Genomic DNA, 51950 nt, shown 5'->3' on the forward strand with positions numbered 1-51950 from the left:
TTTCCCATGACTGGATCCTCTCCCTTATTTTCATTGTAATTCCTTGTTGGGGAGGACTCCAGTTTAATTAGGGGGCCTAGAGGCTTTTGCAGGAATTGTAGTCATATCGGCGTTGTGAGAAGAAAAAGATGTATTTTTGCAGTTTTTTTGTAACTTCCAGCTCTCCAGCCTTTCCAGCCTTTCCAGCCTTTCCAGCCTTTCCAGCCTTTCCAGCCCGCCCAGCCCTTCAAGTCTTCCAGCGACACGATCGAGACACGGTGAACGGATTCAAAGCCCGGAGATTATTTACAAGACCCGATAGCAAAATGAAGTGCTTTTATGCGGGATCAAACAGCATCAGAATGTCACTAAACTGCTTGGGACAAAGCCTAATGCGGTGTACGCCAGTTGTATACGGCCTTGCCTTGCTCGTAGATGTTGCTTAAGTTTTGGTTTGAACTGGGGGAACTCAGGGGTTCACGTTCCGTTGTTGTTTGCCCAATTTGACCGCTTGTTAAGGTGCAGGAATTGCCTGTTGAGCGGAATCTCGCCCTAATATTGGTTAATCAACACGCCTGTACTCCATGCAACTACTGCTAATAGCAGGGTCATTTCCTCAGTCGCGCCGCGTTTCTATATAGTTATTGACACAGAATCCGTTGGTTCTTTTGCTATATGCCTCCACTGCACAAACCGCATAGCGCGTGGTTTTCTGTTTCGCGCGCTTCGCGTACTCAACTGACTGAAGCCATAACGAAAAAGACCCGGCGGCGCCGGGTCTTTCATTTCCAAACCTTATAGCCGATGAACCTTGAATTTGTCCACCAATTCCTTGAGCTGCTCCGCCATCCGGGATAAATCCGCGCTGGAGGAAGCAATTTCCTCGATCGAAGCGAGCTGCTGCTCGGCCGCCGCCGAAATGGTCTGCGTGTTTCCCGCCGTTTCCTCCGAAATGCGGCGGATATCCGTGATCGACTCCGTCACTTGTCCGGCTCCCGCAGCCAGTTCCTTAGCCGCTTCCGATACGCTCTCCATCTTCTCAGCCGCGCCGCGAACCGCTTTGCGTATGCGCGAGAAAGAGCGTCCGGAAGAATCGACTGCGATGATTCCTTCTTCTACGCCCTGCTTGGCTTTATCCATCGATAAAATCGCCCGCTGAACCTCGCCTTGAATTCCCGTAATCAAACCGGCAATTTGCTGGGCGGACTGCTCCGATCCTTCCGCCAGCTTGCGGACTTCGGCGGCCACGACCGCAAAGCCCCGGCCCTCATCGCCCGCTCTGGCCGCTTCGATCGAAGCGTTCAGCGCCAGCAAATTGGTCTGTTGGGCTATGCCGGTAATGACCTCGATAATGCCGCCGATGTTTTCGGTATGCTCATTAAGGCGTTCAATCACGCTGCCGAGCTCGCCGACCGTTTCCTGAATGTGCTCGATTTTTTCCACTACGCTGAGCACCGACGTATTTCCATCTTCGGCAACACGGTTCGTCTGCTCCATCGTTCCCGTCACCGTGCGGATATGATCCGTGATTGTCACCACCTGACGGGACATTTCTTCAACTCCGTCGGCTCCGGATTCCACCCGCTGCAACTGATTTTCGCTGCCGATCGCCATTTCCTGAATGGCCACGGTCACATGCTCGATCGCTTTGGTCGTTTGTTCCGATCCGGCGGACAGTCCCTCCGCGGAAGCGGAAACTTGCTTGGTCGTATCCCGAACACTTGTGATCATATCGTGGAGATAATCGACCATCCGCTGATATTGATTGGCCAAAGCGCCAATCTCGTCCTTGCGGTCCAAATAGTCAACCCGCTTTGTAAGATCCCCCTCGCTAATTTTCTTCGCCGCTTCACTTAATCGGTCCAAAGGAACAGCGACAAGGCGAATTAAATACCAAGAGGCGAGAAGCGCGATTGCCAGAGAAACACCCAGGATGAGGAACGAGTCGCCGTTTATTTCTCCGCGGATTAACCCATCCAAAACGTTCGGTACCAAGGCGGCGAATACAATGGCAGTAACCAGCATTGCTCTAATTCTTTTTTTCATATGTACATTTCCTTTCCGCGCCCGCGAAGTTTTTATGAAATTTTATCTCAAGCATACAATTGAAGCTTAAAATATTATACCTCAAACCCGTAAACGTGAAAATGACCGTTCCTCCTTTATATGGAGAAACGGTCATGACATTTTGACATATTTCAAGAGATGGTCAATCGGCAAGCCGATATCCGACACCCCGAACAGTAGAGATATACGTGGAATTGGCGGCACGGTCGCCAAGTTTCTTGCGCAGACTTTTAATATGAACGTCCACGACGTTGCTTCCGCCAAGAAAAGAAGTGCCCCATACTTCAGCCAATAGATCTTCCCGCGACAACACGGCTCCTTCCTGTTCCATCAGCTTGATCAGCAGCTCGTATTCCGTCTTGGTCAGCTCAATCTTCACTCCGGCCCGGTAGACGGCCATTTTTTTGCGGTCGATCCACAGGTCCTTGAAAATCGCCGGCGAAGTTCCGGTCAACAAACGGGATGCGATCTGCCGGGAAGCGCCGCTCCGAATGATTCGTTGAACATGGTAAACGATCTCCTTGGGACGGGCGGGCCATACCAGCATTTCCTGATCCATAAACCCCTGCCCCATACGGGTCAGCATCGATTCCTTAACCAGCAGCAGAGAAGGAATGCCTCCGGTTTCCTGCTGAACCAGCGACCGGATGACGGACGCCTCTTCTTCTTCACGGCAATAGGTGAGATCGTAAATCAGCAAATCCGCCGCGAGTGCGTTTCGGATACCCTGCTCCCAATGATGGAAAACCAGCACGTCAAAACAGCCATCCGATAAATCGCGTACCAGTTCATGAACATTGCTGGGGAACGGGCTCACCAGAATCACGCGTTGAGTTACCGGACAGACGTCCCTTCCTTCCACAAGCGGTTCTTGCACGGAGAATCCCGTCTCCGTAGGGCTCCGGAACGGCGTCACCGTTCCCGAAGATCCCTGAGCCGTTATTTCTTCTGCTGACATGACGGACATACCCCCCCGAATACAACATGGGCATGATGCACATCATACCCCGTTTCTTTAGCCACGGTCTTGCCCCATTCCTCCGGCAGGCCTGACATCACCTCATCGACTCGGCCGCAAATTTCGCACAAAATATGCTGATGGTCGTCCAGTTTGGCGTCATATCGGCTTGCGGCCTCGCCCAGCTTCAATTCCCGGATCAATTCCTTTTCCGTAAGGTAACGAAGCGAATTATAAACCGTTCCATATGCAAAATTAAATCCCTGCTCCACGAGACGGTTCATAACCTCCGCCGCCGTGGGATGATCATTTGCGCTTCTGACTACATCGTAGACCGCTTTACGCTGCGTCGTCAAATTTAAGGCTTTCATATATAATCAATCCTTGTTTGTTGGTTTTAGAATTAGTATAAGTCTTATTTTATGTTTCGTCAATTCATCCGAACGCCCTTGAAGCCAAGCGGCATGTACTCTTTTCCCTTATGGTCCAGTCAAGTAATGCGATCCATCATCCGCTGAAGGCCGACTTCGTCAGTTCCAGTTCAAAGCAAAGAAAGAATAGCTCCAGCATCTGCATTTCATCCCTTTTTCATGCGATGTACATCGATATCTTCTAAGAAGTCCCCTCGCTTCGGATGTAATGGTTTTCCAGTGGCAATAATGAGAACGACGCAAAAATTGAAGGAGGATTTGCTATGTCCACCCATTCAACGCCGGCGGCTCATCTGCCGCAATTCCCGAAGTCAATGTGGCGGGAAACGACCCATATTCCCGAATTCCCCCGGCTTAAGGAAAATATCCGTACCGATGTCGCCGTCATCGGGGCCGGCATTACCGGCATAACCGCTGCTTATTTGCTTACCCAGGCCGGATTAAAGGTCGCTGTTTGCGACGCCAGTGTGATCCTGGACGGAACCACCGGGTATACCACCGCCAAAATCACCGCCCAACACGGCATGATTTACGAGAAGCTGATCGCCCATTTCGGCGCCGAGGGAGCCAAGCAGTATTTTGAAGCCAATGAGGAGGCGCTGCGCTTCATTTCGGACACAGTCCAGCAGCGCGGTATCGATTGCCAGTTCCAAAGGGAGGATGCTTACCTGTACGCGGATTCGGACGACCAGCTTAAGCAGCTGAAATCCGAGTGGGAAGCTTACGAGAAGCTGAGCCTGCCGGGAGAATGGGCCGAAACCCTCCCCCTGCCGCTCGAGGTTAAGGGTGCCATCGTGATGCGGAACCAGGCCCAGTTTCACCCCCTCCACTATTTGCGCTCGCTGGTCGATTACGTTAAAGAGCAAGGCGGAAGTTTTTATGAGCACACCACACTGGAGGATGCCGCTGAGAATGGCGAGGAAGGCCAGCTTCGCCTGAAAACCGAGGATGGCTATACTATTACATGCAGCCAAGCGGTTTCGGCGTCGCATTTTCCGTTTTTTGACGGAGGAGCCTTATACTTTACCCGGCTCCACGCCGAGCGCTCGTACGTGGTCGCTATGGAACCGGAAAAGTCTTTTCCGGGAGGCATGTACATTAACTGCGGAGAACCCAAACGATCGCTTCGGGCTGCAGAACTAGACGGAAAGGAAGTCATCTTGGTTGGCGGTGAATCGCATAAAACCGGCAAAAATGACTGTACCCATGAGCGTTACGAGGAATTGGAGAAATTCGGCCGGAAGACCTTCGGGGCTAAGTCCATCCCCTATCGTTGGTCCACGCAGGATCTGGTCACACTTGACGAGGTTCCCTACATCGGACAGATCACTTCCCGGCATCCCAACATTTACGTGGCTACGGGGTTCCGCAAGTGGGGCATGACCACCGGCACTTTGGCCGCCCGGCTCATTTGCGATCTGATCATGAAACGGGACAACCGCTACGCTTCTCTGTTCACCCCTTCTCGTTTCAAGCCCGACCCTTCGGTTAGACATTTCGTCACGCAGAATGCGGATGTAGCGCAAGAATGGATCACGGGCAAAATCGAAAAGCAGCACCTCAGAGCCGAGGATCTAATCCCCGGCCAAGGAGCCGTCATCCGGCACTTCGGCAAAAGAGCCGGTGCTTACCGGGATAACGAGGGTCAACTGTACATTGTAGATACGACTTGCACCCATTTGGGCTGCGAGCTCGGATGGAATGAAGCGGAACGTTCCTGGGACTGCCCTTGCCATGGATCGCGGTTTGATTATAAGGGCCATGTGATTGAGGGACCGGCCTTAGACGACCTCTCCCCGCTGACCCGACAGTCCAGCGAGAAGAACAGTTAAAGAATCAAGGCATCCGAATGTCGGCAACTCCTTTCTTTTGATGCTGGAGCTGTAGATGAAGCGGGTGCCTTTTTTCATTCACTACCTTGTAATGATCAGTAGTGTATGATATGATTCAATTCAAGAATACTAATTAATATTCAGTACTAACAAATCAATAATTCACGCGAAAATGAGGCGATGTTATTTGGATATCAGCATCCAATTCAAAAAAGGCGCCTTGGAGCTTTGCGTACTGGTGCTTATCCATGAGCGCGACCGATACGGCTACGAACTGGCTCAGTCCGTCTCCGAGCACATCGAGGTTGCCGAAGGGGCGCTTTATCCCTTGCTGAGAAGGCTGGTTGTTGAGGGCTACTGCACAACCTACCTGCAAGAATCCACAGGAGGACCGCCGCGCAAATATTACAAGCTGACGCCCGCTGGAGAAACTTATATGAAGCAGCTGGTTATCGAGTGGAAAAGGTTCGTTCACAGTGTTTCGACCTTAATCGAGAAAGGAAGCCATATATGAATAAGAGCGAATTTATGACGCAGCTTCACGCTCGTCTGTCGGTTCTGCCGCCGGAGGAGCTTCAGGAACTGCTGGAGGACTATGAAGCGCATTTCGCCTTTGGCCTGCAGAGCGGAAAAACGGAAGAGGAGATCGTGCTCGAACTCGGAGAACCGGAGGAACTGGCTAAAGAAGCGATCGGAGCGCGTTTCATTCCCAAGGATCATGTGTACTGGACCAACCCGAACGCTCCCGCTCCCGAAATACCGGCAATCTCGGCAGCCCAGGTTCCCGCCCAAAGCCGCCGCGGCGCTTTTACCGGAACCATGGTTTTCATCGGACTTTTCTTTTTGAATATTGTAATGGTTCCCTTATTGATTTCCTTTTGGGCGGTCGGAATCAGCCTGGCAGCGGCGGCCTTTTCGGCTTTCATGACCCCGATTGCATTTGGGCTTGATTACTGGTTTAACGGCGGGTTTTATCCCGCCAAAGCTTATGCGGTTGTGGCGGCTGTCGGCGCAGGTATTCTTACCGCAATCGGGGCGCGTTACTTCCTGAAAGGCATGGTTAAAATCAGCATTTCATACTGGGCATGGAATGCCCGGATTGCGAAAGGGGCTTAATCGATGAATGCGAAAAGATGGTCTTTTCTGGCGATCCTGCTGATCGTGATCGGATTTGCCGGGATGGCTTACCAGCATTTTGAATTCGGGGACGATCTTCCGTCCTCTACCCAGAAATGGACTTTTGATCCGGGCGGGCTGAAGTCGCTGTCTATCGAAAGCGACCGGGATGTAAATATGCAATTTATCGACAGTCCGGACGGTACGAATTACGTGGAAGTCAGCGGAAACATGGAGCAGGAGATTATCGATAAGCTGAAGAATACGGCCATGTCCGGCCAGGCCCTGCAGCTGGAGTTAAAAGCGAAACTCAGATGGAGTTTTCTTAGCATCAATTTTCAGGATACAACCCTTCACGTTACCGTTGCTTTAAGCGATCATAAATTGCTTGACCAAATCACTTACCATTCTACTTCCGGAGACGGCCGTTTTGACGGGCTGCGGGCTAAATCCATCGATATCTCAACAACTTCCGGGGGGCTTAATGCCAGTTCGATCACTTCGGAGCAGCTGCAAATTAAAACCGTGTCCGGAAATATTTCAGCCTCGCAAATCGAAGGAGAAACGAGCCTGAAGAATACCTCGGGGAACATCAAGATTCTTGACTTGAAAGGTTCGCTGACCGTGAAGTCCACCTCCGGCAATGTCTCCGGGCAAAATGTGACGGGCGACGCCGAGATATCCGCGACATCCGGCAATATTAAATTCACCGGTCTCACCGGAAACGGCCATTTTGAACTCATGTCGGGGAATATTACACTGACGGACCAACGTTCCGATTCGTTGGATATTACCGATCACTCCGGCAATGTCTCCATCTCGGCGGATCCGGAATTTAAAGGATTCTATGATCTCAAAGCGGCTTCCGGGAATGTTTCGGCACCGGAATCGCCATTAATAACGAAGGACATCATCAAGATCCGCACGACCTCCGGAAATATCCGGGTTAAAAAACGGTTTGATTCACTCAAAAAGGGGTTGACGCCCGGACTTTCTCTTCCGAGGTTCAACCCCTTTTTCGCACTGAGAGCTTCTTCTTTCATCCTTCCGGGAAAGCCGCCTCGCGCAAGGCTTGAAGCGAATACTCCATCACGCTTTCCAGCATGCCCGGATTTACGTCCGCAACCAACTCTCTGGCATAGCTCCAGGCGTTTTCCTCAATCATGAGCGCGGTGCGCCGCCGTTCCAATTCGCTTTGGCATTCATCAAGCCGCTCGCATAATTCCGGTAAAAGAGGATCCTCGGCATGGCCCAACTCATGGGCAAACACGATGCGAAGCAGCTGATCGCAGCCTTCCATCGATCCAAACAGCCTTCGGCACTGCTTTCCGATTTCGTCCAGATACATCGTCACCGAATGGTCCTCGGTGCTGTATTTGCCGCCGACATTGCGGCCGCCCGGAAACCGTGACCGAATAGAGACGGAGACCTTGCTCCCCGAACGGTCCAGCAGTTCCTTAAGAATCCGTTCCGCGCTTTTTCTGTTCAATAAAATCCCCTTGCTTGTGTATGGATTGACCGAAAGTCTATCCCGATTATACGAAAAGGGCCGGCAGAATGAAACCAACCGACCCACCAGTCCCTTATTCGGCGTCCCGCTCGGTGATTCGTTTCAAAAACGCCCGGGCCCGCTCGCTTTTCGGATTTTCCAAAACTTCCTGCGGCGGCCCCGATTCGATGATCGTGCCGCCGTCCATCAGCACCACCCGGTCGGCCACATCGGCGGCGAACTTCATCTCATGGGTAACGACAACCATCGTCCGCCCTTCTTTCGCCAGCTCCTTCATGACCTTCAGCACTTCCCCGACAAGCTCCGGATCAAGCGCAGACGTAGGCTCGTCGAACAGGAGAACCTCCGGGTTCACTGCCATCGCGCGGGCAATCCCGACCCGCTGCTGCTGCCCGCCCGAAAGCTGATGAGGGTACGCGTCCTTCCGCTCGACGAGGCCAACCTTCTGCAGCAGTTCCTCGGCCTGGCGGCGCGCTTCCTCCTTTTTCTTCCGCTGTACCTGAACCGGCGCTTCCATCACGTTCTCCAACGCGGTCATATGGGGGAACAAATTGTAGGATTGAAACACCATGCCCGTTTTTTTGCGCAGCTCCAGCACCCGGTTTTGTTTGTGCTTTTCTCCGCCTTCAAAAGACAATGTCACGTCACCGATGGTAATTTCGCCCCGGTCCGGCGTCTCCAGCAAATTCAGGCACCGCAGCAGAGTCGATTTCCCGGAGCCCGAAGGGCCGATGATGACAAGCACCTTACCTTTGTCGATCTGCAGGTCAATCCCTTTAAGGACCTCCAGGTCACCGAACGTTTTATGCAGTTCTCGGATTTGGATCATCCGGCTCCCTCCTTATCTGGCGGAGAATCGGCTGAGCCGTTTCTCCAAACGATTTTGCAGCGCCGACAAAACGGTGCTGAACAGCAAATAGAAGATACCCGCCTCGGAATAAATCAGGAGCGGTTCGTAGGTCGTCGCCGTAATTTGCTGGGCGGTTCTAAACATTTCCGTATAGGTGACCGTAGCCGCAAGGGACGTATCCTTTACGAGGCTGATGAACGAGTTCGCGAGCGGCGGCACCGATACCCTTGCAGCTTGGGGCAGGATGATTCGCCGCAAGGCTTGAATCCGGGTCATGCCCAGCGAATAAGCCGCTTCCCATTGGCCCTCCTGAATGGAAAGAATAGCCGCTCGGACAATTTCCGAGCCGTAAGCTCCGACGCTAAGCGTAAAGCCGATAACGGCCGCCGGAAAAGGATCCAGCAAAATGCCGATCGAAGGCAAGCCGAAAAAAATAATGAATAATTGCAGCAGAAGCGGCGTTCCGCGAATAACCCAAACATAAAATCTGGCGATTTGACGGAGTGAACCAACGCTCGACAACCGGGCAAGCGCCGTGAGAATCGCCAGAATAAGTCCAAGCGCGAATGAAATCAGCGTCAGCGGAACGGTAAAAGCTACCCCTGCTTTCAGCAGGGGTAGGAAGGAGTCAATAAAGATTTGCCATTTTCTGTCGTCCATGTTCAAGCATCCTTTTAAGATGTTATCCGTCCAAGCTTGCGGAAGGATTTATCCGGCTTATTTCGATACATCCGCATTGAAGTATTTTTTGGAGATTTCCAGGTACTTGCCGTCGCTCTTCATATCGGCAAGGGCTTTATTCACCGCGTCCACCAATTCTTTATTGCCTTTGTTGAACAGAGCCGCGCTCTCCGAAGCTTCAGGCATTTCGTCGACCACCTTCAGAGGAACGTCGGGTCTTTGCTTCTTCAAGTCCAGATAAGACAAGCCATCGTTGATGGTAGCATCGATCCGTTTGGAAAGCAGCAGGTCGATCGCTTGGTTGAATCCTTCGGTTGCAACGATTTCAGCGCCATTGGATTTGGCAATATCCGTGAGATTGCTGGTCAAGGATTGTCCTGACTTTTTGCCTTTCAGATCGGCAAATTTCTTGATATCTTTGTTGTCGTTGTTAACGATCAGAACCGCCCGGGATACGATGTACGGATCGGAGAAATCGTATTTCTCTTTCCGGTCGTCGCGAATGGTCACTTCATTAAATACCGTGTCAAAACGTTTGGAATCAAGTCCCGCAAACATTCCGTCCCAGGGCGTCTCGATAAACTCCGCTTCCACCCCTAGGCGTTTGGCTACTTCTTCGGCGATTTCCACGTCAAAACCCGTCAGCTTCCCGGCTTTGTCATGAAACGTGAACGGCGCATACGTTCCTTCCGTGCCTACCCGCAGTTTACCGCTGGCTTTTACGGCCTCCAGCGCATTTTGCTGAGCAGGCTGCTCGGCCGGCTGATTGCCTTGGCTTGCCCCCTCGTTGCCGGACGCATTTTTATTTATAGTGCTGCCGCACGCTGCGGCCAGCATAGTCGTAAGCACAAGCGTCAATACCAACAAACTGATTTTTTTCATAGTTTGATCCCCTATCTTTATTGTTTTTCTAATTCCCACGAAGTTGCTTGGGTTTATCATGATGTTACACGCTATGGAACGCACCGTCAACGATTTTTTTCTAACAATTCCAATATAATTTATGGGATTTTGCTTTTTTGTTCAAATTGACCGGTTATTCCTTTCCGGGGTAGTATATCCCTTTTTCCCGAACTTGATTTTTCCATTTGCAGAGCATATAATTTGGCTAATCAGGAACGGCAGGATGATCCCTTGCTTTGTTCAGACCAAAGGAGGTGGGTAGAAGTGGATCGCAAATGTGCATGGAATCGAATTGACCAGCTGCCAATGGTATTGTCTGGTATTTTTTACGGAACAGCTAACCAAGGGATGAGTCTGTCCGTTTTCACCAATTCGATATCCATAATCAAATGCGAAATGCCGCTCCTACCTTAACCTCACGGACTTACGTGCTTAAGAAGGCTGCAGGATTTCCTGCAGCCTTCTTTGTCGTAAAGGGTGCTTTCGGCGAGGCGGCATGGGCCGAAGGAGAACTATATCATGTTGATCCAATGTCAAAACATTCAAAAATATTACGGCGCCGAACTGGTGCTGAATGATGTGTCCTTTGAAGTAAAAACCGGCGAAACCATAGGCCTCATCGGTCGCAATGGCACGGGAAAAACGACCTTGATGCGGCTGTTGACCGGAAGCGACACTCCCGATAAGGGACAGCTCTCGATTCGCAGGAATACGCGCATCGGCGCTCTGGCGCAAATTCCCGATTATGCCAGCGGCGAAACGGTGCGTGACGTGCTGCTGACCGCTTTTCAAGAGCAGCTTGACGTTCAGGCCGAAATGCGGCTCCTTGAGTCAAGGATGTCGGCGCTGGCAGAACACGGCCAAACGGCGCTCCCTTCCCTGCTGCAGGAGTACGGCCGTTTGCAGGACGCCTTCGAGCGGGGCGGAGGTTATGAGATCGAAGCCTCCATTGACCGGGTGGCCGGGGGTCTGGGGATTTCGGCAGACCAGTTCCCGCGTCCCTTCTCTTCCCTCTCGGGCGGGGAGAAAACGAAGGTCGGGCTCGCGGTCATTTTGCTGCGTCAGCCGGAGCTTTTGCTGCTCGATGAGCCCACCAACCATTTGGATATGGCCGCGATCCAGTGGCTGGAGACGTTTTTGCGGTCTTTTGCCGGAACTGTCGTGATCATATCCCATGACCGCTATTTTCTCGATGCGGTCGTCACCAAAATCGTCGAGCTTGAGGACGGAGAAGCCTTTACTTATCAAAGCAATTACAGCAGCTATAAAACGGAGAAAGAGCAGCGGCTCCTTCAACAATTTGCCGATTATCAGGAGCAGCAGAAAAAAATCAAAAAAATGCAGGAAACGATCAAGCAGCTGATCGAATGGGGCAATCGCTCCAATCCGCCAAACCCGGGCTTTCACCGGCGCGCCGCATCGATGCAGAAAGCGCTCGACCGGATGGTGAAGCTGAAGAAGCCCATTCTTGAACGCAAGCGAATCGATCTCCTGCTGCAGCAGTCCGATCGTTCCGGACAGGATGCCGTCGTATTCAGAAAAGCGGCAAAGTCCATTGGCGGAAGGCAGCTATACCGCGGACTGAATCATACGCTTCGCTACGGGGAAACGGCGGTGCTGATCGGCGGCAACGGAGCCGGAAAAAGCACGCTGCTGAAAGGAATCCTGGGCCAAACCAAACCGGACGAAGGGGAAATATCCTTGGGCTCCCGCGTGGACATCGGATATCTGGCCCAGGAATCGGCGCCTTCCGATCATGCGGAAAGCGTGCTGCGATATTTTCAGGATGAAATCGGCATGGAAGCCGGAGAGGCAAGGAATCAACTGGCCCGTTTCCTCTTCTATGGCGCCGACGTGTTCAAAAAGGTCGCAAGTCTCTCCGGCGGAGAGTGGACCCGGCTGCGGCTTGCTATCCTGATGTACCGTAAACCCAATTTGCTGCTGCTCGACGAACCGACCAACCATCTCGACATCGATTCGCGGGAGGCGCTGGAGGAAGCGCTGGAGGATTATACCGGTTCGCTGATCGCGGTTTCTCATGACCGGTATTTTATCAATAAAATCGCAAGACAGGTATGGGCGCTGGAGAACGGGCGATTGACGGTGACGATCGGCAATTATGAGGATTACCGGGCGGAGCTCGAGAAAAAGACGGCGCGAGGCGAGGCGGAAACGCCCATCATTCTTCCCGCCGTCACTATGCGGGCAAGCGCATCGTATCAACCCGAGGCTGCGGAACGTGTCGGCGGCTCCCCGGCGAGCAGGGCCAATCCGGCCACCGTACGCAAGCTGGAAGAAGATATCGCCGCGGCCGAGGCGGAGCTAACGGCCATTGACGCCGACATGCTGAACCCCGATGCCGCATTTGACGCGCCTTTGCTCGCCGAGCTGCAGCAGCGGCGTGAGACATGCCAGGGACGAATCGACGCCCTGATGGAACGATATTTCGAAATGCTCGATTAAATACGGTATATAAAAGGAGATGGATGCCATGTCCAATTTCTCGGCTTTTCAACTGAGCGTAAGCGGCCAAGATCGCCGCTTGCTTGCCCTCGCGGCGGCCGACCCGCGAATGGGGGAGCTCATCGCCCTGATCGGCGATTTGGCTACCTCGCCCCGGGGGCCACACTTCGCCGGCTTGATTCGCTCGATCATCAGCCAGCAGATTTCCGTGAAAGCGGCCGCTTTCATCCGGTCGCGCGTGCTTGAGCTGGCCGGGGAATTGTCCCCGGCCGCTCTGGCGGCTCAGACCGACGAGGCGCTGCGGTCGGCCGGCCTCTCGGCCGCAAAGGTCCGCTATATCCGCGACCTTTGCGAGAAGGTGCTGTCCGGCGAAGTTGATCTGGAACGGCTGGAGGAGATGAGCGATGAGTCTGTCATCGAGACCCTCACCTCCGTGAAAGGAATCGGCCGCTGGTCGGCGGAAATGTTCCTTATGTTTGCGCTGGGCCGAGAGGATGTGGTTTCCGCCGGCGACGCGGGACTGCAGCGGGCGGCCAAGTGGCTCTACGGCATGGAAGAGCGGGCGGACCGCAAATATTTGCAGCAGGTCGCCCATCTGTGGTCGCCCTACGGGTCCATCGCTTCCCTTTATCTATGGGAAGCGATTAACGCTGGACATGTCGATTCGGGAAAATCTTTGGCGGAAAGATCGGCAGAACGCCGAAACCAAGCTTAGTGCCCTGTTAATTGTCGTGATTTCTCACGATGATTTATTAGAAAAACTCAAAAGAATAAATAGAGGACAAAAATGCCGCTATTGAGGCGATCCTTCGTTTTGTGCGAAATAGAGGACATGGGTGGCGCTATTTTCTCAAATCTCCGGGAAATGGCCGTTTTTTGCACCGGTTGCCCACAAATAAGGCCAATAAATCCCCCTATTGATGAGGAACCGCTGGGATTCGAAAAATAAGACCATAACGTTCCGCTATTTTTATGGGCTACCTTTAGCAATGAAGGTACCACCTGCAAATGAACCACGTCATTTCCGGTTCGATCGACAAGTGTTTCAGTTTCTTCCGAAAGAACGCGAAAAGCGACCGGCGCGGGATACATCCGCCCGGTCACTTTTTGCGTTCAGGAGGGCACCGCAAATGCCGGCTGCCACATTAAACGGCAGATTGGAATCCAATTGAGCATGCAAGCCGTTTCCTCATTTTCCAAAGTTTGCATATCTCGCCCATTTGGATATAAACTGGTAGTTGAGATATGTAAATTTTCAACTATTTCGGAAAAGTGAGGTATTCGCCTTGTATCCAGTAACGCAGCGGGAAACGGAAGTCGGGCGGAAAGCTAAGACGTACTTATGGGGTTTAATGATCTTTGTGGGCGTTTTATCATGTGTTATTGTTCTGGTTTATCATGATTATTTTTTGCTGGGCGATCCGGTAAGACCCAACAATGATGACGTCAAGTATATCCAAACCTCAAGACTGCTTCTTAACGAGGGCGTGCTTGCGTATAATTCCGGGGACAAGCCTTCCGCCTTTATCATGCCGGGGCTTCCGCTGATTTTATCCGGTTTCATGGCCGTCTTTGGCCAGGACCAGGGAGGAGTCATCGCTTTTCGCGTGTTCCAAAGCCTTCTGCAGGCATTGTCCATCTATTTGATATTCTGGATCGGCAGGCGGATGTTTAATACCCGGGTGGCTTTAATCGCCTGCACCGTTAGCGCATTGTATCCGCCGGATTATTTCTCCTCCGGGGTAATTTTGTCCGAATCGATATTCCGCACGCTGCTTCTGCTGCTCATCTGCTGTACGATCCTCGCCGTGGAGCGGAATAAGACATCCATGTACGTGCTGATCGGCGTTTTGACCGCAGCGACCGCTTATTTCAAACCACATGCATCGCTCTATCCTGCCGTTTTTCTTATCCTTTGGTGGAAAAACAAGCTGTCTTGGCGGCTGATGCTGAAATACACCGCAGTGATGGGAATGACCTATCTAATGCTGCTCACCCCTTGGTGGATCCGCAACTGGATCACCTTTCACGAGTTTATCCTGTTCACGAACTCGGCAGGCAGCCCGTTCCTGCTGGGGACGCGCATCAACTGGCAGTTGCCTCCCGCCGGTTTTTTCGCGGCCTATCCGCAGTACGATCCAAACACGCTCTTTGACGGAGCGGATCAATATGCCGTCCGCAAGGGGCTCGACATCCTAAAATACGGTTTTGCGCATGAGCCGGGCAAATATTTGTATTGGTACACCATAGGGCGGCTGGTTGAGTTGTACAGTCACCCCTTTTATTCGCGTCCGATCTGGCCGATAACCCGTCCTATGATGAATGTGGCGCAAATTGCGCTGATGGTTGTGAATACGGCCGGTCTTATATGGGCTCTGGCCAAACACAACTTTAAGCGGATGCTCCCGCTGCTGCTCGCGCTGGGTTATTTTACGCTCATTTATATTCCATTCGTGGCCTTTAACCGGTACGGATATCCCAATGTGGTCATGCTGATTCTTTTTGGATCTTATATTCTTGATGGCTTGTACATGCGGTTTATTCATTGCCCTTTTAGCCGTGTCCAACGAAAGGGGGCCGCAGCGCATTGAAAACGCTCATCATTGTGCCCGCATATAACGAGGAAGCGAGCATAGCTTCGGTCATTGGGGAAATTCGGCAAAAAGCCCCGCAGGCCGATATCATCGTGGTTAACGACGGGTCCGCCGACCGTACGGGGATTTGCGCCAAGGAAGCAGGAGCCCATGTGCTGACGCTTCCTTACAATGTCGGTATCGGCGGATGCATGCAAACGGGATATATTTACGCCAAGCAAATGGGTTACGATATCGCGATCCAAATGGATGCCGACGGGCAGCACCCGGCCGAGGAGCTTCCAAAGCTGATCGCGAAAGCGAAAACCTGCGACTTGGTGATTGGTTCCAGATATGTGGAGAGCACCTCATACCGTTCCACTTATTTGAGGAGAATCGGGATCGTTTTCTTCTCGGAACTTGTCTCATTGATAACCGGCCAGCGCTTTACCGACACGACCAGCGGCTTCCGCGCCGCCGGGCGCAAGGTTATCGAGCTGTACGCCGATTATTATCCGATCGATTATCCCGAGGTGGAGTCGATTGTCTATTTGAAACGCAACGGCTGCAGGATTGCGGAGGTGGCGACCGAAATGCGCCAGCGCGAAACCGGGAAATCCTCGATCACGGCCTGGAAGTCGGTCTATTACATGCTTAAGGTCACGTTATCCGTACTGATGAGCGCCATTCGGTATCCCAGAACGGCGGTGTCCAAGTAAATGGCGATTTATATTTTGTCGGTATCCCTCGCGATCCTGTTCCTGCTGATCGTTCTGGAGCTGGTGCGCAGGCAAAAGCTGAGAGAGCAATACTCATTGCTCTGGATTCTGTTCAGCGTTACCCTGGTCATCGTTTCTTTGAATGTGGCGTTTGTCGAATGGTTGGCGGAGAAGCTCGGCGTGTTGTATGCGCCCGCAATCTTGTTTCTGTTTGGTTTATTGTTCTGCTTCGCGTTTATCCTGCACCTGACGATTGTGATCACCCGGCTGACGGCGCAGGTGCTGCGCCTGACCCAAGAGGTGGCAATCCTCAAAGAGCGGGAGGCTTTCCATGGACAAAACGATTAGCTATCTGATGCTGCTGGCAAATATTCTACTGCTGGTCACAGGTCAAATCCTGTTCAAAATCGGACTATCCAGATCCGGAGGACTTCATTGGGCGAAGTTAGCCGGCTCTCCGGCGGTTCTGGGAGGAATCGCGCTATATGGCGTAGCCACCCTGCTCTGGTTCGCCGTCTTGACCCGGCTGCCGCTGAGCGTGGCTTATCCGATGCAGGCTTTTGCTTATGTCATTGCGCTTATTCCGGCCTATTTTCTCTTCAACGAAACCATTACCTTGACCAAGATTGCCGGCGTTGCCGTCATTTTGGTCGGCGTCTTTCTTCTGGCCAAGTAAAAAAGCGGTTGTTCGAAAAGATGAGTTCGACGGATAATATGATCTGTAACGAACCCGAGAGACGTTATTTGCCCGAAAAGGGGAAGATTCGAATTCTAACGGACCTGAGAACCGTTATTCAGGGGAAAATGAGCTGATTTGCGGTCATTGGAGATCAATAACGACTGTCGAGTCCGTTAGATCGAGGAATCGCCGAAAATGGCGGGAATAGCTTCAATACGATTCTTTACGGGATGGGTGGGCGACGCTCCCTGTACTGAACAGGGTCGAGGCGCTTGCAAGAAAGCCGCTCCGACGCTGCATGGGGACGATAATCGGCATAGAGAAAAAGAGGGCCGTCCCTCCGTCATCTATGATGACTTTCGGGATGCCCTCTTTTTGATTGCTTGAATGCTCAGCCCACCTCTTGATCGAAGCCGCCTTTGGAAAATTGGCTGTTGTAAAGGTCGGCATAAAATCCGCCATTAGCCAGCAATTCTTCGTGGGTGCCTTTCTCGATCACAGTGCCGTGGTTCATGACCAGAATGAGATCGGCGTCCTTGATCGTCGACAGACGGTGCGCGATCACGAAGCTGGTTCTGCCTTTCATCAGCTCGTTCATCGCCTTTTGAATATAAACCTCCGTCCGCGTATCGACGCTGCTTGTCGCTTCGTCCAGAATGAGGATCGCCGGATCGGCCAAAATAGCGCGCGCGATCGTCAGAAGCTGCTTTTGTCCTTGCGAAATGTTCGACGCTTCTTCGTTCAGGATCGTGTCATATCCGCCGGGAAGCGTCCGGATGAAGTGATCGGCATGCGCCGTTTTGGCCGCCCGCACGACTTCCGCTTCGCTTGCGCCTTCGCGTCCGTACGCGATGTTGTCGCGGATCGTTCCGTTAAACAGCCATGTGTCCTGCAGCACCATGCCAAACAAACTGCGCAAATCGCCGCGCTTCAGATCGGTGATGTTGACGCCGTCTACGGTAATCGAACCTCCGTTCAACTCGTAGAACCGCATCAGCAAATTGATCAGTGTTGTTTTGCCCGCTCCGGTTGGTCCTACGATCGCGATTGTATGGCCTTGGGACACGTCGATGTTCATATCCTCGATCAGAATATTCTCCGGATCATAACCAAACTTCACGTGGTTGAACGCTACATCGCCTCTCGGATTTTGCAGCGCCACCGCATTCGAAGCTTCCGGAACTTCTTCTTCTTCGTCCAGCACTTCAAAAACGCGTTCCGCCGAAGCGACGGTCGATTGGATGATGTTCGCGATATTTGCGGTTTGCGTAATCGGCATTGTGAATTGCCGCGAATATTGAATGAACGCTTGAACGTCCCCGATTTCGATCGACTTCTTGGTGACGAGAATGCCGCCGACAACCGAAACCAGCACGTAGCCGATGTTCCCGATAAAGCTCATGATCGGCATGATCACGCCGGAGTTGAACTGCGCTTTCCAACCGGCTTCGTACAATCTTTCATTAATGGTGTCGAAATGCTCCAGAGATTTCTTTTCACGGCCAAACGCTTTGATTATGGTGTGGCCGGTATACATTTCTTCGACATGACCGTTCAGCTGGCCAAGTTCCTTTTGCTGCCGGACGAACTGCTTTTGCGAGCGTTTCGCGATCGAGGTGATCGCCACGACGCTAAGCGGCAGAGTCAGCACAGCGATCAAAGTCAGCAGCGGGCTGATCGTCAGCATCATCACGATAACCCCGATAATGGTCAGGATTGACGTAATGAGCTGGGTCATGCTCTGCTGCAGCGTCGTACTGATATTGTCGACGTCATTCGTAACCCGGCTCAGGATTTCCCCGTGGGTCCGGGCGTCGAAATATTTCAGCGGCAGACGGGACAGCTTGTCGTTGACGTCGCGGCGTAAATCGAACACCGTTTTTTGCGCAACGCCGGCCATCAGCCATTGCTGGAAGTAACTGAACAAAGCGCTCAGCGCATACAGCGCGAGCAGGATCATGATGATTTGCCATACATATTGGAAATCGATCTTGGCGCCGGGAACACCCTGCAGTTTCCCCATGATGCCTTCGAACAATTTCGTAGTCGCTTTACCCATAATTTTAGGGCTGATGATGCTGAAAACCGTGCTTAGCACGGCCATGAACAATACGGCCATCAACTGATATTTATGAGGTCTCAAATAACGAAGCAGTCTTCTGAGAGTTCCTTTGAAGTCCTTGGCCTTTTCCACAGGCATCGACATGCCCATCGGACCGCCGCCTCTGCCGCCTCCCGGCCGGAAACCGCCGGGTCTTTTGTGCTTTTGTTCTTCGCTCATGCGATCTCCTCCTCCGAAAGCTGCGAATACACGATTTCTCTATAGACATCGCAGGTCTCCATCAGTTCGCGGTGGTTACCGATGCCGGCAATTTCGCTTTCGTTCATGACGATGATGCGGTCCGCATCCAAAACGGTGCTTACGCGCTGAGCGACAATGAGAACGGTGGATTCTTTCGTTTCCTGTTTTAGAGCGGCGCGCAGCTTGGCGTCCGTCTTGAAATCCAGCGCCGAGAAGCTGTCGTCGAAAATATATATTTCCGGTTTGCGCACGAGCGCGCGTGCGATGGAAAGCCGCTGCTTCTGCCCGCCGGATACGTTCGTCCCGCCTTGGGCGATCGGCGAATCAAAGCCCTGCTCCATTTCTGCGATAAAGCCGGAAGCCTGAGCGATTGCGGCGGCATGCCGAATTTCCTCGTCGGTGGCGTCCTCTTTACCGTAGCGGATATTTTCGGTGATCGTACCCGTAAACAACACGGCTTTTTGCGGAACGTAGCCGATCTTGCTCCGCAGCTCTTCCTGCGTCAAATCGCGGACATCGGTTCCGTCGACCAGCACCCTTCCGCTTTCCACGTCGTAGAACCGCGGGATCAGACTGATCATGGTCGATTTCCCCGAGCCCGTGCCGCCGATAATCGCAGTCACTTCACCCGGATTCGCGCTGAATGAAATATTATTGATAGCCGGCTGCTCTGCGCCCGGATAGCTGAAGGTCACGTTTTGGAATTCCACGTACCCTTTTTTGCCCGACGGAGACTTCGTTGTGCCGGAATCCTTGATCACCGGATTCATATCGAGCACTTCGTTGATCCGTACGGCGGAAGCCGAAGCCCGCGGAATCATGACGAACATCATGGATACCATAACCAGAGAGAACATAATTTGCATTGCGTATTGAAGGAACGCCATCAGGTCGCCGACTTCCATATGTCCGGCATCGATGCGCAATCCGCCGTACCAGATAATCGCCACGGACGAGAAGTTCATGACAAGCATCATTACCGGCATCATAAACGCCATAATTTTGTTGACCTTGATCGAAGTGTCCGTCAAATCGGCGTTGGCTTCGTTAAAACGCGCTTTCTCATGGTCAATCCGGTTAAAGGAACGGATAACCCGGATCCCCGTCAGGCCTTCGCGCATGACCAGGTTCAATTTATCGATTTTTTTCTGAATGGATTTAAAGAGCGGAATCCCTTTGGATGCAACCAAAAAAATGGATCCGGCCAGGATCGGGATAATGACGATAAGAATAAGCGAAAGCGTAGCATCCTTCGATACCGCCATAATAATGCCGCCGAGACACATCATCGGAGCCATGACCATCATCCGCAAAATCATGATCAGCACTTGCTGGATTTGCGTAATATCGTTGGTCGTCCGGGTAATCAGCGAAGCCGTGCCCACTTTGTCGAACTCTTCGAGCGAGAAATTCGAAACGTGGTTAAACACTTTACCCCGCAGCAGTCTGCCGAAGCCCGAAGCGGACTTTGACGAGAAATAACTCGCTCCGATGGAGCAGGCCATTCCTCCGAGCGCCACAAGGAGCATGAGACCCCCGATTCGCCAAATGTAATTGGTGTCGCCTTTGATGACCCCGGTGTCCACGATATCGGACATCAGCGTTGGCAGGTACAGTTCGGAAAGCGTCTGGAAAAATACCAGCAGCAGTACGGCTCCAACCAGCCAACGGTATGGTTTCAAATAGCGGAAAAGTTTGATCATTTCCTATCATCTCCACTTTCTCTAATCATTGCTGCATTCTCTTTGCTGCTGCTCAAGATATTCATAAACCAGACCCAGCAGTTCAATAAATTGATTGCTTTTCTCTTCGCCGAGAAAATCGTAAAGGCCTTGCATAAACGACGTGCGGGACTCGATCGCCTTGCGCAGAACCGACTCGCCCTTCTCCGTCAGCTTGACGCGGACAACCCTGCGATCCTCCTGATCGTTATAGCGGGTAATGAGGCCTTGCTTCTCCATGCTCTTGATCAGCGGAGTTACGGTAGGCGAAGTCACTTCCATCATTCCGCTGAGGGCCGAAACCGTTACGCCTCTCTCGTCATCTTTAGAGCCTCGCTTGATAAAAAACAGCAGCCGGATCTCATTTCCTTTGTAACCGTCCACGGGAGCTTTGTGCACTTCCATCCTACGGAACCGGTGGAATGCCTCCATTAGTTTATGCGCGCCTGCATCACCACCTAAGGTCACTTTTAAATCACCCCCAAATTTATTTTCATTGTTTAATAATTAACTTAACTATTTATTCGCAAGCCTAATTATACGAGCGTGAAATATCGATGTCAAGCGCAGTGAAAAGTTCCCAAATTAGCCCCATAAATATAAAGACCGGAACGGCCATTTCGGCCGAACACGGTCTTTGTGCAAACACGAGATACTCATTCGTTTGAACGTGGCGGCAATCCCAGATCAGGGTCGGGAACGCCAGGGAAAGGGACCGGATTACGCAGCTCATTCAAGCTTTTGAACTCATACCCCTGGCGCCGAGCCTCGTCGATGATCGCACCCAGCGCAGCCGCGTTGTCTTTTGAGACCGAATGAAGCAAAATCACCGCGCCGGGATGGAATTGGGAAGTCACCTTTTGATAAGCATACGCGGATCCCCTTTGTTCGTTGACGTCCCAATCCTTATAAGCGGCCGACCAGAACACATTCGTATAGCCGAGCTGTTTCGACACTCGAAGCGTCCGGTCGCTGAAGATCCCGCGCGGCGGACGCAGATAAGGCATTTCCTGCTGCCCGGTCAGCTTCAGCGTCGCTTGCTTGACCCGGTCCAGCTCCTCACGGATTCGCTCATCGGAAATCGTCGTCATATCCGGGTGGCTCCATGAATGATTGCCGACGAGATGCCCCTCAGCCGCCATACGTTTGACCAGCGCCGGCTGGTCTTTGACATAATGCCCTGTAATGAAAAAGATAGCCGGAACTTTCTTGGTTTTCAGCGTATCGAGAATCGGTACCGTATAGCCATTTTCGTACCCGTTGTCAAACGTCAGAAACATCACTTTGCGGGATGTATCGCCCAGGAAAATGGCGCCATTCTTGTCAACGACATGCTTGAAGCCTTCTTCATTGATGGAAGGAAGCTGTCCGCCCACGCTTCTTTTAAAGCCGAAATGATAGGGCCCGTCGGCGAAAGCCGCCTCTGCCGGCACAAATCCAAACAGCAAACAAGCCAGGACCGCGGACATGAAAGAAAATTTCAAGAGCATTCTCTCCTTTGCAAGTACAGTGCTCCGATTAATATCTGCTCTCGCGGAAGGAAATATACTTAAAAATCCCTCCCCGGAGTACCCGTGAACAGAAGTTCCAGGTGCCCGGAAAGGGATTTTGTCGATGCTTCGTATTAATCGTTCAAATCATTGATGCTTTCCCCGGATAAAGCACTATGGCGATAGCTGAACGTGAAATAAACAATGAGACCCACGGCCATCCAAATGAGAAACGCAATCCAAGTGATTTTCGGCAAGCTGTAGAGCAGATACCCGCAGGTTCCTACGGCTAATACCGGAATGAGGGGAACCAACGGTACACGGAACGCTCTGTTCAAATCCGGACGGGTTTTCCGCAAAATAATGATTCCGAGCGATACCGAGATAAACGCGAACAAGGTTCCGATACTTACAAGATCGGCAAGTCTGTTGAGCGGAATAAGCCCGGCAAGAATGGCAACCACAATCCCCGTTACCCAGGTGCTGGCGATTGGAGCTCCGGTTTTGGCATTCAGTCTGGCCAGCGCTTTGGGTAAAAGCCCATCGCGTCCGATTGCATACAGCAGCCGGGTTTGTCCGAAGATCAGCACCATTAAAACGGTCGTAATTCCGATGATGGCGCCCAGCGAGATGAAGCCGGCAACCCAGTTCTGATTAATATATTGAAGCGCGAATGCAACGGGATTCTTGACGTCAAGCATAGTGTAAGGCACAAGCCCGGTCAAAACCGCCGTTACGACGATATATAAAACGGAGCAAATAATAAGCGAAAACAAGATCCCTTTCGGCAAATCCTTTTGCGGATTTTTGACTTCCTCGGCAGCGGTAGCGACCGCATCAAAGCCGATGTATGCGAGGAACGCCGTTGCCGCGCCGGTCACTACGCCGCTGAATCCGAACGGCATGAAAGGCGCCCAGTTCGACGGTTTCACATAGAAAACGCCGACGCCGATAAACAGCAGGATGACGGCGATTTTGATGACGACCATAATCGCGTTCAGCCTCATCGATTCTTTCGCCCCGCGGGAAACGAAGAAGGTGAGCAGCAATACGATTAATATGGCGGGAACATCGACATATGTCCCGTTTGCGGGGTCAAACGCGCTGCTGATCGCTTTGGGCAAATCAAGACCAAAGCCGGATATCAGTCCCTGAAAATACCCCGACCATCCGCTGGCAACCATGGAGGCGGCAAACCCATATTCGAGGGCCAGGTCCCAGCCGAGAACCCAGGCGAACAGCTCGCCGAAGGTCGCGTAGCTGTAAGTGTAGGCGCTGCCCGATACCGGAACCATCGAAGCGAATTCGGCATAACACAACGCGCAAAAAGCGCATACAATACCGGCGAGCACGAACGACAAAATCAGCCCCGGACCCGCGTGCTGCGCCGCCGCAACGCCCGTGAGCACGAAAATCCCCGTCCCGACCACGCACCCCACACCCAGCATCGTCAGGTCAAAAACGCCCAGCTCTTTTTTCAGCCCCCCGGAGCCGGACGCTTTTTCCTGAATCATAGAAGCAATTGACTTCTTTCTGAAAAAACTCATCTGCGCTGTCTCCTAATCTTGTTTATTTGGTAAATCATATTCCGTCTATTATATATGAACCTAGCACATCGTGACAGGTAGACGTGAGGGAATAGATGTACCAAAAAACGAACATTTTGGGAACAATGAACTTTTCCAGGGATGGAAAAACATCTCATTAATGAGCCGCCAACTCCTTCTGTGCAAACCGGATCCACTCCCGGGTCGCAAACGATAGGTAACGGTCGTCCCTCCAAACGATACCCAAATTCCAGGGAATAACCGGTTTGACGAGCGGAATGATTCTGACCTGATCATCGTCGATTTCGCGGCATATCGTTTCCGGGAGGAGGGTTATGCCCAAACCTACGGCCACCATTTCGCTGATCAGATCCCACTGGGAGCTTTCATAAATGACATGGGGCTGGAACCCTTCCTGACGGCATTCGTCGATAATCCGGTCATGCAGCGTAAAATCCTCGCGGAACAGCACGAATCCATCCTGAGATAGATCGGACAGTTCCGCCGATTTCCGCCCTGCAAGGGCATGAGAATGATGAACGACCAGGTTCAGTTTCTCTTCCACGAAAGGAAAGCTGCTTAAGCCCTCCTGCACGGTAGGCAGCACGACCACGCCGACGTCCAGAGCTCCGCTGGCCACGTCCTGCTCCACTTTTTTCGCCCCGTCCTCAAACAACTGAATCCGGATGTCCGGATATTTTTGATGAAACTGCCCGATCACCTTCGGGAAAAAGCTCGAACCAACCATCGGCGGAAGCCCGATCCGAATATGGCCTTTCTTCAAATTGCGCAAATCATCCAGTTCTGCGGTCAGGTTCTGAAATGAAGTTACGATCTGCTGGGCTTGCCCCACGATAATTTGCCCGGCATCGGTAAGTTCGATTCTTTTCCCGATTCGATCGAACAGCACGACGCCAAGCTCTTCCTCCATTGACTTGATAGTCTTGCTGATGGTTGGCTGCGTGATGAACAGCGCGTCCGCCGCTTTAGTAAAACTCTTAAGCCGTGCGACTTCGATGAGATATTGCATTTGACGGATGTCCATGGTTGGCCTCCTTTTAATCCATAGCCAAACGGAATGTTCTACATTCAGTATATTCATTTTACTCATGAAAGCAATTGATGTATATTTTCATTACCAACCAAATCTTAGAAAGGAGCAATTCGCAATGGACCGATTAAATTCGATCATAAAAGGGATTTTTCAGGTAGCGGTTCTGTTCGTCATTTCCATCATCATGAACGATCTTGCGAACCTGCTCCGTTTACCGATACCGGGCTCGATCCTGGGCATTATCGTCCTTTTCATTCTTTTAAAAACGGGCATTATCAAGTTGTCATGGATTGAACAAGGCGCAAATTGGCTGCTGGCCGAACTGCTGTTGTTCTTTATCCCTTCCGCCGTAGGCATCATGAAGTACATACCGCTGCTTGAAAGCGAAGGTTTCCGCATCTTGATCGTCGTTATTTTCAGTACTGTAATTGTCATGGTGAGCTCCGGGCTGATCGCTTCCCGGATCTCGAAACGAAAGGAGCGTCAAACGTCATGATAGCCGGTCTGCTTAGTCTCCTGTTTACGCTGGTGATATACGGCCTTTCCAAACGGTTATACCAAATTTGGCCGAGAATATATTTCTCCCCGCTGCTGATTACCCCGCTGTTTCTGGTTATCGGCCTGATGTGGGCGCAAATCCCATACGAGTCGTACCACACCGGGGGACAATGGCTCAGCTCCATGCTGCAGCCGGCTACCATCGCGTTTGCGGTGCCGCTTTACAAGTATTACAACGTGCTGAAAAAACATGCCGTTGAAATTCTCGTCAGCGTGCTGTCCGGTTCGATCGTGGCGATGTTTTCTTCCGCTTTTCTGGCCGAATGGCTGCATCTGGATTCCGAACTGGTTACCAGCCTGATTCCGCGTTCCGTAACGACCCCGATTGCCATGAGCGTTTCCCAGGTGATCGGCGGCGTGCCTAACATTACCGCAGTATTCGTCATCATCACCGGGCTCTTAGGAACGATGATCGGACCGCTGGTAATGAAGATGTTCCGCATCGACAACGAGGTGGCCCGCGGCGTATTGTTCGGTACGAGCGCTCACGGGACCGGGACCTCGAAGGCCTTTGAGCTTAGCTCGCTGACCGGCACCATCTCCAGTATCTCAATGATTCTGGCGGCGTTATTCACCTTGGGCGCAGCGCCGATGCTTATCTCGCTGCTGCACTAACATTCCTTTGTGGTTCCTCCTGATTTTTGATATATATGTCTCTCTATTGGACCTTGCCCAGCTTGGGCAGGGTCATTTTTTTGTCGACTTTTGGCGAGGCGTATGTGATAATTTTGATGTTGTTCGCCCTGGAACATATTTCAAATTTTTGATAGATTCTTTCCGGCAGTCGCGGCATTTTGAGGTGTATTTTTAAAGGAGGACCCGATCCTTGCTGTTTAATTCCTACGCATTCATTTTCGGCTTTTGGCCCGTTTCCTTTATCGTTTATTTTCAATTGAATCGTTTTTTCCCTCCGGTAGCCGGAAAGCTGTGGCTCGCGGCTGCTTCTCTATTCTTCTACAGTTGGTGGAGCGTAAAATCGCTGCCGCTGATCCTCGGTTCGATTCTGTTTAACTATGTGATGGGCCGGACGATCGGTCATGCTGCAGCCAAACCCGTCCGGATTCGAAAGTTGTTGCTGGCCACTGCGATTGCCGGCAATCTGCTGCTCTTGATTTACTATAAATATGCGGATTTTCTCATCACTAACGTCAATTCCTTGTTCTCTGCCCATCTGAAGCTGCTCGAGCTAGCCCTTCCTCTCGGGATCAGTTTCTTTACTTTCACGCAAATCGCCTATCTCGTTGACGCCTATCGCGGGAAGGCCAACGAATACAGCATCGTCAATTACGTGCTGTTCGTCACGTTCTATCCGCATCTAATCGCCGGCCCAATCCTGCATCACAAGGAAATGATGCCACAATTCGACCGGATCCGAAGCAAAGCGATCGTTCCCGGCAATGTGGCCCGGGGACTGTTCGTATTCTGCATCGGTTTGTTCAAAAAAGTCGTGATCGCCGATACGTTGGCACCTATCGCCACCCAAGGCTTCGACGTATCCACCCATCTGGGCTTGATTCAGGCTTGGGTCACGGCGCTGGGTTATACGCTGCAGCTCTATTTCGACTTCAGCGCTTATTCGGATATGGCGATCGGGATTGCGCTGGTATTCAACATCAAGCTGCCGGTTAACTTCAATTCGCCGTACAAAGCGGTCAGCATTAAAGACTTCTGGAGCCGCTGGCATATGACGCTCAGCCGCTTTCTCAAGGATTATATCTATATCCCTTTAGGCGGAAACCGCAAAGGTACGCTGCGCACCTATATCAATCTGATCACCACTTTTCTGATTGGGGGAATCTGGCACGGGGCAGGCTGGACTTTTATCATCTGGGGGCTGATGCACGGCATCGCTCAGGTCGCGCAGCGGCTTTGGAGCAAGACGGGGGTGGTTTTGCCGCGGTGGTCCGGCTGGCTGATCACTTTTCTGTTCATCAATTTCAGTTGGGTTTTCTTCCGGGCCAAAACTTGGGACGACGCGCTTAAGGTTCTGCGAGGAATGTTCAACATCCATGAAATCTCCTTGTCCATGCAGCTGCTTGGTCAACTGGCGCTCATTATCGCCGCATTAGGCATCTCACTGTTCGCTCGCAACTCCATGGAAATGAAATACAAGTTCACGCCGAGCCTCAAATACGCCGCTTTTATCGGGGTGTTGTTTGTCTTTTCCATTTTGTACTTCAACCAAGTTAGCGAATTTTTGTATTTTACGTTCTAGGTAAATTGAACAAAAGAAAGTAACATGGCAAAAGTGTGAAAAGTTCTGGCAGAAGCTAAAAGCTTTCTGAAAGAAAGCTGCATCGGAAGCATATGCTTGCGTTCGCCTTTGTGACCGGGTTTCTACCTTAATTTGAATTTACTTAATCAGAGAAATCCGGGAGCAACAGCGATCGAAAGAACATTTCATGCGGTTGCCTCCATACGCACAATCATTAGTTCAATTTATATAGATAAGGAGATTTCCCGCTTTGAAGAATATACGTTTTGTTCGCTGGTTTCTGGTTTCCGTCCTGCTGTTCGGGGTTCTCGCAGGGGCGTTCATGTACGCGGTCGACCCGCTGCAGTTCTACAGAAAAGCCGCCTATCCTCCTCTGTTCTCCAAGCAGCAGCGCTATCAAAACCCCGGCCTCGCCAAAAACTATACATACGATACAGTGATTCTCGGCAGCTCCATGACCGAAAATTTCGTTCCTTCCGAAGTCGGGAGCATCCTCGGCGGCAGCGTCATGAAGCTCTCGATCGAAGGCTCGACCTCGAAGGAACAGCGGATGATTGCGGATCTGGCGATAGGCACGGGACAGGTCAAAAAAGTGCTGTGGGGGATCGATTATTTCTCGTTCCGGGACAACAACGTTCAGGATGAAGGCACGTTTCCTTTTTACCTCTACGATGATTCCAAGCTGGACGATTACAAATATATCTTCAATATTTCCAATATGAAGCAGGCTTTGGCCGCACTTGTACTCCCGAAAAGCTCGCTCCCCTCCATGCGCAATCTCGATACCTTGGACAATTGGGACGCTTCAGCCGTGTATGGCCCGACCCAGGTTTGGGCTAAATGGGACGAGGGCCGGGTCGCGGAGCAGTTGACCTCGGAAAGCGAGCCTTCGCTGGATGTGGTGAAACAAAACTTTGAGACGAATACGATGAGTCTGATCGAGGCCCATCCAAGAATCAAGTTCATCATTTATTATCCGCCTTATTCCATCCTGCGCCAGCAGCTGTGGAAAGAGGTTAATCCGGTTCGATTCGCCAACCAGTTGGAGATGAAGGAGTACATGTTCAAGCGGTTCAGCGCATACGACAACGTTAGCGTATACGATTTTCAGAGCGACAGCTCCATTACTTACAATTTGGACGCCTTCAAGGACTTGTCCCATCATTCGGCGGCCATCAACAAATTGATTGCGGAGGACATTGCCGGCGGTTCGCATCTTGTGACCGAAGATACGGTGAAGCAAAACAACGAACTGCTGGAGGCCCAGGTGGACCGCCTTATTTTGAACAAAACCGGGCCGCTGTTTTCCGCCGAATTCCAGGTTAACGGAAACCCGATCGATCTGGGTCAGCTTCCGCCGGCAGAAAAGGATCTTTTGCGCGTGCCGATCAAGGATTTTGCCTTGGCAGCGGGGATCGGCTTTAAATATGACACGGCCGGCAAAAAAGTGACCTTATCCCGCGGAGACCGAAAGGTTACGCTGACCGTCGGAGCGAAAACGGCCACGGTTAACGGAGAGAACGCCGCGCTTGAGGTACCGCCTGCGATTTATAAAGACCGCATCGTTGCGCCGCTAATCGCGGTCGTCCAGCTGCTTCAGGGCGAGGTTCAAATGAAGCAGAAGGATGCGGATCCCCATTTCATGATTTATGACATTTCGCTGTGAGTGTGAACGTCATGAAGTAGCTAAGACCGCAAAGCAAGGCCGTCGTGAAGTCAATCGAATGACTTCGAGGCGGCCTTGTTTTGTGGCGTCAATAGAGCCGGGCTGGCGGGTCGGGTGTCTGTGACGGTGGCGGTGGTCATGCTGGTATTACTGGTATTACTGGTGCTGGTGGTGCTGGCGCTGGCGCTGATGGTGATGATGGTATTACTGTTGCGGTGGTGCTGGTGGGTGATGTTGATGATGGTATTACTGGTTGCGGTGGTGCTGATGGGTGGTGCTGGTCGTGTGATGATGGTGCTGGCGCTGCTGTCGGTGCTGGAGTTAATGCCCGTGGTACTGATTACTGGTAGTTGGCGGTATCTGCGGGGCTAATGGTGTATGCAATAAACTTCTAACGGACTCCAGCGACCTTATTTTAATAAAAATGGGCCATCTAAAAAGCTAACGGACTCAGGAACCCCTATTTGGCCCAAACCAGCGAAAAATACGCCGTTTAGAGCTAAATAAGATCATCTGAGTCCGTTAAAATTTTTGTGGTATCTAAAAAGCGCAAATAGCGCTTCTCAGATCCGTTAGAGGTTAAGATCGAGCGTAGCCAAACAGTAGATGGCCCAGGGTCGGGTCATTAAGGCCCAGTTTATCGCCGATTTGAATCGAATTGCGCATTTAACTTACTCGTTCTCGCCGTTTCGAATCGAATTGCGCACTTAACTCGCTCGCTGATTCGGACCGATTTACCACATCATACCCCAGCTTACTCGCCGATTTGAACCGGCTTGCCGGTTGCGGCCGATTCCAGTGCGGCAAAGGTCACGGCTTGGGTTTTGATAGCGTCGTCGTAGCTCGAAAGAATCCGCGAGGAATCTCCCGTCCGCAGGGCGTGGATAAACGCGGAGGTCTCGGCGGCATAAGGATTGTCCTCGCCCCGATATTCCGTGTTTACTCCCGGAGCGGTAATCTTCAGCCCTTGAGGATTCCAAGCGAGAATTCCGCCGTCGGTGTATAAATGAAGCCCCACCTCGCCGACGCCGCCCGGAAGCACGCAGGTATTGGAAATGGTGGCTACCGCGCCGCTGGCGAGTTTCATGGTTACGCTTCCAATGTCCGTAACGTTTACGTTCTCATATTGGCTTTGCACGATCCGGTTGCCGTATGCGGCATAAACTTCCGTAACCTCGCCCGCCGTATAACGGAGCAAGTCGACGATATGGGTAGTCTGCTCGATAAATTGTCCTCCCGAAAGCTCCTGTCTTCTCCACCAGGATACCTGCGGCATATCCCCCATCCATGTTCCCAGCGCCATGCCGACCGTCCGGCCTTGAAGCGCTTCTTTCATTCTCCGGATCGAATCCTTATACCGGAAATGATAACCTACCGCATGGATCAGCGGTTTCTCCTCCAGACGCGATAAAATTCCGCGAGGAACCTCCAGATCCGTGCTGAGCGGCTTTTCCACGAGAAAAGGTATGCCACGGGCAATCAGCTCATATTCGATCTCGCCATGAGCCATAGGCGGTATACACAAGTAAACGCCATCCAGCTTAGAATCATCCAACATATCGCTTAACTTGGCGTATCCTTTGGCGCCCGGATACCGTTCAGCCAGAGCCTTGGCCTTCTCAAGGCTTGTCCCGGTCACCGCGGCAACCCGCACACCTTCCGTTCCCGCCAAAATATCCCCATGGACTTTGCTGAACCAGCCGGTTCCGACAATTCCGATGTTTAACGTCATGTCCAGTTCCCCTTTCATTTGGTCATTCTCTATTAGATTAGCCGTGATAGCCCAGCTTATCAACTAAGAAATCTAACTGTTCTTGAATTTATAACAGTTAAGTTTTATACTGACAATGACTATGAATTCAATCGGAAAGGATGGATTAGAAATGAGTACTGAAGTAAAACCTAACCTCAATGACTTCTATACGGTGCTTCGCGAGAGACATTCCGTTCGCGCCTATGATCCTACAGTAAAAATCTCCCGGGAGGAACTGACGGAAATGCTCGAGTTGTCGATTTCCGCTCCTTCATCCTCCAACCTGCAGCCTTGGCGTTTCCTCGTCATCGATCAAGACGATCAGAAACAAAAGCTGCTGCCCATCGCCAATAACCAGCAACAAATCGTGGACGCTTCGGCGATCATTGCCGTGCTTGGCGATCTGAAATCCTACGAGCATGCGGAAGAGATCTATGGCAAAGCCGTTGATATGGGCGCCATGACCGAGGAAATCAAACAAAATTTCGTAGAACGTCTGGTTAAAGGATACGGCGCCAGAGGTCCTGAAGGCATGCAACACATTAACCTGTTCGACGCTGGTCTGGTCTCCATGCAATTTATGCTGATCGCCAAGGCTAAAGGTTACGATACCGTGCCTATGGGCGGTTATGACGCACAAAAATTCGACGAAGCTTTCGGACTTCCGGAAAACCTGAAATCAATCCTGCTGATCGCGGTCGGCAAAGCGGCCAAAGCAGCTCATGCGAGTCCACGCCTTCCGCTCGATCAAATTACGCACTGGAATTCCTTCAAATAACGACATCAATGTCATTGAACATAATAAAGCGGCTGCTTCGGGTTATCTCATCATCCGCGGCAGCCGCTTTTTGATTAAAGCTCCATTAATAAGCCAAGGCATCCATCGATTTGATATGGGAAAGGTAACGAATATTGCTGGCTTCCTTCATCATCGTAGCCGGGAGTCCGCGAAGCGCCGTATTGTTCGCGCCGACGGTAGCAACCGCATCTTTCCGGCCCAAGCTGGCCAAAGTCCCCGAATTGACCGGCTTGAACACTTCCATGGATTTATTCGTCAAGAATGCGTACAGGTTATATCCGATCAACTCGCCCATCTGCCAAGCGATTTGCGCGGTCGGCGGTTGAGGGCGTTCGTCCGATCCGAAATAAACCGCGCTGTCGCCCGCCACAAACACGTCGGAATGAGACGCCGATTGAAGGTAGTTATTGACCGTCGCGCGTCCGCGATTGACTTCAAGCCCGGATTCGCCCACGAGCGGATTGCCTTGAACCCCACCTGTCCAAACAAAGGTGTTGGCGGTGATTTTTTGACTATCCTTCAGCTCGATCAAATTCCCATCTACGTTCGTAACGGGGAGCCCCGTCAGAAATTGCACGCCGCGCGCTTCCAGGCTGGCTGTCGCGCGAGCAATCAGCATATCCGGCAGCACAGGCAAAATCTTCGGCCCGGCTTCAACCAGCAGCAGCTTGACGGCTTTGGGATCTACGCCGTACTTTTTGGCGAGCTTCGGCATCTGGTCGGCGATCTCTCCGACCAATTCGACGCCGGTCAAGCCGCCTCCGCCAATGAGAATCGTCGCATCGGCTTCGTTGCCGGTTTGCGAAAAGGCGTGAATCCGCGATTCGATGTGCCGATAAATAGAGTTGGCGTCTTCAGCCGATTTCAGCACCATGCTGTATTTTTCAAGGCCGGGAATGCCGAAATAAGCGGTTATGCTGCCCAGGCCTACTACCAGAGCGTCATAAGTCAGAACCGTGCCGTCGGACAGCTTCACTTCTTTTTTGTCGACCGAGAAGTTCTCCACTTTGGCGATGCGAAGATCGATGTCTTTCCCCTTAAACAACTTCTCGAGGGGCAGCGACACCGCTCGTTCCGAGATGCTTCCCGCCGCAAGACGATGCAGTTCGGTAATAATTTGATGCGTTGGATATTGGTTCACCACGGTAACCCGGGCTTCCGATTTATTCAAATATTTGCGAACGTTCAAAGCGCTGAGTACTCCGCCGTAACCGGCGCCCAAAATAACAATGTGTTTTGACATATCCTTTTTCCCCCGTTATTAATGTTGACTGGTCTCGCGACCGGCGACTTGAAGATACGCGTTGGCAAACCGAAGCAGCTTCTGTGCTTGCGGGTCCTTCAGCATTTTTAGCAGCCCGAACAGACCGATCGCCTCCTGACTGGATTCGGCGCGGTCTTTAGCTTCGATAGCGGCCGCCGCAAAATGCTTCACTTTATCCTTTACCGGGCCCGCGATTTCCTGGAGCGCTCCGATCGTATCCTGCTTCAGCACCTCGTCTGTAGCAACCGACTTAGCAAAATCGTATGACTTCGTCAACACGCCGATCACTTCCGTCAGCTTGGGCAGTTGATCCACCAAAACGCTGAGCGATTCCTGAACTTCAGGCTTAAGCAGCTTTTCCAGAAGCTCCTGCAAATCCGGCCCCCCGGACAAAACCGCCGCTTCTTGCTCCGTTTTTGTTTCCGTGATTGTTTCCGACATATCCGATTCTCCTTTGATCATGAAATAGGTAATTTAATTAATGAGGGGAGTGACATCCCCTTAATCTCCACCAACCAGGAAAAAGTTGGTGAAAATTTGCACAACTTTGCACCGAACAATTCACATAAATATTAACACATTTCGCCGAAAAAAGTATTAAAAATCACAGCATTATTTCTGCACACCCTAGTTTTCACCTAAATCGTTCACAAAAATTCCAAAAATGTCAAAAAACCGTCAGAGCCCTTGTCCTGACGGTTTTATAATTTATCAATTCGAGCCAAATAAACCTATTCTTCCGGGCAATCCAGCCGATACAAATTCCGGTAACGCGGTTCGTGTTCCATTAATTCCGCATGAGTCCCCCGCATCAAAATCCGGCCATGCTCCATGAAAATAATCTCATCCATATGCTCCGCGTTAGCAAGATGATGCGTTACCCATAGGAGTGATTTACCCTTGGCAGCTTGAAAAATCGTGGACATCAGCTCCCGTTCGGTTCGCGGATCAAGCCCAACCGTAGGCTCATCGAGGATGAGGATCGGCGTATCCTGCAGCAGGACACGCGCCAACGCGACGCGCTGCCGTTCGCCGCCGGAGAAGCGCTGGCCGGTTTCCCGCATCGGCGTGTCCAGTCCCTCCGGCAGGTCGGCGATCAGCGGAGCAAGCCTAGCCGCTTCGGCGGCCCGGCTCACCTCCTCATCCGCAGCATCCGACCGCCCGAGCCGAATATTGTTCGCCACGGTCGTGTCGAACAAATGTGGGCTCTGGTTCAGGACGGAAATCAGCTGCGGAATGTGATCGCCGAGACCGGCCGCCGGGAAGCCGCCGATGGTCACTGCCCCCTCCGACGGGACCAGCGCCCCTTGGATCAGCTTCAGCAGCGTCGACTTTCCGGCCCCGCTGCGGCCAATCACGGCGATACGCTTCCCCTGCGGGATGTCCAGCGACACGCCTTCCACCGAATTGCCGCTATGCTCGTCATAAGCATAGCTGGCGCTTTGAATGCGCACTTCCGCGCTGCGGGTTAAAGCGTCCAGTTGCTCCCGGCTGATGCCGCCGTTGCTGGCCGACTGCCGGCCATCGCCGCCGGAAGAGATTCGCTCCAACCGTTCAAGCGAAACGGTGTACTGCGGAATTCGCTCCACTGCCTCCGAAACCGGCAGGAAGGCGTCCGACAGCGGGAAGACGATCAGCACAAAAGCGGCGATCAGAGTGGCGGCGATATGTCCTGCCGCCGCTTGGCCTCCCGACCAGAATACCATGGAGACCACAAGCGCTCCGACAATCAGATGTCCGATCAGGCTCCGCCATCTGGCCCAGGACCGAAGCTTGCGGTCCTTCCGGGCTACAATGGACTCGTCATGCTCGTAGGATTCCAGAAACTCGGCGGAACGTCCGCTGATGGTCCAATCCCCGATGCCCATCACGGCGTCGGTCAGCTTTTGGTACAGGCCGCTCCGTTCGCGTTTCACTTCCATGTTGGTGCGTTTCGTCATCCGCAAAGAAAGGTAAGGAAGTACGACAACCAGGACAAAGATATAGGCCGCGAGCAGCAAAGCGAATACAACGTCGAACGCGCCCATCGCGATCACGGTCGCCGCGTACAAAATCAAAGCGACCAAACTTGGGAACACCGTGCGGATGTAGACGTTCTGCAACTGCTCAATATCGTCGGCAAGCGCGCCGAGAATATCGCCTGTCCGGTAGCGGGAGCGGATAAAGAGTGCTTGCGGTTCCAGCATGTTATACAGACGGACCCGCATTTTGGCCAAAATCCGCAGCACCGTGTCATGGCCGACCAGCCGCTCCACATAATGAATGACGGCCCGGCTGATCCCAAACGTCCGGACTCCGACGATCGGCACATAGACGAGCAGGACGTTATACGGCTGCAGCGCCGATTTCGAGATCAGGTACCCCGAAGTAAACATCAGCATTCCCGCAGACAGCAGCGTCAGCGTGCCGAGAATGAGATAGAGCGCAAACCTGCCGCTGTACATGCGAAAATACGGAGTAATCCATGGCTCCTGCTGCTTCACGACGATATCCCCTCCCGCTGCGAAATGACCAGATGATAATAGACACCTTTTTGCGCCATCAATTCATCATGCGTCCCCGTCTCGGCGACCCGGCCATGTTCCATGACGATAATACGGTCCATATCCCTCATCCAATGCAGGCGATGGGTGGCCAGCAGAACCAGCTTGCCTTCGAACAAAGGAAGCATCGTGCTCTTAAGCTCATATTCCGTTTCGATATCAAGATGCGCCGTCGGCTCGTCGAGCAAAATTACGGGGCGGCGGCTCAGCAAAGCGCGGGCCAGCGCGACCCGCTGCTCCTGACCGCCGCTGAATGCCCGGCCGCCGCCGCCGATCGGCTCATCCAGTCCGCCGGGGAGTCGCTTGACGATCTCGTCCAAGCCCACCGCGGCAACCGCCTGCTCCACCTCGGCCAGCGTGGCATCCGGCACATTGAAGCGGATGTTGTCCGCCAAAGAGCCGCTGAACAGATAAGGGCTTTGCGGAATATACGTCGTCTGCCTGCGCCATTCCGGCGCCGTCAAATCGCCAAGCTCCGTTCCGTTCCATTCGAAACGGCCCGCCGTTGGCCGCAAAAATCCGCCGAGCACATCGATCAGGGTCGATTTGCCCGCGCCGCTTTCGCCGATGATGCCGATCTTCTCGATCCCGCGGATCGTAAGGCTCACATCCTGCAGCGAAGGCCTGCCTTCCTCCTCGTGCCGAACCTCGACGGATTTCAAGGCAAGCGTGCTTTCGGGCGTCCACTCTAAAGACACCCCCGCTGGGACCGGCTCCGCTTTGGCGGCTTCTTCCTCAGCCGCGGCGATAATGTCGCTCATCGCCTGACCCGCCTCTTTGCCGTCCAGCGTAGCGTGGAAATCCGCGCCAACCATCCGCACCGGCAGGAAGTACTCCGGAGCGAGAATCAACACGGTGAGCGCCGGAAGCAGCATCATCCGGCCGTCCACAAGCCTTAAGCCAAGGCTTACGGCAACGGAAGCGACGGACAGCATGGTGAAGAAGTCCAGCGCAAAAGAGGACAGGAACGCAACGCGCAGTGTACGGAGCGTGGCCGAACGATACGATTGGCTAACCCGGTCGATCGATTCACTGTGGCTTTTGCTGCGTCCGAGAAACTTCAACGTTTCCAGCCCGCGCAGCGAATCGACAAAGTGGTTGGACAGGACGCGATAGGATTTCAGCTGCCGCTCCGTATGCTTGCGCGCCGTCATCCCGATCAGGATCATGAACACGATAAGAATCGGCATCGTAACGGTCAGAATAACCCCCGAGGCCAGATCCAGCGTGTAGACATAAGCGAGGATCAGCACCGGCGTTATTCCCGTCGCCAGCATCCGCGGCAGAAACAGCTCCAGGTAAGCCCGGAACTTGGTCACGCCCTCCAATACAAGGGTGACCAGATTGCCGGTCCCCTCTTTGCCGGCGAAGCGGGGTCCCAGCTCAAACAGCTTCTCCAGCACCTGCGCGCGCAGCGCCTTGCCTGTCCGCTCGGCAAAGCCGTAAGCGGCCTTTTGCTGCAGCAGCGCGCAAATCTGCCGGACCAGAAAAGCAAACAGGAACAAAACGGCCGTACCGGCTTGTTCCTGCAGCTTTGCGCCGGCAAACAGCGCGGAGACGACCTCCGCGAGCCATTTCGCCTGCAATATGATAGCTATGCTTTGAAGGAGGGTCAAACCGGCCATGATAACCATGACCGGCTTGATTCCCTTGAATTTCATTAAACCGCGTCCCATTAATATTCCAAATGCTCCTTCTCGTGTACGCGTTTATGGAAAACGAAGTAGCTCCAAATTTGATATCCCAAAACGAACGGCAGAAGGCTAAGCGCAACGATCGTCATCACTTTCAGCGAATAATGGCCGGAAGCCGCGTTGTTGATCGTCAATGAAAACGTCTCGCTGATCGAGCTGACCATAACGCGCGGGAACAACCCAATGAAAACCGCCGAGATGGAGAGGGCAATCATCGCTCCGGTCATACCGAAAGCCCAACCGTCGCGTTTACGCGAGATGAACATCCCCGCCAGCACGAAAGCCGCGATGCCAAGCACCAGAACGATGCCGAGCGGCAGACCGCGCACATCGAAGACATCCGTTTGGAAATAAGTCAGCGCGCCAAAAGCCAGGAACAGAACCGCCAGCGGAATAAGCATCTTATGCGCCAGCTTGCGGGCGCGCTCCTGCAAATCTCCCGTCGTCCGCAGGGAAGCGAACAGCAGGCCGTGAACAAGACACAGCACAACGACCGTGATCCCGCCTACCAGCGTATAAACGTTAACCATATCGAACAAACCGGCTTTCATTTCCATGTCCCCGTCGATCGGCAGGCCTTTCATCAGGCCGGAGAATACGACGCCAAGCAGGAACGGCGGCAGCAGACTGCCGACGAAAATGGCAACGTCCCAGGTTGTCTTCCACTTCGTATGATCGACCTTGCCCCGGAATTCAAAAGCAACCCCGCGTCCGATCAAAGCCAGAAGCAGCACAACGAGCGGAGTGTAGTAGCCGCTGAACATCGTGGCATACCAGTTCGGGAACGCCGCGAACATCGCGCCGCCCGCCGTCAGAAGCCATACTTCGTTCGCGTCCCAGAACGGGCCGATCGAGTTGATCAGCACCCGGCGTTCCGTATCGTTCTTAGCCAGAAAACGGGTACTCATTCCGATCCCGAAGTCGAAGCCCTCCAAAAAGAAGAAGCCGATAAACAATACTGCGACAAGGACAAACCAAAGCTCATTAAGAGACAGCATGATATCCCTCCTTACCGAACGGATCGGCCGTATGTTCAGTACGGTTATCGTCCGCATTCGGCCCTTTCTTGATGACCTTCACGAACAGGTAAACCATGACCGCGCCAAGGATCGCATAAATCGCCGTAAATGCAATCAGAGAGAACAAAATTTGTCCGCCGGTCACGCTCGGAGATACGCTGTCCTTCGTTTGCATCAAGCCGAATACCGTCCAAGGCTGACGGCCGAATTCCGTCATGACCCAACCGGATGTGTTAGCGATGAACGGAAGCGAAATCGCCCACAGCATCGCTTGATAGAACCATTTGTTCGGTCGATCCAATTTTTTGCGCCAAGCCAAATAAGTACCGTACAAACCTAGTAAAATCATCAAGCTGCCTGCGGCAATCATGATCCGGAAGCTCCAGAACGTGGTGCGGACCGGAGGGATGTAATCGCCGGGGCCATATTTTTGTTCATACTCCGCTTGCAGCTCGTGCATCCCTTTGACCTCGCCGGAGAATTTGCTGTAGGACAGGAAGCTGAGCAGATAAGGAATTTTGATTTCAAAATTGTTCTTTTCGTCTTTCGAATCGATATGCGCATACACCGTCCAAGGTGCCGGATCGCCGCTCTTGCCCCAAAGTCCTTCGGAGGCGGCCATTTTCATCGGCTGGGTTTTCACCAGATATTGCGCTTGTTGATGGCCGAACAGCGCCGTGGCGAACGAAGCGATCAAAGCTACGATAATGCCGATGGTAAACGATTTTTTGAAGAATGCCGCATCTTGGCGTTTCAGCAGCTTGTAAGCGCTCACCCCCGTGATCACAAAGGCGCCCGTCGCAAACGCACCGAGTACGGTATGCGGGAATTCGACCAGCAGTTGTCCGTTCGTGACCAAGGCGAAGAAATCGTTCATTTCCGCGCGCCCGTTATTCACCGCGAAGCCGACAGGATGCTGCATGAACGAGTTGGCGGCCAAAATCCAGAGCGCCGAAACCGTCGTGCCCACCGCAACGAGCCAAATGCAGAGCAGATGCACTTTTTTGGAAAGACGGTCCCAGCCGAAAATCCACAAACCGATAAAAGTGGATTCCATGAAGAAGGCAAACAGAGCTTCGATTGCCAGCGGCGCACCGAAGACATCGCCCACGAACCGGGAGTAATCCGACCAGTTCATGCCGAACTGGAATTCCTGCAGAATGCCCGTCACGACCCCTACCGCAAAATTGATAAGGAACAGTTTCCCCCAGAATTTAGCCATGCGTTTGTATTCTTCGTTGCCCTTCCTCACGTACATCGTTTCCATGATCGCGATCAAGAGGACCAGGCCAATCGACACAGGAACAAAGAAGAAGTGGAATATCGTCGTGACCGCAAACTGGAGGCGTGCAAGTATAATCGGATCCAACATTTCCTTTCCCTACTTTCTAATAATTATTATCTAAGCAGAATTCTATCACGGAACAAATTCAGCGAACGCAGCAAAAGTAATAATTTTGTGACAAGAATCACATGACATTAGTCACAATTGTGATGGTGCCGCCGAAACCCGCGTCACTGTGCGTTTTTTTACAGCTTACCTAGTTGTGAACTTATTGTGAATCCGCTTTTTTCAGTCCATCCATGAGGTGACGAACAGCCAACAAGGGGTGCCTCCCCAGCATGCGCGGTCCGGAGTATCTCATCACCTTGCGGATCTTCTCCCGCGGCAGCGGGGCGTAGCAGTGGACCGGACAGGATTCGCAGGTCGTCTTCTTCTCGCCGAAGCGGCACAAGCTCAGACGCTTCACGGCATACTCGTTCAGTTCGGCGCATTCGTCGCATAACTCAGGCCGTATTGCTCCTGCTTGAGATTCCCGGATTGTCCGTGTCCGGTCATGATGATGTTTGCGGCAGTAAAGTGAAATCATCAGTGCTACTGTCTTTTTTTCGCGGCGGATTCTGGATGCATCTAGATCTTCAAACGGCAACCTCTTTATGCCTCCTTCCGCTTAACCGCTTTGGTCCCAAAAACGATCTTCCAAGCAATAACATTGGCGGCGATCAGCAGAAGTTCATAAGCGAGCACGCCGTAGTGAATGTTCGAAATCACAAAGTGGAGCAGCCCGAATCCCCCCAGCAGCAGCAAAAGCGGGATCATGCGCATCCCCTCGCTTTGCTGGGCGGCTTCGAAGGGCTCCGAGAAAGGCAGCGCTTTGCGCAAGCAGGCGAAACATATGACGGAGTACAGCGCCAAGGCAAGTCCGACCGCGAGCAAATGGGGAATCGCCGACCCACCGAACAACGCGGCGAATAAAATGCCCACCACCACATAAAGCGGTAAAAGCAGCCGGATCAGGCAAGCCAGCAGCGCTCCTTTATATACGGATTGAACGTTTCGGATCGGGAGCGTCCCGTAAATCCAGGCCGCTTTGTATTTGCCCGAATATCTAAGCATCATAATGACGGTAGGAATCAGGATGCCGCAAAAATAAATGAACAGGACCTTTCGGGAACCGGCAAGCCCCTGGAGCCCGCCCTCCAGTCCATCCGAAAATAAAAAGATAAACGGAAAAATGATAGAGAAGCCCAGCGTAGGATACACCTTGAGCTTAAATTCCCTCTCTTTTCCAATCATAGACCAAGTAAAGCGGAAAAATACCTTTTCCTGCGGGTCCGAGCAGACCAGGTTCGCCATTCGCTCCAGCCATTTACCGCTTCCGGCGGCCTTTCGTCCTCCGGGATCGGCGAGCTTCTGCAAGTTTCGCTCCAGCGAAGGCATCAGCTTGATGTAAGCGTAAAATGCGGCCAGCGGCAATACCAGGCACAGCAGCGAAAAAGCAAGGAACAAAGGCTCGCGCGACCGGTGCAGCAGCGTCTCGAACGGCGCGCCGAACCATACCGGAGCAACGAAAAACTGCCACCATTTAGGCCGAAAGGCGACGCTGAAATCCACAAAATTAAACAAGCGCATGAGCAGCTGATATCCGAGCGTAATCCCGATGGTCAGGCCGATTTGCACATAGTTGATGATGTCCTTCAGCTTCTCGCCGTCGAAGAAACGCAGCACCGCGAGGTACAGCAGCGCGGTGACGACCACGATGAACAAGTCCATCAGAATCAGTTCCACCAGAAACAGCAGGAAAAAAGCCGCCCCGTGCCTAATCAGACCTACAGCCAGCGGCACAACGGCAACCGACGCGGTCAGGTAGAACATATAGATGAAAATATGCATCGTCTTGGCCATGGCGATCGTCCGGCGGTTCACCGGCTTGGTCGACAGGATGTTGCGATCCCGAACATCGAGCAGCACCGATGAGAAGTCGGAAATCAGCGACGTCATGATCATAAACATAAAGACGCCGAAAATGAGGCTCATTTGGAATATATAATTGTCCCCCATCAGCACAAAGGCGGAGCTCATCGCTCCAAAAAGCAGATACAGCCACAACGAGCGCAAGAACTGGTTCGATTCGTTCGCATCCGTCTGTTTCGCCTTCCGGTTCTTGCCGACGATGGTCGGAACTCTCCGCGCATCCATCGTCAGCTTGACCTGAAGAATCCGCTGCATGACAGGATAATCCACGCCCATTCTGCCAAACAAACCGCTGAAGCGGTCGAGCACCTGCAGAGATCTCATCTCGCTCATCGGCTACACCTCTTGCACGATGGCGACCAGTTGTTCGGCGATCTCGCGATGCTCGCTAAACCCGGTCAACTGATTGAAAATCTGCTCAAGCGAGCCCTCATGGCTGCGCTCCTTAAGCTGCTCAAAGCTGCCGTCCGCCACCACGCGTCCGCCGTCCAGCAGTACGATCCGGTTGCTGATTTTTTCGACGACGTCCATCATATGGGAAGAATAAAAGATCGTTTTCCCCTGTTCGGCAAGAAGCGCCAGCAGTTCCTTGACCACCATGACGCTGTTGGCGTCCAAGCCGCTGAGCGGCTCGTCCAGAAACAGCACGTCCGGATTATGCAGAAGGCTCGAAATAATCAGCACCTTCTGCTTCATTCCTTTGGAGAATGTGGCGATCCGGGAATGGAACACATCCTCCAGTCCAAACCGATTTATTAAGCGGCGGGCTTTCAGTTCCGCATCGGCTCCCGGCAGCCCGTAGAGCTCGCCGATGAACGTCAAATACTCGCTTGCGGTCAGCGTATCGTACATTTCCGCAATTTCCGGAACATACCCGATTCGTTTCTTATATTCAATCCCGCCATCACGGGGACTCTCGCCAAAAATGCGAACCTCCCCCTCGTATCCGTCCACCAGGCCGAGCATAATTTTGACCGTCGTACTTTTGCCCGCCCCGTTGGGTCCGATATACCCGATGATTTGTCCGGGATATACTTCGAGATCAACCCCATTGAGCACTTGATGATTGCCGTACTTCATCTTTAGATCGATGATCCGAATGATCGGTTCTCCCGATAAAGCCATTTGCTCAACTCCTCTCTAACAATGGATTTATTTTACCATACATTTCCTTGGCCCCGGTCAACTTTGTGAAAAAAAAGACATCCCCGGATCATGCCCGGAAATGCCTTTTCGTTTATGTCAAATAAGGACCGTGAACCGCGCCGGAATGGCGTTAGGGGGCCGCCATTCATACGAATGCGCGCTTTAGGACCTTATCGGTAGTCGACTCGCCTTAGTTCCCCGTACTCTTTGGAATGAAGCCGCTGATATCCACTCCAAGCTCCTGTGCAAGACGCGCGCCGTACTCGGCGTCAGCCCGGAAGAAGTTGCAAACGGCCCGAAGCTGAATCTGCTCGCTCGTCTGCTTCAAATCATTGACCAGATTGGCGATCAAATGATTTTTCTCTTCCGGCGTGAAGCCGCGGTACAGCTCGCCGGCCTGAGTAAAGTCGTCGGTTTTGGCGATTTTTTCGCGTCCGGTTTGTCCGTGCCCGGCGAGAGGCGAAACGCTATCCTTGTATTCGGGCGCTTCTTTAGGAGTATTATCGAAGCTGTTCGGCTCATAATTCACCGTCGAAACGTCCTGCCGCGTCGTCATGGCCCCGTCCCGCTGATGGTTTCGCACCGGCGCGTACGGGCAGTTTACCGGAATTTGCAGGTAGTTGGCGCCAAGCCGGTAGCGCTGCGTATCCGGATAGGAGAAGAGACGGCCCTGCAGCAGCTTATCCTCGGAGGGTTCAATCCCCGGCACAAGCGCACTGGGAGAAAAAGCCGACTGCTCGACCTCGGCAAAAAAGTTCGCCGGATTGCGATTCAGCGTCATGGTTCCTATTTTAATCAGCGGGTATTTGTCCTCCGGCCAGACCTTTGTAGGATCAAGCGGGTTGAAGCCCCACAAGTCGAGATCCTCCACCGGCATCATCTGTACGTTCAACTCCCACCCCGGGAATTGCCCGCGCTCGATATGTTCGTGCAAATCACGCGTCGCGTGATTGAAATCCCGGCCTTGTACCTCCCGGGCTTCATCCGCCGACAGATTGACCACGCCCTGCTTCGTTTTCCATGTATATTTCACGTACGTTGCCGTTCCCTGCGCGTTGAACCATTTGAACGCATGAACCCCAAAACCGTCCATTTGGCGATAGTTCGCCGGCGTCCCGTTATCTGAGAACACCCAAGTCATCATATGGGTCGATTCCGGCGTCAGCGTCATGAAATCCCAATAGCGCGCGGGGTCCTGAATATTCGAATCCGGAGCAGGCTTTAAAGAATGCACCATGTCGGGGAACTTGATCGCGTCGCGAATAAAAAACACCGGCAGATGGTTTCCGACGAGGTCATAGTTGCCTTCCTCCGTGTAAAACTTCACCGCAAACCCCCGAGGGTCGCGGGCGGTTTCCGGCGACTCCTTGCCATGGATCACGGTCGAAAAGCGGACGAATACAGGCGTCTCCTGCCCGGCATTTTGAAGAAAATGCGCCTTCGTGTACTCCGCCATGCCGCGCTCGGTGACGAAAACGCCATGCGCTCCGGCTCCGCGGGCATGAACCACTCGCTCCGGAATCCGCTCGCGGTCGAAATGGGCCAGCTTCTCCAGCAGATGGTAATCCTCCAGCAAAGTGGGTCCGTTTTGTCCCGCCGTCCGCGAATTTTGATTGTCTCCGACCGGGGCGCCTTGATTCGTCGTCAACCTGTCAGTCATTTATTCCCGTCTCCCTTCCAATGAATTATATTTAGACTTGGTCTAAATTCTAAATATGATTCTACCATGCCCCTCATAGCTGCTGCATGAAGGTTCGATGAGGGATTTATGAAGAATCCGCATCCGTCTCTTACCCCGTTTTTCCACTAGCCATTATATAGAGAGAACAAAGAAATCATGCCTGATGAAACATGTCGGGTGAAAGAATTTTCAAAGGTAGATAACGTTTGTTGTCCATTATGGATAAATGAAAGACAGATATTATCCTTATTTGAAAATCCGCAATTCTAATGGTATACTCTCACTGGATTTATCTCACAATGACCTGGGAGGTGGCGGAACATCAATCGAAATGAAGTCGGCACGCTGAAGAAGGGGCTCGATATCTTTCATCTGCTAATGGAGCACCCCGGCTTGTCCACCCAGGAAATCATCGAAAAGCTGAAGCTGAATCAGAGCACCGGATACCGATTGGTCAGCACGCTGGAGCAAAACGGGTTCATCGCCAAAAACCGTGAAAACCGCTATACCGTTTCGGAGACGCTGATTGCGCGGCTGCTGGAGAAGCGGGAGCAGACGCAGGATGACTTCATGTGGCGCTCGGTCGCCTTAATGGACAAACTGAGCCGCGAGACCGGAGAGACGACCTATATCGGAATCCTGCAAGGGGCGGAAATGATGATCACCCAAGCGGTGCAAGGCAGGTACGCTACCCGAACCCATCATGAGATCGGCGATCGTCTGCCGCTTTATGCCGATGCGATCGGAAAATGCCTGCTTGCTTATCTGGAGAAGGAAGAGCAGGCAAGGATTATCGGTCAACTGACTTTTGAGAGAATGACGGAGCACACAATAACGTCGCCGCTCGTTTTTCAAAGGGAACTGGAGCAAATCCGCAACAACGGCTACTCCCTCGATAACGAGGAGAACGAGATTGGCGTGAGATGCATCGGGGCGCCGATTCGCAAAAACGGCGAAGTGATCGCGGCCATGGCACTGACCGGTCCCTCCGTGCGCATGTCCAAGGAGAAGGATCCGGCGCATATCGATCTCGTCAAAGGATGCGCCAAGGCGATCTCGGATACGCTTTAACCAACAATAATTACGGTTTAAATCTATTGAAGGAGTGTGTTGATATGAATTTCGTAACATTAAACAACGGTTTGAAAATGCCTCAATTAGGCTATGGCGTGTGGCAGGTTAATGATAATGAAGCCACCGCGGCGGTAACCAAAGCGATTGAAACAGGCTACACCTCCATTGACACAGCCATGATATACCGGAACGAAGCGGGCGTCGGCAAAGCGATCAAGCAATCCTCCGTCCCTCGCGAAGAATTGTTCATTACCACGAAAGTATGGAACAGCGATCAAGGCTACGACAATACGCTGCGCGCTTTTGACGAAAGCCTGGAAAGATTGGGGCTGGACTATGTGGACCTGTACCTGATTCACTGGCCGACGCCGCAATACGACCAATATGTCGAAACCTACAAAGCGCTGGAAAAACTGTACCGCGACGGCCGCACCAAAGCGATCGGCGTATGCAACTTCGAAATCGAGCATCTGGAACGCCTGTTTGGCGAAACCGAAATCAAACCGGTCCTGAACCAGGTCGAATGCCATCCGTACCTGTCCCAAACCGAGCTGAAGGAATTCTGCGCGAAGCATGATATTTTCGTGGAAGCCTGGAGCCCGCTTGAGCAAGGGGGCGAAGTGCTGAAGGACGCCTCCGTGCTGAAAATCGCGGAAGCTCACGGCAAAACGGCCGCCCAGGTCATTCTGCGCTGGCACCTGCAAAACAACTCCATCGTGATTCCGAAATCCGTGACGCCGTCCCGGATTGAAGAAAACTTCGACGTCTTTGATTTCGAGCTGTCGGCAAGCGACATGACCGAAATCAACAAACTTAACCGCAACCGCCGCAGAGGCCCGAAACCAAGCGAGATGAACGGGCGTTAAGAACGAAGTACCGGAAGTTCCAAGGCTTCCCTTACTTCGTCACTCTTCTAGAAGACCTGCTTCACCGTGAGTGGTATAGGTCGTCCGCTAACGTTTCAAACTCTCCTTTAGCTTATATGAACTGAACATATCTACGTCAAAGCATTTGAAATGGCTTTAAGCTGTTTGATTTGCGCTTCGATATACCGCATGCTCATACCCCGTTTTCTGTTGATCATTTCGATAATAAACGCAAAGGACCCGAGAAATGGCACTTTTTTTCAAAGTTTCCATTCTCGGGTCTCAATTTAAATTATGGGATACCCTTAATAATTTTTTTGTTAAGCTTAGGGTATTACTTTTTCATAAATCTTATTTAATGGGCGCTATAAGATTTAGGTATTTTGATTTAGGTATCTTTCAGTCGCTTTTTTCGAATCAAATAAATAACTACGCCTATTACTAGCCCTACGATCAGCAAAAATAATAATAGATTAGGCCAGTTGAATAAGGTCATCTTTATCCTCCTTTGAGTTATTCTTCATGTAGAGCCGCTTTTGAAGTCCACTCAGCAGTTATACCATTTTTTGTTTCCTTATGTTTCCCATAGACATCTATTCTACTTGCAACTACAGCGCCAGTAAAATCTTTATCCAAACTAAGGCTTGCCGTTTCAGACCATGAATCACTACTTACTGTATAGGTATTAACGACTACTTGCGAACCACCAACAAAACCATATTGAGTATAAACTACTTCAACTTTGGATTGGGCTGGAGATGAAGCACTTGCTCCTGCAGTTAATGTCAAATTCTCAAAGAGAATGTCGTGATAAACAGAGCCACCAGCTGATACGCAGCCATAAGTATTATTTATACTGTAAGTCCAAACTTTATGTCATAAAAGGAAGCTTTCCCATTCTGGTCATCGAGCTGAACCACTCTTCGTATATTTTTATCAACGTCAAAACCGCGGGGCAAACCCGACAATTTTATCAACAATTAACGAATGCTCGAAACTCATCATGAGTTGAATATCTTCAAAGTTATTTCAACGCCTGACCCAACTGTTTTACCTGGGCGAGCCATTTGGTCCGTTCCGGCTCCGACAAATATCTCATGCGTCCGATCGTTGTTGAATGTACAGGGCGCACGCCGCAGAAATCCAGGATCGATTTCTTCATCATTTTGTGGCCGGGAGCCCCTTGGACCAGCCGGTAATAAAATGCCGGAGCGTCCATCGTGACGATCAGCCGCGCGCTTTTCCCTTTAAGCAGCTTCTCCGGAAACGGACTTCCGCTCCGGTATTTGAAGGCGAAGCCGGGCAAAAAGACGCGGTCAATCATGCCTTTCAGCAGCGCGGGAGGTCCGCCCCACCAGGTAGGGTATACAAAGACAATGTGATCGCCCCACTGAATGGAATCTCTGACATGCTCCAGCCCTTCTTCGAGAGGAGTGCGGAATTTATAGCCCCCTTCCAAAATCGGGTTGAAGTCGAGTTCTCTCAGGGCGATGATTCGCACCTCCGCTCCGGAGGACGTTGCTCCTTCTGCATAGGCCGCAGCCAGGGCTTCCCCAAAGCTGTCCGGTGTCGGATTTCCTTGAATGACTACTATCTTTTTGCTCATTTAGCTTCCCTTCTTTCCACTCGATCATTTTTTTCAGAGAATTTATTGGACGGTTACCCGTTTTCTCTCTCTGGCGGACTCGAAACAAGCATCCAGCACGCGCATGCCTTTCACGGCATCCTCCGGCGCGAATCGCAGCGGACGTTCCCCCCATACCGCAGCGGCGAAATCATCCACTTCCACGGCATAAGGATTGGCGGCTTCCGGGTTTTCCAGCCGGCTTTTCCCGCCGATCGTTACGGTATAGTCGATATTTTCGGAACCGACGGTAAAAGCGTGCGGAATTTCGATTCGGCCTTCCGTGCCGACGATTTCCAGCGTTTGGCGATGTTCCGCCCACATGCCGCAATCGAACGTCACCGCAGGTCCGCCTGCGAACTCCACAAGCCCTGTGGCCATCATGTCCACGCCGCTATGTTTCGGCGAAAAAAACGCCTGCACCGTAACCGCCTCCGGCTCGCGGCCAAGCAGAAACCGCGCCGCGCTGAGCGGATAGCAGCCGACATCGTACAGCGACCCGCCGCCCCATTCCGGACGCATCCGGATGTTGGTCAAGTCCTCGGCGCTGTTGAACGTAAACGCGCCGCGAATGACCCGCAGATCGCCGATCTCCCCGCTCTCGATAATTTCGCGAATGTGATCCCAACGAGGATGATGGCGGTACATAAACGCTTCCGCCAGCTTCACACCGGACTTGGCGGCGGCGCTTGCCATCTCCTCGGCTTCCGCCGAAGTCAAAGCGATCGGTTTCTCGCAAAGCACGTGTTTGCCGGCTTCGGCGGCCCGAATGGCCCATTCTTTATGTAAATGATTGGGAAGCGGAATATATACCGCATCGATATTGCGATCGGCAAGCAGTTCTTCATAGCTTCCAAAGGCTTTCGGAGCGCCGAACTGCTCCGCCACTTTGCGGCTTTTCTCCAAATCCCGGCTGGCAACCCCTTCGATAATGCCCGTTTTCGATTGGCGAATCGCGGGCATTACCGCATTGACGGCAATTCCGGCGCAGCCGATAATTCCCCAGCGAAGCTTACGCTCTTCATTTGGTTTCATTTCCACGCACCCTCATTTCACTAGTAGTCCCTTTCATTGTACATGGCTTGTTCGTACAAGTATAGAAGCGCCCCACGACCATATGATGAAATTGCGCAAGATGGGGCATAGTATGCGAAAGCAGCCGTGTGATATGAACTTTTCTTCGGAACGGAATCACGCCGGCTTGATGATCCATATTATAGCATTCGAAGGAGACAACGACCCTTATGGACAATTTGCACGAATTTGTGGAAAAAGTGCATGACCAGCAGGCAAAAGAAGCCAAAAATAAAAAGCGCGGACACGGCAATCCTACCGGCCAGCTTCCGAGCAAACCGCACGGTACGCAAAAATAACTGCTTCATCAAAAAAGCCGCTCACAGCGAACTGTGAGCGGCTTTCGTCATCGGGTTTACTAACCTTCATACTTATCCTCGCCGGAAATAAACTCATTTAAGGTTTCTCCTCCGGCGGTGCTGTAGTTTTTGAATTGGGCCAGCCGGCCATTTTTCGCTTCTCCGCCGTTGCCGGTCGTATCGTTTTGACCATTGCTGCTGTCATTGCCGGCTCCGGGGTGTTTCGGTTTGGACTTGTTGTTCGCCACGCTGTAACCTCCCTGTCTCGTCAGCATCTGCTTTGCCATAAGTTAGCGTGGCATTTCGAAGTCCATTTTATGCGCAAGGCGAATGCCGCCGGCTCCGATGCTCCACAGGACTGGACTTAGGTCCAGTTCGCGCCTTCCCCAGAGACCGAAGATGCGGGCGGCATTTTATAGTATGCTATAGACAAATCAATACATAGGATAACGAAAAGGAGATTGAAACATGAACAGAAAATCTTGGATCGGACCCGTTCTGATTTTGGTAGGGATATACCTTCTCTTCTTCCGCAAGGAAGCCATTACGGCAGGCGGCTTGTTCGGCAATTTCTGGCCCACTTTATTCATCATTCCGCTCGGATTGTTCTTCCATTGGATGTATTTCTCGATGACCAACCGGAGAGGAACCGGCCTGCTGATTCCCGGAGGGATTTTATTCACGGTCGGTCTGGTCTGCCAATTGTCCACCATCTTCGATAGCTGGCAGTATCTTTGGCCGGGATTCATCCTTGCCCCTGCCGTCGGTTTGTTCGAGTTCTATTGGTTTGGGAACCGCAACAAATGGCTGCTCATTCCGATCAACATTTTGACCGTGCTGTCCCTTCTGTTCTTTGCCGTATTTTCGCTGGGAACGCTGTATAACCGCCTGATCTTTGGACAACCGGTGCTTGCGATCGCCCTGATTGCCATCGGGGCCGGAGTCATGATCGCTCCACGCAAGCGTTTGTAGAAAATCATTCCTCTCCCTACCAGGGAAATGTATAATAGGGTAGTCGATATATTTCCTTGAGAGGGAGATTATTCCATGCCTTTACAAGCCGTGAAGCCTAGAGTTTTCATAGGCTCCTCCAGCGAAGCCATCCACTATTCCCGGGCCGTCTACGAGGCGTTGAGCCGGATTGCGCAGGTCACGCCTTGGTATACGGCCTTTGATCCGAATCTCTATGCGATGGAAGTCTTGGAGCAGCAGTTGGATCAAAGCGACTTCGGCGTGTTCGTGTTTGCCGCCGACGACGTCGTCCTGCATCGGGGTAAATACGTGTTTATCACACGGGACAACACCTTGTTCGAAATGGGCCTGTTCTGGGGAAAGCTGCGCCGGAAGCGTGTGTTCGCCCTTGTGCCCAAGAATGTGGAGGAACGCGCCGATTTGGTCCATCAGGTCACCGTTCGGGAACTGCATATTTTATCCGACCTTCAGGGAATAAATATATTGAATTATTTGCCTGTTCAGGATGACAACTATCTGGCGGCCGTCGATATCGCTTGCGGCCACATCGCCAGAGCGATCGGGAAGGAGCGGACCTTTAACGATCCCTCTTTGGTCATACGGCGAAAAGACGCCGAACTTCTGCAGAAGCAGAGTCTGCTGCAGTTTTTTTGGGAGTATACCCGCTCGGCGGCGCGCATGGCCCCCAATTACGAATCGCTCAGCGAGGCGGTAAGGAATTCGATTCTGTCCCCCGCCGAGTTTCGCGTAACCGGGGCGGCATTCTGGAAAACGGAAGGCGGCGAAGGCATTCGCCAAGTCGGCGGGAATATAGGAAAAGACAAATTTTATAGCTTTGATGAATATATTGATCAAAAAGAGCAAAAAAAGATCTATGTGCTCGAGGCGTTTTTTAATAACTCGTGGGAATTTTTCAGGCGCAAGGACGTTGCCGAGGTATACGCGCTATGCTATCCTTTAGGTAAGGAGCATGTGCTCTCCGTGCATATCTCGGGGCCAAGCGTTTTACAAGGCGATACGCTCACGGAATTCGTAAGACAGAACGAAGACTTGTTTCTGATCATCAAACATTTGGTTGGAGGGGATTCAGATGAATAATAATTCCAGAATTATTAAGGCATCGGGTTTGGGTCCCAAGGCGGGACAATGGGTCAGCCGCGCGTCAGGCCGGGTTCTTGCTTCAGGTAAATGGACGAAACGCCGCGGTAAATCGGGTACCTTTGTCGGTCCTTCGGCGGACGGCGCGGATCAGGAATACGTACACGTGCTCAGCGGGAAAATTACCGATAAGAAGCCCTCTTTTGCCAAATTCTTTTCATAACCTAAAACGGATGAAGGACCGCTTCGGATCATTGTGATCCAGGGCGGCCCTTTTTTTGTTTGGCCACCCGCCTAGCACCTCGTCAATCCGCGCTCGATTAACCGGGTAACTCCCATCTGGAGCTCGAAGTCAACTTATTTATGATCCAATGACGGGAAAAGCTCCCGTTGCTATGAACGAATTTGTCAATTCCCCTGTTTTTCCCCTTTTAAACAAGGGTTTTCAATTCCTTGGGCACAGAGACAACATGC

The 51950-nt window shown here is 52.2% G+C and carries 49 protein-coding genes and 1 pseudogene; 22 read left to right on the forward strand and 28 right to left on the reverse strand.

What is annotated here, in order from left to right:
• Positions 1-774 precede the first annotated feature (774 nt).
• The 3 genes from ACI48K_RS24175 to ACI48K_RS24185 all read right to left on the reverse strand — a co-directional run bounded on the left by ACI48K_RS24175 (position 775) and on the right by ACI48K_RS24185 (position 3375).
• On the reverse strand, positions 775-2025 hold the full coding sequence (locus tag ACI48K_RS24175; RefSeq protein WP_475030202.1) for a methyl-accepting chemotaxis protein: 1251 nt from the start codon (positions 2023-2025) through the stop codon (positions 775-777).
• A 163-nt stretch (positions 2026-2188) separates the two neighbouring features.
• Positions 2189-3004, reverse strand: a complete 816-nt coding sequence (locus ACI48K_RS24180) for a winged helix-turn-helix domain-containing protein (protein ID WP_475030203.1) — start codon at positions 3002-3004, stop codon at positions 2189-2191.
• Positions 2986-3375, reverse strand: coding sequence for a Fur family transcriptional regulator (locus tag ACI48K_RS24185; protein WP_475030204.1), 390 nt, complete (start codon positions 3373-3375; stop codon positions 2986-2988). The genes ACI48K_RS24180 and ACI48K_RS24185 overlap by 19 nt, the downstream gene beginning before the upstream one ends.
• Before the next feature lie 323 nt (positions 3376-3698).
• Here ACI48K_RS24185 and ACI48K_RS24190 point away from each other — a divergent pair, with 323 nt between their 5' ends.
• From ACI48K_RS24190 to ACI48K_RS24205, 4 genes and pseudogenes are all read left to right on the forward strand, one after another.
• Positions 3699-5267, forward strand: a complete 1569-nt coding sequence (locus tag ACI48K_RS24190; RefSeq protein ID WP_475030205.1) for an FAD-dependent oxidoreductase — start codon at positions 3699-3701, stop codon at positions 5265-5267.
• Between the two features lie 187 nt (positions 5268-5454).
• Positions 5455-5781 (forward strand): PadR family transcriptional regulator, encoded by a 327-nt coding sequence (locus tag ACI48K_RS24195; protein ID WP_475030206.1) that lies wholly within the window; start codon positions 5455-5457, stop codon positions 5779-5781.
• Complete coding sequence (locus ACI48K_RS24200; RefSeq protein ID WP_475030207.1) at positions 5778-6383, forward strand: DUF1700 domain-containing protein; 606 nt, start codon at positions 5778-5780, stop codon at positions 6381-6383. Before ACI48K_RS24195 ends, ACI48K_RS24200 begins: the two co-directional genes overlap by 4 nt.
• A gap of 63 nt (positions 6384-6446) precedes the next feature.
• A pseudogene (locus ACI48K_RS24205) lies at positions 6447-7268 on the forward strand (DUF4097 family beta strand repeat-containing protein); the annotation flags it as partial.
• Between the two features lie 154 nt (positions 7269-7422).
• On the opposite strand, the gene ACI48K_RS24210 reads toward ACI48K_RS24205, so the two are convergent.
• The 4 genes from ACI48K_RS24210 to ACI48K_RS24225 form a co-directional block, all read right to left on the reverse strand.
• A complete protein-coding gene (locus tag ACI48K_RS24210; RefSeq protein ID WP_475030208.1) occupies positions 7423-7872 on the reverse strand; it encodes a hypothetical protein in 450 nt (149 codons plus the stop codon).
• 94 nt (positions 7873-7966) lie between these two features.
• Positions 7967-8722, reverse strand: a complete 756-nt coding sequence (locus ACI48K_RS24215; RefSeq protein WP_475030209.1) for an amino acid ABC transporter ATP-binding protein — start codon at positions 8720-8722, stop codon at positions 7967-7969.
• A 12-nt stretch (positions 8723-8734) separates the two neighbouring features.
• A complete protein-coding gene (locus tag ACI48K_RS24220) occupies positions 8735-9403 on the reverse strand; it encodes an amino acid ABC transporter permease (RefSeq protein ID WP_475030210.1) in 669 nt (222 codons plus the stop codon).
• Between the two features lie 57 nt (positions 9404-9460).
• A complete protein-coding gene (locus tag ACI48K_RS24225) occupies positions 9461-10306 on the reverse strand; it encodes an amino acid ABC transporter substrate-binding protein (protein WP_475030211.1) in 846 nt (281 codons plus the stop codon).
• A gap of 540 nt (positions 10307-10846) precedes the next feature.
• On the opposite strand from ACI48K_RS24225, the gene abc-f reads away from it, so the two are divergent.
• The 6 genes from abc-f (at position 10847) to ACI48K_RS24255 (ending at position 16758) form a co-directional block, all read left to right on the forward strand.
• Positions 10847-12790 carry a ribosomal protection-like ABC-F family protein gene (gene abc-f, locus ACI48K_RS24230; RefSeq protein WP_475030212.1) on the forward strand — a complete coding sequence of 648 codons (1944 nt, stop codon included), beginning with the start codon at positions 10847-10849 and terminating at the stop codon, positions 12788-12790.
• 28 nt (positions 12791-12818) lie between these two features.
• Complete coding sequence (locus ACI48K_RS24235; protein WP_475030213.1) at positions 12819-13505, forward strand: DNA-3-methyladenine glycosylase family protein; 687 nt, start codon at positions 12819-12821, stop codon at positions 13503-13505.
• Between the two features lie 571 nt (positions 13506-14076).
• Positions 14077-15381, forward strand: a complete 1305-nt coding sequence (locus ACI48K_RS24240; RefSeq protein WP_475030214.1) for an ArnT family glycosyltransferase — start codon at positions 14077-14079, stop codon at positions 15379-15381.
• Positions 15378-16082, forward strand: coding sequence for a glycosyltransferase family 2 protein (locus ACI48K_RS24245; protein ID WP_475030215.1), 705 nt, complete (start codon positions 15378-15380; stop codon positions 16080-16082). The genes ACI48K_RS24240 and ACI48K_RS24245 overlap by 4 nt, the downstream gene beginning before the upstream one ends.
• Complete coding sequence (locus tag ACI48K_RS24250; protein WP_475030216.1) at positions 16083-16430, forward strand: DUF2304 domain-containing protein; 348 nt, start codon at positions 16083-16085, stop codon at positions 16428-16430.
• Positions 16414-16758, forward strand: coding sequence for an EamA family transporter (locus ACI48K_RS24255; RefSeq protein ID WP_475030217.1), 345 nt, complete (start codon positions 16414-16416; stop codon positions 16756-16758). Before ACI48K_RS24250 ends, ACI48K_RS24255 begins: the two co-directional genes overlap by 17 nt.
• 394 nt (positions 16759-17152) lie before the next feature.
• On the opposite strand, the gene ACI48K_RS24260 is transcribed toward ACI48K_RS24255, so the two are convergent.
• The 6 genes from ACI48K_RS24260 to cidR all read right to left on the reverse strand — a co-directional run bounded on the left by ACI48K_RS24260 (position 17153) and on the right by cidR (position 24866).
• Positions 17153-19042: an ABC transporter ATP-binding protein gene (locus ACI48K_RS24260; RefSeq protein WP_475030218.1), complete on the reverse strand. Its 1890-nt coding sequence runs from the start codon at positions 19040-19042 to the stop codon at positions 17153-17155.
• The gene (locus tag ACI48K_RS24265) at positions 19039-20766 is read right to left on the reverse strand and encodes an ABC transporter ATP-binding protein (RefSeq protein ID WP_475030219.1); all 1728 of its coding nucleotides are present in this window, start codon (positions 20764-20766) and stop codon (positions 19039-19041) included. The genes ACI48K_RS24260 and ACI48K_RS24265 overlap by 4 nt, the downstream gene beginning before the upstream one ends.
• A gap of 21 nt (positions 20767-20787) precedes the next feature.
• Positions 20788-21252 carry a MarR family winged helix-turn-helix transcriptional regulator gene (locus tag ACI48K_RS24270; protein WP_475030220.1) on the reverse strand — a complete coding sequence of 155 codons (465 nt, stop codon included), beginning with the start codon at positions 21250-21252 and terminating at the stop codon, positions 20788-20790.
• 188 nt (positions 21253-21440) lie between these two features.
• Positions 21441-22253, reverse strand: a complete 813-nt coding sequence (pdaA, locus tag ACI48K_RS24275) for a delta-lactam-biosynthetic de-N-acetylase (protein ID WP_475030247.1) — start codon at positions 22251-22253, stop codon at positions 21441-21443.
• A 155-nt stretch (positions 22254-22408) separates the two neighbouring features.
• Positions 22409-23821 carry an amino acid permease gene (locus ACI48K_RS24280; protein WP_475030221.1) on the reverse strand — a complete coding sequence of 471 codons (1413 nt, stop codon included), beginning with the start codon at positions 23819-23821 and terminating at the stop codon, positions 22409-22411.
• Positions 23822-23978: 157 nt separating this feature from the next.
• On the reverse strand, positions 23979-24866 hold the full coding sequence (gene cidR, locus ACI48K_RS24285) for a cidABC operon transcriptional activator CidR (protein WP_475030222.1): 888 nt from the start codon (positions 24864-24866) through the stop codon (positions 23979-23981).
• 124 nt (positions 24867-24990) lie between these two features.
• Between cidR and ACI48K_RS24290 the strand changes: the two genes are divergently transcribed.
• The 5 genes from ACI48K_RS24290 to ACI48K_RS24310 all read left to right on the forward strand — a co-directional run bounded on the left by ACI48K_RS24290 (position 24991) and on the right by ACI48K_RS24310 (position 29686).
• The gene (locus ACI48K_RS24290; RefSeq protein WP_475030223.1) at positions 24991-25371 is read left to right on the forward strand and encodes a CidA/LrgA family protein; all 381 of its coding nucleotides are present in this window, start codon (positions 24991-24993) and stop codon (positions 25369-25371) included.
• On the forward strand, positions 25368-26048 hold the full coding sequence (locus ACI48K_RS24295; RefSeq protein WP_475030224.1) for a CidB/LrgB family autolysis modulator: 681 nt from the start codon (positions 25368-25370) through the stop codon (positions 26046-26048). The genes ACI48K_RS24290 and ACI48K_RS24295 overlap by 4 nt, the downstream gene beginning before the upstream one ends.
• 211 nt (positions 26049-26259) lie before the next feature.
• Positions 26260-27648 (forward strand): MBOAT family O-acyltransferase, encoded by a 1389-nt coding sequence (locus tag ACI48K_RS24300; protein WP_475030225.1) that lies wholly within the window; start codon positions 26260-26262, stop codon positions 27646-27648.
• Positions 27649-27898: 250 nt separating this feature from the next.
• Positions 27899-29314, forward strand: coding sequence for a copper amine oxidase N-terminal domain-containing protein (locus ACI48K_RS24305; RefSeq protein WP_475030226.1), 1416 nt, complete (start codon positions 27899-27901; stop codon positions 29312-29314).
• A gap of 138 nt (positions 29315-29452) precedes the next feature.
• Entirely contained in the window at positions 29453-29686 is a 234-nt protein-coding gene (locus tag ACI48K_RS24310; protein WP_475030227.1) for a hypothetical protein, read from the forward strand.
• A gap of 382 nt (positions 29687-30068) precedes the next feature.
• Here the strand turns inward: ACI48K_RS24310 and ACI48K_RS24315 are convergent, their stop codons facing one another.
• Positions 30069-31046, reverse strand: a complete 978-nt coding sequence (locus ACI48K_RS24315; RefSeq protein ID WP_475030228.1) for a Gfo/Idh/MocA family protein — start codon at positions 31044-31046, stop codon at positions 30069-30071.
• Between the two features lie 151 nt (positions 31047-31197).
• Here ACI48K_RS24315 and ACI48K_RS24320 point away from each other — a divergent pair, with 151 nt between their 5' ends.
• Positions 31198-31845: a nitroreductase family protein gene (locus tag ACI48K_RS24320; protein ID WP_475030229.1), complete on the forward strand. Its 648-nt coding sequence runs from the start codon at positions 31198-31200 to the stop codon at positions 31843-31845.
• Between the two features lie 85 nt (positions 31846-31930).
• Here ACI48K_RS24320 and ACI48K_RS24325 read toward each other — a convergent pair whose 3' ends face one another.
• The 10 genes from ACI48K_RS24325 to ACI48K_RS24370 all read right to left on the reverse strand — a co-directional run bounded on the left by ACI48K_RS24325 (position 31931) and on the right by ACI48K_RS24370 (position 44448).
• The gene (locus ACI48K_RS24325; protein ID WP_475030230.1) at positions 31931-33109 is read right to left on the reverse strand and encodes an NAD(P)/FAD-dependent oxidoreductase; all 1179 of its coding nucleotides are present in this window, start codon (positions 33107-33109) and stop codon (positions 31931-31933) included.
• 18 nt (positions 33110-33127) lie between these two features.
• Positions 33128-33571 (reverse strand): helical membrane plugin domain-containing protein, encoded by a 444-nt coding sequence (locus tag ACI48K_RS24330; RefSeq protein ID WP_475030231.1) that lies wholly within the window; start codon positions 33569-33571, stop codon positions 33128-33130.
• Between the two features lie 290 nt (positions 33572-33861).
• The gene (gene cydC / locus ACI48K_RS24335; protein WP_475030248.1) at positions 33862-35574 is read right to left on the reverse strand and encodes a thiol reductant ABC exporter subunit CydC; all 1713 of its coding nucleotides are present in this window, start codon (positions 35572-35574) and stop codon (positions 33862-33864) included.
• 35 nt (positions 35575-35609) lie between these two features.
• Entirely contained in the window at positions 35610-37349 is a 1740-nt protein-coding gene (gene cydD / locus ACI48K_RS24340; protein ID WP_475030232.1) for a thiol reductant ABC exporter subunit CydD, read from the reverse strand.
• Positions 37349-38365 (reverse strand): cytochrome d ubiquinol oxidase subunit II, encoded by a 1017-nt coding sequence (cydB, locus tag ACI48K_RS24345; RefSeq protein WP_475030233.1) that lies wholly within the window; start codon positions 38363-38365, stop codon positions 37349-37351. The genes cydD and cydB overlap by 1 nt, the downstream gene beginning before the upstream one ends.
• Entirely contained in the window at positions 38352-39755 is a 1404-nt protein-coding gene (locus ACI48K_RS24350; protein WP_475030249.1) for a cytochrome ubiquinol oxidase subunit I, read from the reverse strand. Before ACI48K_RS24350 ends, cydB begins: the two co-directional genes overlap by 14 nt.
• Before the next feature lie 184 nt (positions 39756-39939).
• Entirely contained in the window at positions 39940-40317 is a 378-nt protein-coding gene (locus ACI48K_RS24355) for a nitrous oxide-stimulated promoter family protein (RefSeq protein ID WP_475030234.1), read from the reverse strand.
• A 5-nt stretch (positions 40318-40322) separates the two neighbouring features.
• The gene (locus ACI48K_RS24360) at positions 40323-41975 is read right to left on the reverse strand and encodes a hypothetical protein (protein ID WP_475030235.1); all 1653 of its coding nucleotides are present in this window, start codon (positions 41973-41975) and stop codon (positions 40323-40325) included.
• A 3-nt stretch (positions 41976-41978) separates the two neighbouring features.
• Positions 41979-42767 carry an ABC transporter ATP-binding protein gene (locus ACI48K_RS24365; RefSeq protein WP_475030236.1) on the reverse strand — a complete coding sequence of 263 codons (789 nt, stop codon included), beginning with the start codon at positions 42765-42767 and terminating at the stop codon, positions 41979-41981.
• Between the two features lie 211 nt (positions 42768-42978).
• Entirely contained in the window at positions 42979-44448 is a 1470-nt protein-coding gene (locus ACI48K_RS24370; RefSeq protein ID WP_475030237.1) for a catalase, read from the reverse strand.
• Positions 44449-44814: 366 nt separating this feature from the next.
• Between ACI48K_RS24370 and ACI48K_RS24375 the strand changes: the two genes are divergently transcribed.
• Both ACI48K_RS24375 and ACI48K_RS24380 read left to right on the forward strand, forming a co-directional pair.
• Positions 44815-45540 (forward strand): IclR family transcriptional regulator, encoded by a 726-nt coding sequence (locus ACI48K_RS24375; protein WP_475030250.1) that lies wholly within the window; start codon positions 44815-44817, stop codon positions 45538-45540.
• 44 nt (positions 45541-45584) lie between these two features.
• A complete protein-coding gene (locus tag ACI48K_RS24380; protein WP_475030238.1) occupies positions 45585-46409 on the forward strand; it encodes an aldo/keto reductase in 825 nt (274 codons plus the stop codon).
• Positions 46410-46922: 513 nt separating this feature from the next.
• Here ACI48K_RS24380 and ACI48K_RS24385 read toward each other — a convergent pair.
• The 3 genes from ACI48K_RS24385 to ACI48K_RS24395 all read right to left on the reverse strand — a co-directional run bounded on the left by ACI48K_RS24385 (position 46923) and on the right by ACI48K_RS24395 (position 49068).
• On the reverse strand, positions 46923-47198 hold the full coding sequence (locus ACI48K_RS24385; protein ID WP_475030239.1) for a hypothetical protein: 276 nt from the start codon (positions 47196-47198) through the stop codon (positions 46923-46925).
• 235 nt (positions 47199-47433) lie between these two features.
• Positions 47434-48015, reverse strand: coding sequence for an NAD(P)H-dependent oxidoreductase (locus ACI48K_RS24390; RefSeq protein ID WP_475030240.1), 582 nt, complete (start codon positions 48013-48015; stop codon positions 47434-47436).
• A gap of 42 nt (positions 48016-48057) precedes the next feature.
• Positions 48058-49068 (reverse strand): Gfo/Idh/MocA family protein, encoded by a 1011-nt coding sequence (locus tag ACI48K_RS24395; RefSeq protein WP_475030241.1) that lies wholly within the window; start codon positions 49066-49068, stop codon positions 48058-48060.
• Positions 49069-49277: 209 nt separating this feature from the next.
• Here ACI48K_RS24395 and ACI48K_RS24400 point away from each other — a divergent pair, with 209 nt between their 5' ends.
• On the forward strand, positions 49278-49406 hold the full coding sequence (locus ACI48K_RS24400; protein WP_475030242.1) for a DUF4023 family protein: 129 nt from the start codon (positions 49278-49280) through the stop codon (positions 49404-49406).
• Between the two features lie 59 nt (positions 49407-49465).
• Here the strand turns inward: ACI48K_RS24400 and ACI48K_RS24405 are convergent, their stop codons facing one another.
• On the reverse strand, positions 49466-49654 hold the full coding sequence (locus tag ACI48K_RS24405) for a hypothetical protein (RefSeq protein ID WP_475030243.1): 189 nt from the start codon (positions 49652-49654) through the stop codon (positions 49466-49468).
• Positions 49655-49874: 220 nt separating this feature from the next.
• Between ACI48K_RS24405 and ACI48K_RS24410 the strand changes: the two genes are divergently transcribed.
• The 3 genes from ACI48K_RS24410 to ACI48K_RS24420 all read left to right on the forward strand — a co-directional run bounded on the left by ACI48K_RS24410 (position 49875) and on the right by ACI48K_RS24420 (position 51699).
• Entirely contained in the window at positions 49875-50378 is a 504-nt protein-coding gene (locus ACI48K_RS24410) for a hypothetical protein (protein ID WP_475030244.1), read from the forward strand.
• A 75-nt stretch (positions 50379-50453) separates the two neighbouring features.
• The gene (locus tag ACI48K_RS24415; protein ID WP_475030245.1) at positions 50454-51476 is read left to right on the forward strand and encodes a TIR domain-containing protein; all 1023 of its coding nucleotides are present in this window, start codon (positions 50454-50456) and stop codon (positions 51474-51476) included.
• The gene (locus tag ACI48K_RS24420) at positions 51469-51699 is read left to right on the forward strand and encodes a hypothetical protein (RefSeq protein WP_475030246.1); all 231 of its coding nucleotides are present in this window, start codon (positions 51469-51471) and stop codon (positions 51697-51699) included. Before ACI48K_RS24415 ends, ACI48K_RS24420 begins: the two co-directional genes overlap by 8 nt.
• Positions 51700-51950 lie beyond the last annotated feature (251 nt).

Source organism: Paenibacillus terrisolis, from assembly GCF_056171975.1.

Excerpts from the sequence above, each read along its gene's own strand:
- ACI48K_RS24175 (WP_475030202.1), bottom strand. The coding sequence starts at position 2,025 with ATGAAAAAAAGAATTAGAGCAATGCTGGTTACTGCCATTGTATTCGCC.
- ACI48K_RS24180 (WP_475030203.1), bottom strand. The coding sequence starts at position 3,004 with ATGTCAGCAGAAGAAATAACGGCTCAGGGATCTTCGGGAACGGTGACG.
- ACI48K_RS24185 (WP_475030204.1), bottom strand. The coding sequence starts at position 3,375 with ATGAAAGCCTTAAATTTGACGACGCAGCGTAAAGCGGTCTACGATGTA.
- ACI48K_RS24190 (WP_475030205.1), top strand. The coding sequence starts at position 3,699 with ATGTCCACCCATTCAACGCCGGCGGCTCATCTGCCGCAATTCCCGAAG.
- ACI48K_RS24200 (WP_475030207.1), top strand. The coding sequence starts at position 5,778 with ATGAATAAGAGCGAATTTATGACGCAGCTTCACGCTCGTCTGTCGGTT.
- ACI48K_RS24215 (WP_475030209.1), bottom strand. The coding sequence starts at position 8,722 with ATGATCCAAATCCGAGAACTGCATAAAACGTTCGGTGACCTGGAGGTC.
- ACI48K_RS24220 (WP_475030210.1), bottom strand. The coding sequence starts at position 9,403 with ATGGACGACAGAAAATGGCAAATCTTTATTGACTCCTTCCTACCCCTG.
- ACI48K_RS24225 (WP_475030211.1), bottom strand. The coding sequence starts at position 10,306 with ATGAAAAAAATCAGTTTGTTGGTATTGACGCTTGTGCTTACGACTATG.
- abc-f (WP_475030212.1), top strand. The coding sequence starts at position 10,847 with ATGTTGATCCAATGTCAAAACATTCAAAAATATTACGGCGCCGAACTG.
- ACI48K_RS24235 (WP_475030213.1), top strand. The coding sequence starts at position 12,819 with ATGTCCAATTTCTCGGCTTTTCAACTGAGCGTAAGCGGCCAAGATCGC.
- ACI48K_RS24250 (WP_475030216.1), top strand. The coding sequence starts at position 16,083 with ATGGCGATTTATATTTTGTCGGTATCCCTCGCGATCCTGTTCCTGCTG.
- ACI48K_RS24255 (WP_475030217.1), top strand. The coding sequence starts at position 16,414 with ATGGACAAAACGATTAGCTATCTGATGCTGCTGGCAAATATTCTACTG.
- ACI48K_RS24260 (WP_475030218.1), bottom strand. The coding sequence starts at position 19,042 with ATGAGCGAAGAACAAAAGCACAAAAGACCCGGCGGTTTCCGGCCGGGA.
- ACI48K_RS24265 (WP_475030219.1), bottom strand. The coding sequence starts at position 20,766 with ATGATCAAACTTTTCCGCTATTTGAAACCATACCGTTGGCTGGTTGGA.
- pdaA (WP_475030247.1), bottom strand. The coding sequence starts at position 22,253 with ATGTCCGCGGTCCTGGCTTGTTTGCTGTTTGGATTTGTGCCGGCAGAG.
- ACI48K_RS24280 (WP_475030221.1), bottom strand. The coding sequence starts at position 23,821 with ATGAGTTTTTTCAGAAAGAAGTCAATTGCTTCTATGATTCAGGAAAAA.
- cidR (WP_475030222.1), bottom strand. The coding sequence starts at position 24,866 with ATGGACATCCGTCAAATGCAATATCTCATCGAAGTCGCACGGCTTAAG.
- ACI48K_RS24290 (WP_475030223.1), top strand. The coding sequence starts at position 24,991 with ATGGACCGATTAAATTCGATCATAAAAGGGATTTTTCAGGTAGCGGTT.
- ACI48K_RS24295 (WP_475030224.1), top strand. The coding sequence starts at position 25,368 with ATGATAGCCGGTCTGCTTAGTCTCCTGTTTACGCTGGTGATATACGGC.
- ACI48K_RS24310 (WP_475030227.1), top strand. The coding sequence starts at position 29,453 with ATGCTGGTATTACTGGTATTACTGGTGCTGGTGGTGCTGGCGCTGGCG.
- ACI48K_RS24315 (WP_475030228.1), bottom strand. The coding sequence starts at position 31,046 with ATGACGTTAAACATCGGAATTGTCGGAACCGGCTGGTTCAGCAAAGTC.
- ACI48K_RS24320 (WP_475030229.1), top strand. The coding sequence starts at position 31,198 with ATGAGTACTGAAGTAAAACCTAACCTCAATGACTTCTATACGGTGCTT.
- ACI48K_RS24325 (WP_475030230.1), bottom strand. The coding sequence starts at position 33,109 with ATGTCAAAACACATTGTTATTTTGGGCGCCGGTTACGGCGGAGTACTC.
- ACI48K_RS24330 (WP_475030231.1), bottom strand. The coding sequence starts at position 33,571 with ATGTCGGAAACAATCACGGAAACAAAAACGGAGCAAGAAGCGGCGGTT.
- cydC (WP_475030248.1), bottom strand. The coding sequence starts at position 35,574 with ATGTACAGCGGCAGGTTTGCGCTCTATCTCATTCTCGGCACGCTGACG.
- cydD (WP_475030232.1), bottom strand. The coding sequence starts at position 37,349 with ATGGGACGCGGTTTAATGAAATTCAAGGGAATCAAGCCGGTCATGGTT.
- cydB (WP_475030233.1), bottom strand. The coding sequence starts at position 38,365 with ATGCTGTCTCTTAATGAGCTTTGGTTTGTCCTTGTCGCAGTATTGTTT.
- ACI48K_RS24360 (WP_475030235.1), bottom strand. The coding sequence starts at position 41,975 with ATGAGCGAGATGAGATCTCTGCAGGTGCTCGACCGCTTCAGCGGTTTG.
- ACI48K_RS24365 (WP_475030236.1), bottom strand. The coding sequence starts at position 42,767 with ATGGCTTTATCGGGAGAACCGATCATTCGGATCATCGATCTAAAGATG.
- ACI48K_RS24370 (WP_475030237.1), bottom strand. The coding sequence starts at position 44,448 with ATGACTGACAGGTTGACGACGAATCAAGGCGCCCCGGTCGGAGACAAT.
- ACI48K_RS24380 (WP_475030238.1), top strand. The coding sequence starts at position 45,585 with ATGAATTTCGTAACATTAAACAACGGTTTGAAAATGCCTCAATTAGGC.
- ACI48K_RS24390 (WP_475030240.1), bottom strand. The coding sequence starts at position 48,015 with ATGAGCAAAAAGATAGTAGTCATTCAAGGAAATCCGACACCGGACAGC.
- ACI48K_RS24395 (WP_475030241.1), bottom strand. The coding sequence starts at position 49,068 with ATGAAACCAAATGAAGAGCGTAAGCTTCGCTGGGGAATTATCGGCTGC.
- ACI48K_RS24400 (WP_475030242.1), top strand. The coding sequence starts at position 49,278 with ATGGACAATTTGCACGAATTTGTGGAAAAAGTGCATGACCAGCAGGCA.
- ACI48K_RS24410 (WP_475030244.1), top strand. The coding sequence starts at position 49,875 with ATGAACAGAAAATCTTGGATCGGACCCGTTCTGATTTTGGTAGGGATA.
- ACI48K_RS24415 (WP_475030245.1), top strand. The coding sequence starts at position 50,454 with ATGCCTTTACAAGCCGTGAAGCCTAGAGTTTTCATAGGCTCCTCCAGC.
- ACI48K_RS24420 (WP_475030246.1), top strand. The coding sequence starts at position 51,469 with ATGAATAATAATTCCAGAATTATTAAGGCATCGGGTTTGGGTCCCAAG.